Source organism: Nonomuraea sp. NPDC050394, assembly GCF_044459065.1.
Classification (GTDB): Bacteria; Actinomycetota; Actinomycetes; order Streptosporangiales; family Streptosporangiaceae; genus Nonomuraea.
Genome location: NZ_JBITIO010000008.1, coordinates 434,997 through 489,200 on the forward strand (window position 1 = coordinate 434,997; position 54,204 = coordinate 489,200).

Annotated in this window: 55 protein-coding genes (2 of these 55 running past the window's edge); 25 read left to right on the top strand and 30 right to left on the bottom strand. The window is 72.9% G+C overall.

The annotated features are described in order from the left end of the window. Nucleotides 1-449, top strand: partial view of a matrixin family metalloprotease gene (locus ACIBKY_RS30970; RefSeq protein WP_397102170.1) — the 3' end only. The gene continues 1,078 nt to the left of window position 1, outside the view; only the last 449 of its 1,527 coding nucleotides appear in the window; the start codon falls outside the window, past its left edge; it ends in the stop codon at nt 447-449. A gap of 2 nt (nt 450-451) precedes the next feature. Here the strand turns inward: ACIBKY_RS30970 and ACIBKY_RS30975 are convergent, their stop codons facing one another. From ACIBKY_RS30975 to ACIBKY_RS30985, 3 genes are all read right to left on the bottom strand, one after another. Beyond that, entirely contained in the window at nt 452-910 is a 459-nt protein-coding gene (locus ACIBKY_RS30975) for a hypothetical protein (protein ID WP_397102019.1), read from the bottom strand. A gap of 4 nt (nt 911-914) precedes the next feature. Next, nucleotides 915-1,484: an RNA polymerase sigma factor gene (locus ACIBKY_RS30980; protein WP_397102021.1), complete on the bottom strand. Its 570-nt coding sequence runs from the start codon at nt 1,482-1,484 to the stop codon at nt 915-917. Between the two features lie 105 nt (nt 1,485-1,589). Further along, nucleotides 1,590-2,837: a S8/S53 family peptidase gene (locus ACIBKY_RS30985; protein WP_397102023.1), complete on the bottom strand. Its 1,248-nt coding sequence runs from the start codon at nt 2,835-2,837 to the stop codon at nt 1,590-1,592. Between the two features lie 58 nt (nt 2,838-2,895). Between ACIBKY_RS30985 and ACIBKY_RS30990 the strand changes: the two genes are divergently transcribed. Continuing rightward, the gene (locus ACIBKY_RS30990; protein ID WP_397102025.1) at nt 2,896-5,487 is read left to right on the top strand and encodes a CHAT domain-containing protein; all 2,592 of its coding nucleotides are present in this window, start codon (nt 2,896-2,898) and stop codon (nt 5,485-5,487) included. Nucleotides 5,488-5,560: 73 nt separating this feature from the next. Beyond that, a complete protein-coding gene (locus tag ACIBKY_RS30995; RefSeq protein WP_397102027.1) occupies nt 5,561-6,397 on the top strand; it encodes an alpha/beta fold hydrolase in 837 nt (278 codons plus the stop codon). Nucleotides 6,398-6,403: 6 nt separating this feature from the next. Here ACIBKY_RS30995 and ACIBKY_RS31000 read toward each other — a convergent pair whose 3' ends face one another. The 4 genes from ACIBKY_RS31000 to ACIBKY_RS31015 form a co-directional block, all read right to left on the bottom strand. Beyond that, nucleotides 6,404-6,922, bottom strand: coding sequence for a snapalysin family zinc-dependent metalloprotease (locus ACIBKY_RS31000; RefSeq protein WP_397102029.1), 519 nt, complete (start codon nt 6,920-6,922; stop codon nt 6,404-6,406). Between the two features lie 85 nt (nt 6,923-7,007). Continuing rightward, the gene (locus tag ACIBKY_RS31005; protein WP_397102031.1) at nt 7,008-8,153 is read right to left on the bottom strand and encodes an acyltransferase; all 1,146 of its coding nucleotides are present in this window, start codon (nt 8,151-8,153) and stop codon (nt 7,008-7,010) included. Continuing rightward, entirely contained in the window at nt 8,143-9,072 is a 930-nt protein-coding gene (locus tag ACIBKY_RS31010) for an alpha/beta hydrolase (protein WP_397102032.1), read from the bottom strand. The genes ACIBKY_RS31005 and ACIBKY_RS31010 overlap by 11 nt, the downstream gene beginning before the upstream one ends. Before the next feature lie 66 nt (nt 9,073-9,138). Beyond that, nucleotides 9,139-9,738: a TetR/AcrR family transcriptional regulator gene (locus tag ACIBKY_RS31015; RefSeq protein ID WP_397102034.1), complete on the bottom strand. Its 600-nt coding sequence runs from the start codon at nt 9,736-9,738 to the stop codon at nt 9,139-9,141. A 58-nt stretch (nt 9,739-9,796) separates the two neighbouring features. Between ACIBKY_RS31015 and ACIBKY_RS31020 the strand changes: the two genes are divergently transcribed. From ACIBKY_RS31020 to ACIBKY_RS31050, 7 genes are all read left to right on the top strand, one after another. Next, the gene (locus tag ACIBKY_RS31020) at nt 9,797-11,125 is read left to right on the top strand and encodes an NAD(P)/FAD-dependent oxidoreductase (RefSeq protein WP_397102036.1); all 1,329 of its coding nucleotides are present in this window, start codon (nt 9,797-9,799) and stop codon (nt 11,123-11,125) included. A gap of 313 nt (nt 11,126-11,438) precedes the next feature. After that, nucleotides 11,439-11,960 (top strand): DUF6609 family protein, encoded by a 522-nt coding sequence (locus tag ACIBKY_RS31025; protein ID WP_397102038.1) that lies wholly within the window; start codon nt 11,439-11,441, stop codon nt 11,958-11,960. A gap of 255 nt (nt 11,961-12,215) precedes the next feature. Next, a complete protein-coding gene (locus tag ACIBKY_RS31030; RefSeq protein WP_397102040.1) occupies nt 12,216-13,190 on the top strand; it encodes a helix-turn-helix domain-containing protein in 975 nt (324 codons plus the stop codon). 164 nt (nt 13,191-13,354) lie between these two features. Continuing rightward, the gene (locus ACIBKY_RS31035) at nt 13,355-14,074 is read left to right on the top strand and encodes a peptidase inhibitor family I36 protein (RefSeq protein ID WP_397102042.1); all 720 of its coding nucleotides are present in this window, start codon (nt 13,355-13,357) and stop codon (nt 14,072-14,074) included. 1,401 nt (nt 14,075-15,475) lie between these two features. After that, the gene (locus tag ACIBKY_RS31040; protein WP_397102044.1) at nt 15,476-16,108 is read left to right on the top strand and encodes a PadR family transcriptional regulator; all 633 of its coding nucleotides are present in this window, start codon (nt 15,476-15,478) and stop codon (nt 16,106-16,108) included. Continuing rightward, the gene (locus ACIBKY_RS31045) at nt 16,105-17,676 is read left to right on the top strand and encodes an FAD-dependent monooxygenase (RefSeq protein WP_397102046.1); all 1,572 of its coding nucleotides are present in this window, start codon (nt 16,105-16,107) and stop codon (nt 17,674-17,676) included. Before ACIBKY_RS31040 ends, ACIBKY_RS31045 begins: the two co-directional genes overlap by 4 nt. A gap of 315 nt (nt 17,677-17,991) precedes the next feature. Then, nucleotides 17,992-18,546, top strand: a complete 555-nt coding sequence (locus tag ACIBKY_RS31050; RefSeq protein ID WP_397102048.1) for a hypothetical protein — start codon at nt 17,992-17,994, stop codon at nt 18,544-18,546. 213 nt (nt 18,547-18,759) lie between these two features. On the opposite strand, the gene ACIBKY_RS31055 is transcribed toward ACIBKY_RS31050, so the two are convergent. The 3 genes from ACIBKY_RS31055 to ACIBKY_RS31065 all read right to left on the bottom strand — a co-directional run bounded on the left by ACIBKY_RS31055 (nt 18,760) and on the right by ACIBKY_RS31065 (nt 23,104). Next, complete coding sequence (locus tag ACIBKY_RS31055; RefSeq protein WP_397102050.1) at nt 18,760-19,407, bottom strand: SRPBCC family protein; 648 nt, start codon at nt 19,405-19,407, stop codon at nt 18,760-18,762. A gap of 1 nt (nt 19,408) precedes the next feature. Further along, nucleotides 19,409-19,804, bottom strand: a complete 396-nt coding sequence (locus tag ACIBKY_RS31060; RefSeq protein WP_397102052.1) for an ArsR/SmtB family transcription factor — start codon at nt 19,802-19,804, stop codon at nt 19,409-19,411. A gap of 543 nt (nt 19,805-20,347) precedes the next feature. Beyond that, a complete protein-coding gene (locus ACIBKY_RS31065) occupies nt 20,348-23,104 on the bottom strand; it encodes a BTAD domain-containing putative transcriptional regulator (RefSeq protein WP_397102054.1) in 2,757 nt (918 codons plus the stop codon). Between the two features lie 101 nt (nt 23,105-23,205). Here ACIBKY_RS31065 and ACIBKY_RS31070 point away from each other — a divergent pair, with 101 nt between their 5' ends. From ACIBKY_RS31070 to ACIBKY_RS31080, 3 genes are all read left to right on the top strand, one after another. Continuing rightward, the gene (locus ACIBKY_RS31070; protein ID WP_397102056.1) at nt 23,206-24,027 is read left to right on the top strand and encodes an alpha/beta fold hydrolase; all 822 of its coding nucleotides are present in this window, start codon (nt 23,206-23,208) and stop codon (nt 24,025-24,027) included. A gap of 51 nt (nt 24,028-24,078) precedes the next feature. Further along, nucleotides 24,079-24,351, top strand: a complete 273-nt coding sequence (locus tag ACIBKY_RS31075; RefSeq protein WP_397102058.1) for a hypothetical protein — start codon at nt 24,079-24,081, stop codon at nt 24,349-24,351. Nucleotides 24,352-24,515: 164 nt separating this feature from the next. Next, nucleotides 24,516-25,013, top strand: coding sequence for a hypothetical protein (locus ACIBKY_RS31080; RefSeq protein ID WP_397102060.1), 498 nt, complete (start codon nt 24,516-24,518; stop codon nt 25,011-25,013). Nucleotides 25,014-25,079: 66 nt separating this feature from the next. Here the strand turns inward: ACIBKY_RS31080 and ACIBKY_RS31085 are convergent, their stop codons facing one another. Further along, entirely contained in the window at nt 25,080-25,505 is a 426-nt protein-coding gene (locus ACIBKY_RS31085) for a hypothetical protein (protein ID WP_397102062.1), read from the bottom strand. A gap of 275 nt (nt 25,506-25,780) precedes the next feature. Further along, complete coding sequence (locus ACIBKY_RS31090) at nt 25,781-26,383, bottom strand: TetR/AcrR family transcriptional regulator (RefSeq protein WP_397102064.1); 603 nt, start codon at nt 26,381-26,383, stop codon at nt 25,781-25,783. Between the two features lie 67 nt (nt 26,384-26,450). Here ACIBKY_RS31090 and ACIBKY_RS31095 point away from each other — a divergent pair, with 67 nt between their 5' ends. From ACIBKY_RS31095 to ACIBKY_RS31105, 3 genes are all read left to right on the top strand, one after another. After that, nucleotides 26,451-27,317 carry an SDR family oxidoreductase gene (locus ACIBKY_RS31095; protein WP_397102066.1) on the top strand — a complete coding sequence of 289 codons (867 nt, stop codon included), beginning with the start codon at nt 26,451-26,453 and terminating at the stop codon, nt 27,315-27,317. A 62-nt stretch (nt 27,318-27,379) separates the two neighbouring features. After that, nucleotides 27,380-27,709, top strand: coding sequence for a DMT family transporter (locus tag ACIBKY_RS31100; protein WP_397102068.1), 330 nt, complete (start codon nt 27,380-27,382; stop codon nt 27,707-27,709). A gap of 21 nt (nt 27,710-27,730) precedes the next feature. Then, nucleotides 27,731-28,051 (top strand): DMT family transporter, encoded by a 321-nt coding sequence (locus ACIBKY_RS31105; protein WP_397102070.1) that lies wholly within the window; start codon nt 27,731-27,733, stop codon nt 28,049-28,051. Nucleotides 28,052-28,139: 88 nt separating this feature from the next. On the opposite strand, the gene ACIBKY_RS31110 is transcribed toward ACIBKY_RS31105, so the two are convergent. Then, complete coding sequence (locus ACIBKY_RS31110) at nt 28,140-28,388, bottom strand: hypothetical protein (RefSeq protein WP_397102072.1); 249 nt, start codon at nt 28,386-28,388, stop codon at nt 28,140-28,142. A 60-nt stretch (nt 28,389-28,448) separates the two neighbouring features. Here ACIBKY_RS31110 and ACIBKY_RS31115 point away from each other — a divergent pair, with 60 nt between their 5' ends. The 3 genes from ACIBKY_RS31115 to ACIBKY_RS31125 are packed head-to-tail and all read left to right on the top strand — an operon-like array spanning nt 28,449 to nt 30,546. After that, the gene (locus ACIBKY_RS31115; protein ID WP_397102074.1) at nt 28,449-28,835 is read left to right on the top strand and encodes a hypothetical protein; all 387 of its coding nucleotides are present in this window, start codon (nt 28,449-28,451) and stop codon (nt 28,833-28,835) included. Next, nucleotides 28,832-29,287, top strand: a complete 456-nt coding sequence (locus tag ACIBKY_RS31120) for a MarR family winged helix-turn-helix transcriptional regulator (RefSeq protein WP_397102076.1) — start codon at nt 28,832-28,834, stop codon at nt 29,285-29,287. Before ACIBKY_RS31115 ends, ACIBKY_RS31120 begins: the two co-directional genes overlap by 4 nt. A 35-nt stretch (nt 29,288-29,322) precedes the next feature. Next, complete coding sequence (locus ACIBKY_RS31125) at nt 29,323-30,546, top strand: ion channel protein (RefSeq protein WP_397102078.1); 1,224 nt, start codon at nt 29,323-29,325, stop codon at nt 30,544-30,546. Here ACIBKY_RS31125 and ACIBKY_RS31130 read toward each other — a convergent pair. Further along, on the bottom strand, nt 30,527-31,666 hold the full coding sequence (locus ACIBKY_RS31130; RefSeq protein ID WP_397102080.1) for an epoxide hydrolase family protein: 1,140 nt from the start codon (nt 31,664-31,666) through the stop codon (nt 30,527-30,529). The two genes, ACIBKY_RS31125 and ACIBKY_RS31130, sit on opposite strands and share 20 nt — an antisense overlap. Nucleotides 31,667-31,880: 214 nt before the next feature. Between ACIBKY_RS31130 and ACIBKY_RS31135 the strand changes: the two genes are divergently transcribed. From ACIBKY_RS31135 to ACIBKY_RS31145, 3 genes are all read left to right on the top strand, one after another. Beyond that, nucleotides 31,881-32,975: a sensor histidine kinase gene (locus ACIBKY_RS31135; RefSeq protein ID WP_397102082.1), complete on the top strand. Its 1,095-nt coding sequence runs from the start codon at nt 31,881-31,883 to the stop codon at nt 32,973-32,975. After that, the gene (locus ACIBKY_RS31140; protein ID WP_397102084.1) at nt 32,963-33,607 is read left to right on the top strand and encodes a response regulator; all 645 of its coding nucleotides are present in this window, start codon (nt 32,963-32,965) and stop codon (nt 33,605-33,607) included. Before ACIBKY_RS31135 ends, ACIBKY_RS31140 begins: the two co-directional genes overlap by 13 nt. A 101-nt stretch (nt 33,608-33,708) precedes the next feature. Then, nucleotides 33,709-34,794 (top strand): serine hydrolase domain-containing protein, encoded by a 1,086-nt coding sequence (locus ACIBKY_RS31145; protein ID WP_397102086.1) that lies wholly within the window; start codon nt 33,709-33,711, stop codon nt 34,792-34,794. On the opposite strand, the gene ACIBKY_RS31150 is transcribed toward ACIBKY_RS31145, so the two are convergent. The 5 genes from ACIBKY_RS31150 to ACIBKY_RS31170 form a co-directional block, all read right to left on the bottom strand. Continuing rightward, nucleotides 34,742-35,950: an MFS transporter gene (locus ACIBKY_RS31150; protein WP_397102088.1), complete on the bottom strand. Its 1,209-nt coding sequence runs from the start codon at nt 35,948-35,950 to the stop codon at nt 34,742-34,744. The genes ACIBKY_RS31145 and ACIBKY_RS31150 overlap by 53 nt on opposite strands. Continuing rightward, nucleotides 35,947-36,918, bottom strand: coding sequence for an ABC transporter substrate-binding protein (locus tag ACIBKY_RS31155; protein WP_397102172.1), 972 nt, complete (start codon nt 36,916-36,918; stop codon nt 35,947-35,949). The genes ACIBKY_RS31150 and ACIBKY_RS31155 overlap by 4 nt, the downstream gene beginning before the upstream one ends. A gap of 5 nt (nt 36,919-36,923) precedes the next feature. After that, nucleotides 36,924-37,715, bottom strand: coding sequence for an ABC transporter ATP-binding protein (locus ACIBKY_RS31160; protein WP_397102090.1), 792 nt, complete (start codon nt 37,713-37,715; stop codon nt 36,924-36,926). A 1-nt stretch (nt 37,716) separates the two neighbouring features. Beyond that, nucleotides 37,717-38,739, bottom strand: coding sequence for a FecCD family ABC transporter permease (locus ACIBKY_RS31165; RefSeq protein WP_397102092.1), 1,023 nt, complete (start codon nt 38,737-38,739; stop codon nt 37,717-37,719). A gap of 80 nt (nt 38,740-38,819) precedes the next feature. Further along, the gene (locus tag ACIBKY_RS31170; RefSeq protein WP_397102094.1) at nt 38,820-38,966 is read right to left on the bottom strand and encodes a hypothetical protein; all 147 of its coding nucleotides are present in this window, start codon (nt 38,964-38,966) and stop codon (nt 38,820-38,822) included. 105 nt (nt 38,967-39,071) lie between these two features. On the opposite strand from ACIBKY_RS31170, the gene ACIBKY_RS31175 reads away from it, so the two are divergent. Next, nucleotides 39,072-40,259: an N-acetylglucosamine-6-phosphate deacetylase gene (locus ACIBKY_RS31175; RefSeq protein WP_397102096.1), complete on the top strand. Its 1,188-nt coding sequence runs from the start codon at nt 39,072-39,074 to the stop codon at nt 40,257-40,259. On the opposite strand, the gene menC is transcribed toward ACIBKY_RS31175, so the two are convergent. The 10 genes from menC to ACIBKY_RS31225 all read right to left on the bottom strand — a co-directional run bounded on the left by menC (nt 40,249) and on the right by ACIBKY_RS31225 (nt 52,984). After that, nucleotides 40,249-41,358 carry an o-succinylbenzoate synthase gene (menC, locus tag ACIBKY_RS31180; protein WP_397102098.1) on the bottom strand — a complete coding sequence of 370 codons (1,110 nt, stop codon included), beginning with the start codon at nt 41,356-41,358 and terminating at the stop codon, nt 40,249-40,251. The genes ACIBKY_RS31175 and menC overlap by 11 nt on opposite strands. After that, entirely contained in the window at nt 41,355-42,119 is a 765-nt protein-coding gene (locus ACIBKY_RS31185; RefSeq protein WP_397102100.1) for a GNAT family N-acetyltransferase, read from the bottom strand. The genes menC and ACIBKY_RS31185 overlap by 4 nt, the downstream gene beginning before the upstream one ends. A gap of 54 nt (nt 42,120-42,173) precedes the next feature. Beyond that, complete coding sequence (locus ACIBKY_RS31190) at nt 42,174-43,742, bottom strand: PucR family transcriptional regulator (RefSeq protein WP_397102102.1); 1,569 nt, start codon at nt 43,740-43,742, stop codon at nt 42,174-42,176. Beyond that, complete coding sequence (locus ACIBKY_RS31195) at nt 43,739-45,274, bottom strand: amidohydrolase family protein (RefSeq protein WP_397102104.1); 1,536 nt, start codon at nt 45,272-45,274, stop codon at nt 43,739-43,741. Before ACIBKY_RS31195 ends, ACIBKY_RS31190 begins: the two co-directional genes overlap by 4 nt. 54 nt (nt 45,275-45,328) lie before the next feature. Next, nucleotides 45,329-46,993, bottom strand: a complete 1,665-nt coding sequence (locus ACIBKY_RS31200; protein ID WP_397102106.1) for an oligopeptide/dipeptide ABC transporter ATP-binding protein — start codon at nt 46,991-46,993, stop codon at nt 45,329-45,331. Further along, entirely contained in the window at nt 46,990-47,784 is a 795-nt protein-coding gene (locus ACIBKY_RS31205) for an ABC transporter permease (RefSeq protein WP_397102108.1), read from the bottom strand. Before ACIBKY_RS31205 ends, ACIBKY_RS31200 begins: the two co-directional genes overlap by 4 nt. After that, a complete protein-coding gene (locus ACIBKY_RS31210) occupies nt 47,781-48,716 on the bottom strand; it encodes an ABC transporter permease (RefSeq protein ID WP_397102110.1) in 936 nt (311 codons plus the stop codon). Before ACIBKY_RS31210 ends, ACIBKY_RS31205 begins: the two co-directional genes overlap by 4 nt. A 1-nt stretch (nt 48,717) precedes the next feature. Beyond that, on the bottom strand, nt 48,718-50,262 hold the full coding sequence (locus tag ACIBKY_RS31215; protein ID WP_397102112.1) for an ABC transporter substrate-binding protein: 1,545 nt from the start codon (nt 50,260-50,262) through the stop codon (nt 48,718-48,720). Between the two features lie 122 nt (nt 50,263-50,384). Beyond that, nucleotides 50,385-51,878 (bottom strand): serine hydrolase domain-containing protein, encoded by a 1,494-nt coding sequence (locus ACIBKY_RS31220; RefSeq protein WP_397102114.1) that lies wholly within the window; start codon nt 51,876-51,878, stop codon nt 50,385-50,387. Between the two features lie 143 nt (nt 51,879-52,021). Further along, nucleotides 52,022-52,984, bottom strand: a complete 963-nt coding sequence (locus ACIBKY_RS31225) for a GlxA family transcriptional regulator (protein ID WP_397102116.1) — start codon at nt 52,982-52,984, stop codon at nt 52,022-52,024. 84 nt (nt 52,985-53,068) lie between these two features. Between ACIBKY_RS31225 and ACIBKY_RS31230 the strand changes: the two genes are divergently transcribed. Together ACIBKY_RS31230 and ACIBKY_RS31235 are read left to right on the top strand one after the other, a co-directional pair. Beyond that, a complete protein-coding gene (locus tag ACIBKY_RS31230) occupies nt 53,069-53,464 on the top strand; it encodes a DUF4260 family protein (RefSeq protein WP_397102118.1) in 396 nt (131 codons plus the stop codon). Further along, nucleotides 53,457-53,957 (top strand): TetR/AcrR family transcriptional regulator, encoded by a 501-nt coding sequence (locus ACIBKY_RS31235; protein ID WP_397102120.1) that lies wholly within the window; start codon nt 53,457-53,459, stop codon nt 53,955-53,957. The genes ACIBKY_RS31230 and ACIBKY_RS31235 overlap by 8 nt, the downstream gene beginning before the upstream one ends. Before the next feature lie 50 nt (nt 53,958-54,007). On the opposite strand, the gene ACIBKY_RS31240 is transcribed toward ACIBKY_RS31235, so the two are convergent. Further along, nucleotides 54,008-54,204, bottom strand: the 3' end of a protein-coding gene (locus ACIBKY_RS31240) for a sodium:solute symporter family protein (protein WP_397102122.1). It continues 1,249 nt past the right edge of the window; only the last 197 of its 1,446 coding nucleotides appear in the window; its start codon lies off the right edge, out of view — the gene reads right to left on this strand; its stop codon occupies nt 54,008-54,010.

Sequence of the window (54,204 nt, forward strand, 5' to 3'; positions counted from 1 at the left end):
GGCAGACGGCCCCGAACAGCGGCTGGTCCGGCTGGCACGGGCTCGGCGGCTGGATCGAGGACCCCGTGGTCGGCGTCAACCCCGACGGCCGGCTGGAGGTGTTCGTCCGGGGCTCCGACTCGGCGCTGCACCACATCTGGCAGGTCACCCCCGGCGGCGGCTGGTCGGCGTGGGCCTCGCTCGGCGGCTGGATCGACGAGCCCTCCGTGGCCCGCAACGGCGACGGCAGGCTTGAGGTGTTCGTCCGCGGCCTGGACAACACCGTCTACCACATCTGGCAGGTCAGCGCCGGTGGCGGCTGGTCCGGCTGGTCCGGGCTCGGCGGCGAGATGCTCGAAGGCCCGATCGCCACCACCAACCACGACGGGCGGCTGGAGGTCTTCATCAAGGGCACCGACTCCGCGCTCTGGCATCGCTGGCAGACCGCGCCCAGCAACGGCTGGTCGTGACCTCAGCGTGGCGCGCCGGTCACCCACGGGGTCCGCACGACGCCCTCCAGCGAGCGGCAGCGGATCCGGAAGGTGCCGGACGGCGCTGAGGGGAAGACGAAGCAGCCGGCCTCGTCGATCGGGGTGGTCTCGGCCTCCCCGGTCGCGAGCTGGCGCTCGGCCGTACCGGGCCGGGGTGGGAGCAACTGCCCGAGGAGCGTCTCGGGTCCCACCTCGGCCTCGATCGTGTCCTTGCCGGCGCGGAAGATCAGTACCCGCTGCCCGCCCCTGGTGACCGCCGCGAGCTCCCGGTCCAGCGCCGAGTCGTAGACCAGCCCGGCCAGCTCGGCCTCGACGTCACGCCACAGGAACGCGCCCTTGGCCGCGCTCACGAACTCCGGCGGCACCTCCTCGGCCGCCCGCGTGGCCTGCCCGAGCGCGGCCAGCAGCCGCTCGTCGTCCGCCCACCACGGTGTCTCCATCGCGCTAGCCTCCCTCCGAGCGGATCAGCGCCGCGACCTCCGGGCGCCGCCGCAGCTCCGCCAGGCAGCGTCCGCGCGTGGGGCCGATCGAGCCCACGGGGATGCCGAGCGTCGCGCTGATCTCCTCGTACGGCGCCGGCGGCAGCCGTACCAGCAAGGACAGCAGAGCCCTGCACCGCTCGCCCAGCTGGCGGAAACCCGCGTAGAGGGCGGTGTTGCGCTCGGCCTCGAGCAGTTCGCGGTCGACCGGCCCGTCGTCGGCGGGCGCGTCGTGGTCGGCCCACGGCTTCAGGTGCGTGCGCTGCCAGGCGGCGGAGGCGCTGCGCCGGCCGCACTCGCGCCGCGTCACCGTGGCCAGCCAGCCCGGCAGCGCCGCCGGCTCGCGCAGCCGGTGGTCCAGCAGCGCCAGCCACACGGTCTGGGCCACGTCGTCGGCCTCGTCCCGGCTGAGGCGGAAGGCCCGGCAGGTCGCCCACACCAGCGGAGCGTAGCGCTCCACGATCTCGTCCCACGCGTCCTTGTCGCCGGCGTGTGCGCGCCGGACGAGGGAAACAACCGCTGGATCATCGCGCATCACGCCATTTTCATACGGCCGGCGCCGCCAGGAAAGCGCATCATGTCGGCCTCCGTCACCGTTGCTCTCACTCCTTACGGAGGCGGACGGCGGCGCCCTGATACGTCAGAGCCGCAGAACGGCCCCGACACCCCGCTCGTGCCGGGTGGCGTCCAGCACCGCCCGCCTGGCGTCCTCGGGGCCGCCGCCGTGCGTGGCCAGGTGGGCGGCGGCGATCCCGGCGACCAGCGGCGCGGAGAAGGAGGTGCCGTCCCAGCGGGCCATGCCGGCGAAGTCCTGCCTGGCGGGGCGCCGGGGCGGCTCGCGGTAGGTGTAGGTGCCGGTGGCGTAGGCGTTGACCAGGCCTTCGCCGAGCGTGTACACGTCCACCCACGGGCCGTGGTTGCTGAACCAGGCGCGGTGGTTCTGGTCGGGGCCGAGCGCGCCGACGGCCAGCGCCCACGGGAAGGCGGCGGGGTAGAAGGGGCGGCTGGTGCCGTCGTTGCCGGCCGCGGCCACGAGCAGCACGCCGGGGAAGAGATCGGGGAACAGGGAGAAGCCGAGCGAGTCCCAGCGGTTGCGGGTGTAGGTGCCCGCGGACAGGTTGACGACCTGCGGGCTCAGGTCTCTGATCAGCCGGATGATCTTGTTGATGATCACGTTCTCCCGCTCCGCCCCCGACTCGGCGAAGTGGTCGGCGACGTACACCTCCGCGTCCGGCGCCGTGCAGCGCGCCACCCCGGCGGCGAAGGTGCCGTGGCCCTGGAACTGCTCGATGTGCGCCAGCCCCGAGGGCAGGATCGGCCCGATCCGCTCGACGTCGCCGCGCACCCCCGCCAGCCAGGGGTGCGGGAGGTCCTCGAGGATACCGGTGTCCACGATCCCGATCAGGACCCGCTGCGCCTGCCCGGCCGGGGCCCGCTGGGGCGGCCACGGCTGCGCGGGCATCCCGCCCGGCACCTCGGGCTCGACCGCGGGGCACAGCCGGGTGATGTGCAGCACGTGGTTGGGCGAGGCCAGCGGCGGCCCGTCCGCGGCACGCGCCGAGCCGTCCCGCTCCTCCAGCAGGTCGAGCGCCTCCGGCACGGTACGCCGGCCGTCCTCCAGATTCTCGATCGACACCAGCATCGTGGTGTTGCCGGGCTGGCGCTCCTCTCCTTCCGGCCGCTGCCGCTCCTCCGGAACGACCTCGGCGCCGGGCAGCAGTTCCCTGACCCGGCCCACGTTCCGGCCCTCGTCGATCACCAGCAGGCGATCGGCCTCGTACACGTAGTCGACCTGCCCGTCGGAAGTCCACGCCACCTCGGCGGTGACCCCCCTTGCCGCCATCCTGCGCTGGATGGCTCGGAACTGCGCCTCGAAGACCGCATCCATAGCCAGTACATCGCCGTGGGGCTTGCGGGCGCTACGGCCGGCGCGCATTGTCGGACTCATGGCGGCCGACCTGCTCCCCCTCGCGCTGTCGCGCCCCAACGAGGCGCTGGAACGTGCCCGCCGGCTGCTGGCCGACGATCCGGGCCCGTACGCCGCCTCGCTCGCCCGGCAGGCGATCGGCATCGTGCTGCGCGAGTTCGGCGACATCGAGCAGGCGGTCACGGAACTGCGCGCGGCCCGGCGGCTGGCCAGGAAGTCCCGCTCGGCGGAGCGGGAGGCCGACGTCCTGGCCACGCTCGGCGTCGCGCTCGTCTTCGCCGGGCGCACCGCCTCCGGCCGCACCGCGCTCAACACCGCCGTGGGGCTGTCCGCCGGCCTGACCCACGGCCGCATCCTGCTCAGGCGCGGCGGCGTGCTGCTCGTGCTGGGCCGGCACCGGGCCGCGCTGGCCGACCTGAACGCCGCCATCTCCGTCCTGCGCGGGGCCGGTGACCTGCTGTGGGAGGCCCGCGCCCGCACCGAGCGGGCCTTCTGCCACCTCGCGCTGGGCGCGCCGGCCCGCGCCGCGGCCGACCTCGGCCGGGCCGGGGAACTGTTCGCCCAGACGGGGCAGGAGCTGGAGTCGGCCGACGCCACCGCCAACCACGGCGTGCTGGCGCTGCGCGTCGGCGACCTGCCCGCCGCGCTCGGCCACTTCGACGCCGCCGCCCGCCACTACGACCGGCTCGGCGCGGTCGACGCCAACCTGAGCCTGCACCGCTGCGCCGCCCTGCTGACCGCCGGGCTGCCCGAGGAGGCGCTGGCCGAGGCGGACGAGGCCATCGAGCGGCTGCTCGGGACACGCGGGCAGCGCTCCAAACAGGCCGAGCTCATGCTGACCGCGGCCGACTGCGCCCTCGCGGCGGGCCGTCCCGCCGCCGCGCTGGAACGTGCCGAAGGCGCCGCCCGTCTCTTCGACCGGCAGCGGCGCCGGTGGTGGCGGGCACACGCGCGGCTGGTGATGGTGCGGGCCGAGTTCGCCGCGGGGCCGCCGACGGGCGCGCTGCTGCGGGCGGCCGGGGCGTGCGTGCGCGAACTGGCCACGCTCTCCTCGCCGCACCTGCCGCTCGGCCACCTGCTGGCCGGGCGGATCGCGCTCGCGCTGGGCCGTACCCGCGTGGCTCGTGAGCACCTCACGACGGCGGCGCGGGCGCGGCGGGGCGGGCCCGCGCAGGCACGGACCACGGGCTGGCTCGCCCACGCCCTGCTCGCGCAGCTCGAAGGCGACGCGCGGGCGCTCCTGCACGCCTGCGGCCGCGGCCTCGCCGTCATCGACGAGCACCGCGGCACCCTCGGCTCCTCGGAACTGCGCGCCCAGGCCACCGCGCAGGGCGCGGAACTGGCCGCGCTCGGCCAGCGCCACGCCCTGCGCGCGGGCCGGCCGAGGATGTTGCTGACGTGGAGCGAGCGGTGGCGGGCCGGCGCGCTGGCCGTCCCGCCGGCCCGCCCGCCCGACGACCCCGGCCTGCAGTCCGACCTCGCCGCGATCCGCGCGGTCGCCGGACGGCTGGCCGACGCGCACGCCCGCGGCCTGCCGACCGCGCTCCTCCAGGCCGAGCAGGTACGGCTGGAGCGCGCGGCACGGGCCAGAGCGCTGCGCGCCCGCGGCGACCGGATCGCCTGCCCGCCCTTCGACCCCGGCGGGCTGCTGGCGGCGCTGGGCGGGGACCTGCTGCTCGAACTCGTCGAGGTCGACGGCCGCCTGCACGTCCTGCTGTGCGGCGGCGGCCGGGTCAGGCGGCTGCCCGCGGGCCCGCTGGAGCAGGCGGCGCGGCAGTTGCACCTGGCCAGGTTCGCGCTGTCGCGCCTGGCCCACGGCCGCTCCACGCTCGCCCCCGCGGCGCTGCTGAGCCAGCTGGAGAGCGCGGGAGCCGAGCTGGAACGGCTGCTGCTCGGCGCGGCCGGCCGGGCGCTCGGCGACCGTGACGTGGTGATCGTGCCGCCCGGCCGCCTGCACGGGGTGCCGTGGAGCATGCTGCCGTCGCTGCGCGAGCGTGTGGTGAGCGTGGCGCCGTCGGCCGCCTCCTGGCTGCGCGCCCGCGAGCCGGGCGCGGACGGCGAGGGCGTGGTGCTGGTACGCGGGCCCGGCCTGGCCTCGAAGGGCGCCGAGGTGCCGAAGATCGCCGCCGGGCACGCCGGACCGGTCGTGCTGGAGGACGGGACGGCGACCGTACCGAGGATCCTGGCGGCGATGGAGGGACGGCGGCTGGCGCACATCGCCGCGCACGGGACCTTCCGCGCCGACAGCCCGTTGTTCTCGGCGCTGCGCGTGGACGACGGGCCGCTGACGGTCTACGACCTGGAGCGCCTGCGCCGTCCGCCGCGGCAGGTGGTGCTGTCGAGCTGCGAGTCGGGGCGGGGCGCCGCGGCGGGCGCCGACGAGCTGCTCGGGCTGGTGGCCTGCCTGGTGAAGCTGGGCACGGCCGGGGTGGTGGCCAGCGTCGTCGCGGTCAACGACGCGGCCGCGGTGCCGCTGATGGTCAGCCTGCACCGGGAGCTGCGCGCCGGGGCGGCGCTGCCCGCCGCGCTGACCGCCGCCCGCCGCGAGTGCGCCGGTGACCCGGTGGCGGTGGCGACGGGGTGGTCGTTCCAGTCGTTCGGAGCGGGCTGACACAACTCCTTACGGCCTAAGGTATCATGGTCGCAGATAATCGCTTATGCCGTAAAGAGATAGGGGACATCTCATGCCGAACGCGACCCTCCACGACGGGCAGACCATCGAGTTCGAGACCCACGGAGACGGGCCCGCCCTGCTGCTGCCGGCCAACCCGCACCCCGCGCGGGACGCCGCCAAGGCCGAGGAGGCCGCCAAGTGGGGCGCCGACCTCTCACTCGGCCACCACCTCGTCCAAGGGCTGAGCGAGGGACTGCGCGTCATCGTCTTCGACTACGAGGGGCACGTGCTGAGCCGGCCCAAGCCCGAGACGCTCACGCCGGACAACCTCGCCGGCGACATGCTCGCCGTCGCCGACGCGGCGGGCGCCGCGACCTTCGCCTACTACGGCTACTCCTGGCTGGCCCTGACCGGGCTGCAGCTCGCCATCCGCACCGACCGGCTCTCCGCGCTGGTCATGGGCGGGTATCCGCCGCTCGGCGGGCCGTACGAGGCGATGCTGGCCGTGACCATGGCCACGTACCGGATGGCGCTGGAGGCGCCCGCCGAGCCCGCCGAGCCCGCCGAGCCGGGGGACTGGTCGAGTGCCACGATGACGATGTCGCCCGCGCAGACCCGGCAGTTCGCCACGCTCTACCAGGCGTTGAAGGGCTTCGACGACGCCGCCGTCCAGGAGCGGGTGACCTGCCCCCGGCTGGCCTTCGCCGGGTCCGGCGACGTGATCGAGTACGGCCCGGCGTGGGGCGACACGGTCGTCGACATCGCCGGGCCGTTCAGAGGGCGGCGGGCGGAGATGGAGGCGCACGGCTGGGACGTGCGCCTGCTCGACGGGCTCGACCACATGAGCGCCATGCAGGCGTCCGCGGTCGTGCCCCTCATCCGGCCTTGGCTGGCCGCCGCCCTCTGAGTGAACTCAGCGGTTGACGTGAACCTTGCCGAACTCGACGGCCGGGGTGCCGCCGGCGAAGTTCCGGTCCACCTCGGCCCTTTCGGCCGCGTTCGGGTTGGGGTTGGTGCAGCTCGTGCCCGCGCTCGAACCCGACATCAGGTCCGTGCAGCGGCCGGTGCGGCGGTCGGGCAGGCCCAGGATGTGGCCGATCTCGTGGGTGGCGATGCGCAGCGCGTTGTGACCCTGCGCGGTGGCCTGCCGGCCCATCCAGATGGTGCCGCGGCCCAGGCTGGTCGGCAGCGCCCGGGGCCAGCCGTTGTCGGCCAGGACGGTGATCTGCGCGGGGGTGCCCGGGACGAGGCGGACGTTGACGACGCTGCTGTTCCAGATCTGCGCCGCCTGGTCCACCGTGGCCCGGAACTCCTGCGCCCGGCTGGCGTCGTAGCGCAGCACCCGCACCACGGAGCCCTGCGCGGGCGAGCTGAGCAGCAGGAAGGTGAGGGAGAGGACAAGGGACAAGGACAGCCGAAGGATTCGTGACATGGATCCTCCTCAAAGTGGGGGGTGCTGTCACGGTAAGCGGCTCTTGCTCTCCAGGGGGCCCCGCCAGATTGCCCCTATCACCGTGTTATGCCCGGCGCGGTTCGGCGGCGCGGAAGGCCGCCACGCACACCAGAAGTGCCGCCGCGAACACCGGCAACCAGGCCACACGGGCCACCACCCAGCCCGATTCGAGAGGCGCGGTGTGCAGTCCCGGCAGGGGTCCCGCCGCCGCCAGGCCCAGCGCGGTGACCGCGATCATGGCCGTCTGGTGCCACAGGAACACCGTCATCGCCGACAGGTTCGCCAGCGCCACCGCCGCCCACGCCGCGGGACGGCGCAGCGCCCGCGTCAGCGGGCCGTGGGCGAGCAGCGCCGCCCCGCACTGGGCCAGGCCGAAGGCGACGGCGGCGAGGGTAGGAGGGTTCAGGTTGGAGATCGCCGCGCCCGGCACGCCCACCATGGACGCCGGATACCCGCCCCAGACGACGAGCGCCGCGGCGCTCACCCCGCCACCCACCAGCAGAACCCAGGCGGCGCTCGGGCCGCGCAGACCGCCGCGGGCCGCGCCCATCACCCCGTGGGTTCCGACCGGGCTCAGCGTGCCGCGGGTCCAGGCGGCGCCCAGCGTGTACGGCACCAGCCAGCCCGCTGCCAGGTTGACCCAGCCGAGCCAGTCCGGGGCGGCCAGGCCGTACCGGAGCAGGTCGATCATCGCGACGACGGCCAGCGGCCACACCGGGTGCAGGCGGACGGCCAGCGGCGTGGCCGCCGTCAGCGCCGCGAACACCAGCAGGAACCACAGCGGCGAGACCACCAGCCGCACCAGTGCCGTCACGGTCTCGAGCTCGGCCCCGGCCACGAGCATGCCGCCCGCCGCCACGCACCACACCAGCAGCACCGGCACGACAGGACGGCTCAGCCGGGCCAGGCGCGCGCGTATCCACGGCCCGTAGCTCGCGGCCGAGGCGTAGGACTTGGCCGCGGTCATGCCGCCGACCAGGAAGAACAGTGCGAGCGTCTGGAACACCCAGGAGATCGGCGTCAGCTCGGGCACGGCCTTGAGCGGGCTGGTCACCCGGACCGAGCCGCTGTCGACGACCAGCGCGGTCACCAGCCAGTGGCCCAGCACGACACCAAGGATGGCCAGGGCGCGCAGCCCGTCCACGGCGCGGTCGCGGCCGGGCGGGGTGGCCGCGCCGATGCGCCCGGACAGCGTCGGCTCAGACGTCATGGCCGGACACGATCGCGGAGATGGCGCGCAGCGAGGGCGTGCCGGCGTTCAGGTAGTCGCTGTGGGCGGCCGCGCCCGCGGGGAAGATCCGGGCGCCGAAGCCGGGCGAGACCGGGTCGGCGCCCAGGCCGAGGGTGGCGAAGGGCAGCCTGACGCGGGTGTGGGGCACGCCGGAGATCCAGTCGCGGGCGCCGCGCCCGGCCCAGACGTCGGCGGTGGTGCGCAGGGCGGCGGCGGTGTCCGCGCCGGTGCCGGGGCTGCCGTACAGGACGATCGCCTCGACGGGCAGGCCGGGCGCGGCGCTGCCGCAGACGACGGCGCCGTAGGAGTGGCACACGAGCGAGATCCGCGCGCCCGGTTTCGCGGCACGCAGTTCGCGCACGAACGCGCGCAGGCCGGGCGCCGCCTCGTCGGCCAGGCCGGTGGTCAGCACCTGCGCGCTCACGGTGGCGGGCGTGCGGTAGCCGACCCAGGCGACGACGGCCCCGCGCTCGCCGAGCCGGGCGGCCAGCCGGGTGGCGCCGCCGTAGAGGCGGCCGTAGGTGTCGAGGTCGGTGTCGGAGCCGGGGACCAGCACGGCGATCGTCCCGGCGCGCGACAGGTCGCCGAAGACCTCGGCCGTCCGGCCGCCGTCGCGGCCGTCGAAGGACAGGAACGTGCGGCCCCGGCCCGCCATCGCCCGCAGCGCCGCGGCCCGGGAGGGGTGCCCCGCCGCGGCCGCCGACCGCTCGGCCGCCAGGACCGAGGTACGGCTCGCCGCGTACCGACCGGCGAGGACGGCGGGATCGGCCGAGGACAGCGGCGGCTGGGCGGCGGGGACCGGGGCGGGCACCGCCGACGAGCCCGCCGCCCCCGAGATCGGTACGGCCACCGCCGCGGCGACCAGTGCGCGCAGCAGCAGCCGGTTGATGAAGGGCATGCCGGAAATCTAGGTATCGGCCCAGTTCGCCGGCGTCCCGCTGAGGAGTGGATCTTCGCGTGACCCTCAGGTACCATCCGCGCGCTGTTCGGCGTCGCGCAGGACGGCGAGGGCCGCGGTGGCCAGTCGTTCCGGTAGCTCCTCGGGGTCGTTCCTGGCCAGCAGCATCCAGGCCAGCACCGTCCCGCCGAACATCGCGTGGAACAGGTTCATGTCCGGCAGGCGGGCCAGCTCGCCCCTGCGTACGGCCTGTTCGAGCATCGCGGTGTTGCCCAGGCGCTCCGGCTCGATGAAGGCGGCCACGAAGCGGTCGGCCAGGTCGGGGTCGGTGCCGACCTCGCCGAGCAGGCCGATGAGCGCCTTGGTGGCCGGGCCGCTGAGGTGGCCGACGATGGTGCGCGCGAGCTGTTCCAGGTCGCCGCGGAGCGTGCCGGTGTCGGGGATCGGCAACTGCTCCCCGTGGATGGCCACCGCGAAGACCATCTCCTGCTTGGAGGAGTGCCGCCGGTAGATCGTGGCCTTGCTGATCCCGGCCCTGGCGGCGACCTCGTCCATGGTCAGCCGCGCGTAGCCGACCTCGCCCAGCAGTTCCAGCGTGGCCTTGGCGATGGCGGTGTCGACCCGGCCCTCGCGGGGGCGGCCCATCCGTTGCGCTTGTTCGTGCACTGTGCCACTATACGACACCGTTAGATTCGAAACTATCAGTTTCATAAGGAGGCGCCGCATGTACCGATCGCGGATCGTGATCGTCGGAGCCGGGTTCGCCGGCTTCCACGCCGCCCGTACGCTGGCCCGCAAGGCCGGAGCCGAGACCGAGATCGTGCTGGTCAACCCGACCGACTACTCGCTGTACCTGCCGCTGCTGCCCGAGGTGTCCGCCGGAGTCCTGGACCCGCGCCGCATCGCGGTGCCGCTGACCGCCTCGCTGCGCGGAGTGCGCGTCGTGCTCGGCACCGTCGACCACGTGGACGTGCCGGCGGGGCGGGTGCGCTACCGCGACCCCGAGGACGTCCACCGCGAACTGGACTACGACCGGCTCGTGCTGGCCGTGGGCGGCGTCAACAAGATCCTGCCCATCCCCGGAGTGGTCGAGCACAGCCATGGCTTCCGCGGCATCCCCGAGGCCGTCTACCTGCGCGACCACGTCACCCGCCAGATCGAACTGGCCGCCGAGGCCGAGTCCGCGGCCGAGCGCGCCGCCCGGTGCACGTTCGTGGTGGTCGGCGCCGGCTACACCGGCACCGAGGTCGCCGCCACCGGGCAGTTGCTGACCAGGTCGCTCACCCGCCGCCACCCGCGCCTGCGCGATCAGCCGGTGCGCTGGCTGCTGCTCGACCTCGCGCCCCGCGTGCTGCCCGAGCTGTCGGCGCGGTTGTCGGCGAGTGCCGAGCGGGTGCTGCGGCGCAGGGGAGTGGAGGTGCGCACGGGCGCCTCCGTCCAGGAGGCGACGCGCGACGGCGTGCTGCTCACCGACGGCGAGTTCGTGCCCACGCGCACCATCGTGTGGGGCGCCGGGGTACGGCCCGACCCGCTCGCCTCCGCCCTCGGGCTGGAGACCGTGCGCGGGCGCATCCTCGTGGACGAGAACCTGGCCGTGCCCGGCCACCCGGAGATCTTCGCCTGTGGCGACGCGGCGGCCGTACCGGATCTGACCAGGGACGGCGAACTGTGCGCGATGACCGCCCAGCACGCCGAGCGCCAGGGCAGGGCGGTCGCCCGCAACGTCGCGGCCTCGCTCGGGTACGGCAAGCCCCGCCCCTACAAGCACCACGACCTCGGCCTCGTCGTCGACCTCGGCGGCATGCAGGCGGCGGCCCAGCCGCTCGGCGTCCCGCTGACCGGCTTCCCGGCCAAGGTCGTCACCCGGGGCTACCACCTGATGGCGATGCCGGCCAACCGGATCAGGACCGCCGTCGACTGGTTCCTGGACGCGGTGCTGCGGCGGCAGAGCGTGCAGTTCGGGCTGGTGCGCTCGCCCGCGGTTCCTCTCGATTCGGCCGATCCGGAGTTGCCTGCCCGGATCCCCGCGGCCGACCGGCCCGCCTCTCCATGACCAAAGACATCCGCATCGTTCCCCTCCACCGCCGGCCGCCGGTCCGGCGGCGCGGGGCCTGCCCCCGCGGCGGCCGGACGGCCACCGGCTCCGGCTCGGCCGCGGGGCGGGGCCGGTGCGTGTCCGGGGCGATCCACAGGCCGGCCCGGCGCCGGGGTGAGGTCTTCCGTCCCGCGCGGCCGGAGGGTGCCGCCGGTGGTCGTGCCCGTCGGCACGGGCCCCGGTCATGACGATGGCCGGTGCGGCCACCCACGGTCACTACCTTCGCAGACATGGTCAATGCGGTCATTACGGCATGGAAGGCTGATGTCCTATGAGTACCGTCGAGACCCTCCTGGCCCACCCTTATCCGCTGATCCGCGGTGGCGGGCTCTTCCTCCTGTTTCTCGGCCTCGGCTTCCTGCTGAGCTGGATCTTCCGCTCGCGCTGGCTGGTCTTCGTCATCGGCGGCTTCGCCACCGGCCTGACGGCCAGCGGGCTGAGCGCGCTGCTGCCCTCGCTCGGCAAACCCTCGTTCATCCACATCGCCGGCCTGGCCGGCGCCATCGTGATCGAGATGGGGCTCATCTACCTGGTGCTGACCCGCTACAAGGACGCCGGCGAGCGCACGCTCATCCTGTCCATCCTGCTCGTCGTGGGCGTGCACTTCCTGCCCATGGGGCTGGCGCACGGGCCACTCATCGTGGTGCTCGGCCTCCTGCTGATCGTCAACGCCTTCATCGGGCTACGGGCCCAGCAGGTGCCCATGCGGGTCTTCGGCATCGCCGACGCCCTGCTCAAGATCGGTTTCGGGGCCGTCATGCTGCTGGCCTACCCGGCGCTCACCTTCACCTGATCTATTGACCTGGTAGGAAACATTGGGACCCTGGAGGTAGGGCGCTCGGGACCCCTGATCCCACGGTCTATCCCCTTGCCCCGCGACGCTGCCGCGGGGCCGCCCGAGAAACTCGCCAACGTCGCCGCCTACGACCGCAGGCCGAGCGGCCCGACGCGATCACCGTCCTCGACACCAACCCGGCTCGGCCACGAACGACGCAGAGCCGATCGCCCGGGATAAGGTCGTGACGGCTGTCGACAGCGGGGAGGCGTTGTGGAGACGGTCAGCACGGCTGAGCTTCCGGCGAAGGAACGGTTCGCCGTCTGGCGCGAGGTGAGTGCGACGCGGTGGCTGCCTGTCGTTGCCGGCTGTGACCCGCACCTTGAGAGCACGTTCCAGGTCCAGGCCGACTTCAGCGAGCTCGGCCCCGTGCAGATGGTCTTGATGACCACGACGCCGCAGTGGATTCACCGCACGCCCAAGCTGATCCGCCGATCCGATCCCGAGACGTTCCTGGTGACCTGTACCGTGCATGGCCGCGTATGGACCGAGCAGGACGACCGGCACGCCGAGCTTCATGTCGGTGATCTGTCCCTGCGTGACAGCTCACAACCCTGCCTGACCCGGCTCACGCCGAGCCGGCAGGCGGCGCAGATGGTGTTCCTGCAGTTTCCTCGCGCGTTCCTGCCCTTCCCGCAGCGAGACTTACGGGAGCTGATGGGGCTGCGCATCCCGGGCGATCAGGGCGTGGGCGCGCTGTCCTCACAGTTCCTGCTGCACCTGGCCCGGCACCTGCACACGTTCAGCCCGGCCGACACGGCCCGGTTGTCCGTCTTGACGCTGGACATGCTGACCGCGGCGCTGGCCAGCGAACTGGACGCCCACAGCATGGTGCCACCGCACACCCGGCAGAGCGCCCTGCTGGCCGAAATCCGCGCCTTCATCCTGGCCAACCTCGGAGACGCGCACCTGAGCCCGGATGCGATCGCCGTGGCGCATCACATCTCGCGACGCTATCTGCACAAGCTGTTCCACGCGGACGGGCACACCGTCGCCGCCTGGATCCGTGAGCGCCGCCTGCGGCAGTGCCGGCGTGATCTAGCCGATCCCAGGCTGGCCGCCCACCCGATCGGCGCCATCGCCGCCCGCTGGGGATTCACCAGCCCGGCGCATTTCAGCCAGGCCTTCCGCAGCGCCTATGGACTCTCCCCACGCCAGTTCCGGCAGCAATACCCCGGAGCGCGCTGACCCCAACCCTCGGGCTCACTCTGACCGCCGCTACCCGGCGGGCCCTTTGGCCTGTTTCCGCGCGAGTTCCGACGGCAGTGCGCCACCGTGCGCGCTGACTAAAGAGGTGTGCGCTCTCCCGGAAGACGCGCACCGGACCGGACTTGCATCCTCAAAGTGCGGAAATGGTCCTCCTCCGCATGGATGCGGCGCGTTCTGGACCGTGTGCTTCGCAGGCGGCCCACATCCGTGTCATCGCCGACATGGAGTTTCCGGCACCGGCGCACGCCGGCAAAAAGGAAAGGAGGAGCGTGCCAAGCCCGGCTTTAGCTGCCCGCAAAGCGTCCGCAGACTTCAGCAAACGACAGAAAGGAAATGACATGAACATCTCGCGGAAACTGTCGAAACTCGCGGTCGTAGCCGCGGTTATGCTCGCGTTGGGGCTATTTACGGCCCCAACCGCGGCCACCGCCGCTGAGGCAGCCGGACGAGGTACGGCCGAACAGGCGGCGGTTTCCGCCTGCCGGAGCGACGGCCCCAACATGTACTACTGCGTCACGGCCATACCCAACAACGTGTTCATCCCGTGTCCAGCCAGAAACATCTGCCTCTACACCAACGCTGACTGGACCGGGATGCAGGTCAGGTGGCCGGCGGGCCAGTACCACCCCAACTTCGCCATCATCCGCTGCCCCAGCGGATACTGCGACGGGGGTGACCTCAACGGCGATTTCAACGACGAAGTCTCTTCCTGGGCCAATAACCACACCGGGTACGAGTACTGCGTCCGGACCGACGCCGGCACGGGAGGCCGTGTCACCGCCATGCCCTCCGGTACGCAGGACAACTGGATCGCGGCTGGATGGAACGACGTTATTTCATCGCTGTCCAGCTCCGGCTGCTAGGAGAACTGCCGTCTGATCATAGGTGCGCAGCGGTGCCACACCGCTGCGCCGTACACGCCTCAACCCGCTCCACCGCAGGCTCGGCACCGCTCACCTCACATCGCAACCTGCGACGCGCCAGGCGAATAGGCGGCGCGACGTGCCAGTTCCCCGGCATATCGGCCCCGCCCCCTCGTCACGCAATCTCCGCAGCGCGGACGCGAATGCTTCCAAGAGACCCGCCTGCGAATCCAAACGGTTTCCCCGACCATTTGCACGCCTTCTAGCCGTGTCAGCAAAAACGTACAAGGAAGGAGTCCCAATGAGGCCTACCTCGAAACTGGCTACATTCTCCACCGCGATAGTCATCGCGACGGCGATACCGGGTATGGTCCTCGCCACACCCGCACATGCGAGGTCGAACGCTGCCCCTTCCGCGCTGAGAACATCGGGCAGCGACGCTGATCCGCTGTCCAGCCTGGTGAGCTGCAGTTTCGGAGACACGTTCACCGTTACCGGCAACTGGCACGGAATCGGCGGCGACGGCCCTGGTGTCGTGTACGCGGAAGCGGCCACCCTCAGCTGGAATCTGCGTAACGGGCCCAACCCAGGTGCCCCGGAGATCAGCTTCCTCTATCGGTGACCTCCGGCCTCGCCCGTAACTACCATCACGAGACCACCTCGATCAGCAGGATCCGGTCATCCCCACGATGGCCTGGGCCATGAGGCGGCTGGTAGCTGGGCATGGCAAGCGCATAGGCCCGAACCTCTCGCCAACGGCCAGGATGCGGCCGGTGCCCCGGACATGCTGGCCAAGCTGGTGACGATCTACGAGCGGGTGCTCGGCGCCGAGCACCCCGACGCCCCGGGCGTCCGGCGGGTGCTCGGCCACTGGACCGGGCGGGCGAAGGACGGACCTCGGACCTGGGCCCGGAAGGAGGCGAGGGTCACCCGCAGTCACGGGCGGAGCGGCCGGGCCGCGCGGGCCAGCCGGCCCAACACACTGCCGGGACGTGCCCTCACGCCGCTCAGCCCGTCCCCTTCTCGGCCGCCGCGGCATCCCCGGCGCCCCCCGGCGCGCCGGGGGCCGCGGCATCTTGCGGTTTGCGAACGCTCACCTCGACCCCGGCCAGAATGCCGCGCATGCTCGCTTCGGCCCCCGGCAGGAAGGCGGGCCCTGGCCACGGCATGGGCTGCATCGCCATCCATCCCGGCAGCACGGGACGAAGATACCGACGCTCGCTGCCACACCGCGTCTGATCAGGACGGCAACCATCACATCGCGAACCAGAGCCACCAACCCAAGTCACCAGCAGAGTCCTTCCGTGTCCGGCAATGGAAGCCGCGCGACGCCGACGGCCGCATCCTGGCCTACCCGCATCTGAGTTGATTAGTAATAATCTAACTAGTAATGTCATGACTATGAAGCCGACGGAACGACGTTCAGCGCTCGGGTTGGTCGTATTGGTGGCACTCCACGAGGAGCCGATGCACGCCTACCGCATCCACGCGCTCATCAAGGCCCGCGGCAAGGATCGGCTCGTCAACGTTCGCGGCCGGGCGAGCATCTACCAGGCCATCGATCGGCTGCAACGGCTCGGGCTCATCGCCGTTCGCGAGAGTGGCAGCGTCGACAAGCGGCCCGAACGCAGGGTCTACGAGATCACCAAGCAGGGCCGCGAGACCACCGGCCACTGGCTAAAGGAGATGCTCACCGAGACCGGCAACGAGTTCCCGGAATTCCTCGTCGGCGTCTCCTTCCTCACCGTGCTCACTCCTGAAGAAGTCCAACGGGAGTTGACCAAACGCGCCCAACGCCTGCAAACAGAACTCGACGCGCTCGACGCGGCGTTCCAGCAGGCCGGCGACGTTCCGCGCGTCTTCATGCTCGAAGAGGAGCTCCGCCGCGCGAGCGTCAGGACCGAACTCGGCTGGATCGGGTCCGTGCTCGACGACCTACGTACCAAGCGCATCAGCTGGAACGACCAGTGGCTGATGGAAATCGCGGCCAAGTACAACTACCAGATCGACGATCGGGAGGAGCCCGAGACATGACCACCCCCCACGAGCACGTACCAGTTCTCATCGTCGGGGGCGGCCTCGTCGGCCTGGCCACCTCGATGTTCTTGTCCCGGCACGGCGTGCGCCATCTGCTCGTCGACAAGCACCCCGAGGTCACGCTGCAGGGCCGAGCGCGGGGCATCAACCCACGCACGATGGAGATTTACCGCGCCTTCGGAGTCGCCGACGCCGTGAACGACGCGGGCACGCCGTTCGCGAACGATGCCGGCGGCGTGCGCTGTGAGACCGTGGCCGGTGAGTGGCACTGGCTGTTCCCGCCGGAGCTGCCGCGCGCATGGCCCGAGCACACGGCCGGAACGTTCAACCTGGCCGACCAGAACGCCGTCGAGCCGGTCCTGATCGAGGCCGCTCAGCACAACGGCGCCGAGCAGCGCTTCGAGACCGAGCTGACCGCCTTCGAGCAGGACGACGACGGCGTCACCGCCACGATCCGGGACCGGAAGACCAACGAGACAAGGACACTCCGCGCCGACTACATGGTGGCAGCCGACGGGCGGCGGAGCCCGATCCGGGAACGGCTCGATATCGCCAAGCCTCTCCAAGGGCCGACGCTGAACTTCGTCAGCGTCATCTTCAAGGCCGACCTCGACCAGATCATCGAGCGGCGCGCGATCCTGTGGCTCATCGTGAACGAGAAGGTCGGCGTCACCCTTCTCGCCACGACCGCCGAGCACGGCCGCTGGGGGCTCGGCATCGGCTACGACCCGGCCACGCAGTCGCCTGACGACTTCACCGCGGAGCGCTGCGCCGAGATCATCCACGGTGCCCTCGGCCGCGATGACATCCCCGTCGTCGTGGAGGACGTGACCCCGTGGACGCAGGAAGTGTCGATCGCCGAGACGTTCCGGCAAGGGCGTGTCTTCCTCACCGGCGATGCCGCGCACACCTGGTCGCCTGCCGGCGGCATCGGCGCCAACACCGGCGTCCAGGATGGCCACAACCTCGCCTGGAAGCTCGCCGCGGTGCTGAACGGCTCGGCCGCGCCCGCCCTGCTGGACAGCTACGAGCCCGAACGCCGGCCGATCGCCCAGACCCTTGCCGAACTCACCGAGCTGCGGCAGGCCAGGCGCTCCGGTCACAATCCGGAGCATGATGAGATCGACGACCTCCACTGGGCACTCGGCCAGCGCTACACCTCGCCGGCGGTGCTCGGCGCGCGGTACGATACCGTGTTCGGCGACGTCCTCGACCTGCACGGCCGGCCCGGTACGCGGGCGCCGCACCTGTGGCTGGAGCGGGACGGCGAGCGCATCGCGGTGCACGACCTGTTCGCCCACTCGTTCGTGCTGCTCACCGGCGCGGACGGCAAGGCCTGGCTGGACGCTGCGGACAACGTCGAGGTATACCGCATCGGTACGGCGGGCGAGAACGTGGAGCTGGTGGACGTCGAGTCGGAGTTCGCCCACCGGTACGACCTGGGAAGCGACGGCGCGGTGCTGGTTCGGCCGGACGGCTACGTGGCCTGGCGCGCCGAGCCCGGCACCACCGACCCGGGCGGCGCACTCCGCGATGCCCTCGCCACGATCCTCGGCCAGTCATAGCGGGCACGAACCGTTCGGTCGGCAGTGGCCGCAGAACCCCATGCCTGGCCGGCTGTTGCGCATGCTCCGCGACCACGACGCCGAGAACGCGCTCGCCAGCGGCTGCTGGAGGTATGTCTCGTCGGTGCGTTGAGGCTTCCGCCACCAGGGCGGTTCGGCGACGGGCTCGGGGTCGTTCAGGTGGTCGCCGCGGGTCAGGCGTTGCCCGCCCGCTTGTGTCCACGATGGAGCCGTTCCGGGGAAGGAAGGGCTTTAGGGGGCATTCCAGGGATTGCCCTGATGCCCTCCCCGGGTGAAGATCGACAATATCAGCGCGTGAAGATCGCAAGGTTGTCGGTTCTGGGCGCCCCTCTGCTGTTGTGCGCTTACGGCGGCATCAGCCTGCTGGGGCTGGCGGACGGCCGGTACGGGCCGGGTCCGGACTGGCAGATCGCTCACGCGCTGGGGATCGCCGGCATGGGGTTGTTCGCCTGTCTGGCCCTCGGTATCCGCCTCCTTCTTGCCCCCGGCCTGGCCAGGGAGATGGCCGTGGGGGCCACCCTCATCGGAGCGACGACCTCGATCGTCCAGTTCGCGGCTGACATGGTGTACGGCGTGCTCGCCGACGACAGGGCGGGAATGAATGCGCTCAGCCGCCAGGTCCGCGCGCTGCCGGGCGTTGACCTCGTCTTCTACCAGGTAGGCCCGCAACTGCTCTTCGCCGGGATGATCGTGCTCACCTTCATCCTCGCCGTGAAAGGCACGCTGCCCTGGTGGAGTCCGGCACTCGTCCTGGCAGGCAGCCTCCTGCCTCTCGTGACGCTGGGCCTGATCCCGGTGAGTGCGTTGTGCTACTTGATCGCGTTCCTGCCCCTCCGAAGGAAACTGTGACGGGGGCACGGCACTGGCGACCTGACGTAAATCGAACCGTCGCGGTCGAGGTGGCGGCGGACGATGATGCGGCCGAACCCTTTGACGCCGTCATTGTCGAGGTCGGCGTGTGCTTCGAGAGACAATCTCCGCAGGGCGCCGCGATGCGACACTGATCCACAGGGTCATCTAGTGCTCGCGGCAGGGCGATCTCGATCGAGGTGGTGTACTTCATCAAGCGTTCCCGCCGGGGGCGTAGAACGCGGTGGTGGCCTTGACGGCGGCCGCCACGTGATCCGGATCGCCACCGGCGGCCAGGTGAGCTTCGCCCCATGCCGCAGCGCTGCGCCGCACGAACTCGCGCCCCGTGGGCGAGGTCTGAAACTCCTCGTGATCGAGGGTCTCGCCGTCTGCCAGGAACCGGGCCAGGGCGAGGAGATGCAGGTCCCAGCCCACACCGCCGGCACCGGGACCGTAGGTCGGGAACATGGGCTCCCCGACGGCCGCCGCATGGACCAGTTCAAGCTCGGTGTCCCCGGCAGGGCCCGGGGACAGGCGCACCTCGACCTCGCTCGTGCCCGGCCACTCGTCGGCGTCCGGCCCGAAGAGCCAGGACACCCGCAGCAGACGCGGCGGCTCGCACCGGAGGATCTCCCCGTGCTCACCGCCGTCCAGCTCGAACGACCCGCCGAGCCGCAGGTCTCCGGTGACCGACTTCAACCAACGGCCCAGCCGCTCAGGGTCGGTGATGGCGTTCCACACGTCGTCGACCGGCGCGTCGTAGCGACGCCGCAACTCCATCGTGTACGCGTCGCCGGCGGGCAGGCTCGCTGTTCCCATCGTCCGGCGCGCAGCGGCCAGTTCGTCCAGCACGTCCTTCATGTCATGTTCCTTTCACCTGGCGGATAGGGCTTGCCGGCGTCGGCGCCGTGTCGGGCTGCCGGCCGGCCCGGGACCGGGATGCGCGCCTGCCCCGGGCCAGCTCAGTGCCCAGGGCATCGAGCCGCTGATCCCAGAGCCCGCGAAACCGGTCCAACCACACGTCAACCTCGCTGAGCGACGTCGGCTCGACGGCATAGAACCGGCGAGCCCCCTCGGCCCGGACCGACGCGAACCCGTTCTCACGCAGAACGCGAAGATGCTGGGAAACCGCCGGCTGGGACAGTGCGAACTCAGCCCGGATCACGTCCGTGATCGCCCCAGAGGTCTGCTCACCCTCGGCGAGCAGCTCCAGAATGCGCCGGCGCACCGGCTCGCCGAGGATGTCGAACGCGTGCACAATCACAAATATACCAGGCTGGACTTATATAAGCCAGAGCTGGTATTTCCAGGTTTCCTGGCGTCCTGCTCCTGAAGCCGGCCGCGGCCCCAAGGTAAGAAGACGCTGCGGGCCGAAGATCCCGCGCAAGCACTCCGAGACGGTCGCGTTCGCCAAGGGGGAGGCGCAGGATCTCCTCGGGGCGGCCGACGCCGATCACGGCCGGGAACGGCTGCGGACCGCAGCGCTGATCCGGCTGCTGTTGCAGACCGGCGCCCGCATCTCCGAGGCGGTGAACGCGCGGATCGATGATCTGGGGTTCAGGCCGAGGATGTCGAGCAGTTCCGGCTCGTGCGTGTGTGGTGATGCAGTGCGCGATCCTCGTACTCGTCGCGTTCCGGCACATTCGGAACGCTGTTCACGCGAGCTCCGCAGGTCCCGGGGCGACACTGACGCAGCGTCATGACGGCCCGAGCGTCGCCGGGATCAGTGTGCCCGGGCGGGAGGTCCGGGCCGTGGGGTCAGCGAGGGGCGTCGGTCTCCGGCCAGGCCGTGGTCGCTCGCTCAAAGGTGACGCAGGCGGGTGCGGATCTGGGTCGCGGCGGGCGCGTCCAGATCGCCGAGGATGGCGTGGGCGTCCTGCCAGAAACGGCGGGCCGCCGCGAGGTTGCCGCCCGCATGGTGGAGGTCGCCGATGTCGGCTAGCGTGCCGGCCTCGCCGTAGCGGTCGCGGAGCCGTACGAAGAGATCGAGTGCCCGTTGCCGGCAGTCGAGGGCCTTGACCCGGTCGCCGCGGTCCTGATGGATCTCCCCGAGGCATGACCAGGTGTGGGCCTGGTAGGTGAGGTTGCCGAGCCTGTGGTGCATGGTCAGGGCCTGTTCGCAGGACTCCAGTGCCTGGCCGTGGTCTCCGAGCCTGCCCTGGTACCAGCCGACGTCGGTGAGGGCGATCGCCTGGCCGTACTCGTGCCGGATCTGCGTGAAGAGGCGCAGGGCATCCTGCGCGGCGGCCAGCGCTTCCCGGTCGTGGCCGCCCTGGAGGCCGTACAGCAGGTCGCGGTAGTAGTGGGTCCACGCCTGACCGGCCGTGTCCCCGGCGTCGGCGGCCAGTTCGAGAGCGCGGCGCAGGTGCAGGTGGGCTTCGTCGTGGTGGCCGAGGTCGATGTAGGAGGATCCCAGCTGGCGATGGGCCCTGGACAGGGTCGTCGTCTCGCCGAGGCGCCGGGCGGCGTCCAGCGCGGCGTGCTGGGCGGTGTTCCTGTTGTGCCAGTGGCCCTGCCGGTGCAGGAAGACGTCCTGTGTCCAGGCCAGGTGGCACGTCTCGCGGTCGAACCCGTGGCCGGCCGCCTGGCCGATGGCCGCGAGGAGCACGTGCCGCTCGGCACCGAACCAGGCGATGGCCGCATCGGCGTCGCCCAGGTCCTCGGCCTGGACGCCCGGCGCCGGTGCGGGGAGGGTGATGGTCTCTCCGTGCTGGAACAGCAGGCGGTCGGCGCGGTGCGCGGTGCGGACGTAGTGGTCGAGTGTCCGCCCGAGGGCCGCCTGCCGCTCCTCGGCGGGCTCGTGGTCGCCGGCCTGCTCACGGGCGAACGCGCGCAGCAGGTCGTGGAAGGCGTACCGGCCGGGGACGTGCTCGTTGATCAGATGGGCCCGGGTCAGCTCGGCGAGGAGCGGTCGTACGCGGGCGGGTGGCAGGCCGGCGGTGGCGGCCGCGGCGCCAGAGGTGAGGTCGGGGCCGGGATGGAGGCCGAGCAGCCGGAACAGGCGCGCCGCAGGGTCGCTGAGTCCGTGATAGGACCAGGAGAACACGGTACGCGCGTTGCTGGCGGCGTCGCCCCCGTCGAACCCGTCGAGACCCCCGAGCTGGGCCGCAACCGAGGCCAGCGGGAAGCGCGGGTTGGTGGCGGCGCGCGCGGCGACGATCGCCAGAGCCAGGGGCAGCCCGGCGGCCTTGCGGACGAGTTCCCTGGCCGCGGATCGCTCGGCGCGCACGCGCTGTTCGCCGAGCCGGCGGATCAGCAGGTGCTCGGCCTCGTCCTCGCCGAGCAGGCCGAGCCCGAGCGGACGGGCGCCGGCCGCGACCAGGCCGGGGAGCTGGTTGCGGCTGGTCACGAGCACGAGGCAGCCGGGCGCGCCGGGGAGCAGTGGCACGACCTGGCCGGCGTCGCGGGCGTTGTCCAGGAGTACCAGCGTGCGCGTGCCTGCGAGCACGCTGCGGTAGAGGCCGGCCTGCGCCTGCAGCCCGGCGGGCACGGCCTGCGGCGGCACGTCCAGCGCGTCGAGGAATCCTCTCAGCGCGTCCGCCGGCGCCAGCGGCGTGCCGGAGGGGCCGAAGCCGCGCAGGTTGACGTAGAGCTGGCCGTCGGGAAAGCGGTGGGCCACCTGGTGCGCCCAGTGGAGCGCGAGGGTGGACTTGCCGATGCCCGGGGCGCCGGTGACGGCGCAGACGACCGTGCCGCTCCGCCGTTCCAGCAGCCTGTCCAGTTCCGCGAGCGCGGGCGCGCGTCCGGCGAAGACCTCGGTGCCGGCGGGAAGCTGGCGCGGGACGATACGGCGGGCCGCCGACGTTGGCACGGCCGGGGACCTTCCGGCCAGGAGCGCGGCGTGGACGTGCTGGAGTTCGGGTCCCGGTTCCGTGCCGAGCTCGTCGCCGAGCCGGGCGCGGATCATCGCGTACCGCTCCAGTGCCTCGGCCGGGCGGCCCAGCCGCTCGAGGACGGTGAGCAGGCGTACCCACAGGGACTCGCGCAGCGGATGCCGGCCGGTCAGCTCGGTCAGCTCGGCCAGGGCGACGGTCAGGTCGGCGGGCCGAGCGGTGGTCTCCAGCGCCACCAGGTCGACACGCCGCTCCAGCGCGGCGAGATACCGCTCCTGGAGCCGGGTGGCTTGCGTCTGTTCCAGCCATTCCGACCGGATGTTCGCGAACGGCACGCCCCTCCACAGCCGGAGGGCCGCCACCAGGTCATCGCGTTCGGCCGCCTGGCCGGAGGCGGTCGCCGCCCGGTCAAGCAGCCGGACGAACCGGACGGCATCCACCTGATCGGGCTCGACCAGCAGCGCGTACCCACCGGTGCGGGTCTCGATCAGGTCGCCGCCGAGCAGGCGGCGCAGCCGGCTCACGCTCGTCTGCAGGTTGGTACGGACGTCGACGGCGGATTCCTCGCCCCACACCGCTGTCGTGAGCCTGTCCACGGACACCGGCGCGCCGGGCGAGAGCGCCAGCACCGCCAGCAGCGTCGGCAGCCGCCCCGCGGGCAACGTGAGCACCCGGCCGTCCACCACGACGCGCAACGGTCCCAGCAGGCAGATCTCGAGCGTCATCTCACCCGGGGGCTGGTCATGTCGGCATGGTAGAGGACTTTTGGCGATGTTTCAGCGTGGACGGGTTTCCTCGTCTCCATCCCGAATCCAGAGGAGTCGACATGAACATCGTGACCTCGGCGGACGGCACCCCGATCGCCTACGACCGCGCGGGAAGCGGCCCGGCCGTGATCCTCGTGGGCGGTGCCCTCACCAGCCGTGCGCAGGGCGTGGGGAACAACGCGCCGCTGGCCGCGGAGTTGTCCGCGCGTTTCACCGTGTACAACTACGACCGGCGTGGGAGAGGCGACAGCGGCGACACCCGCCCGTACGCCCTGGAACGGGAGATCGAGGACATCGAAGCTCTGGTCGCCGAGGCGGGCGGGACCGCGTGCCTGTACGGAGTGTCCTCCGGCGGCGGTCTGGTGCTGGAGGCCGCTGCGGCCGGCGTCGCGGTGTCCCGGCTCGCCGTGTACGACGTTCCCTACGCCGTCGCCGATCACGTGTACCGGCGGACCAGCGCCTATGTGGATCGGCTCGGGCCGGTGTTGACGGCGGGGCGTCTCGGTGACGCCCTTGAGCTGTTCATGCGGCTGGCGGGCTCGTCGGAGGAGGAGATCGAGGGGGCGAAGGCCTCGCCGTACTGGACTCCTTTGCTGCCCCTCGCGCACACGCTCGCCTACGACGCGGCGGCCGTGAACCACTACCGGCCGCCCGCCGGCCGCCTGGCGAAGATCACGCGACCGGCGCTGGTCGCCACCAGCGGGGTGAGCCCGGACGCCCAGGCGGGCATGGGCGGGCTGCCGTCCGACTTCTTCGACCGGGCCGCGGAGGCGATCCGCGCGAGCGTCCCGCACGCGGAACGCCGGGTGCTCGCGGGGCAGTCGCACGCGCCGGACCCCGCCGAAGTGGCGGCGATGCTGACCTCGTTCTTCCGGGACTGACACCCCCTGTCAGCGGGCAGGCTCTGGCGAGCAGCACACCTGGGAGAAGACATGATCCTCACCATCGTCCACGTCGCCGACTTCGATCAGTTTCTGCGGACGTTCTCCACCAAGGGCGTCGAGAAGAGGAAGGAGCACGGGTGCGAGGGTTCCTGGGTCTTTCGCGATCCCGACGACCCCGGCCGCGTGTGGGCGCTCTTCGACTGGTCGGCCGAGGACTACGAGGGGTTTCTCGCCGATCCAGAGATCCCGGCGATCGCCGCGGAACTGGGCGTCCAGGGGCCGGTGGTGAAGGTGGAATCCATCGCCGCGTACGGCTCCTGACGGCCGGGCTCACCCGGGCCGCCTTTCTCGGGGCGTGGTTCAACGTGGACCGCATGTGGGCGGCGGCGGGGGTGGTCACGCTGGCGCGGGCCGTGCTCTGAACCTCGACAGGATCTCGACAAACCCTGCGGGAGCATCCCACACCGGCTTGATGTGCTGGCGTCGTGACCCTGACACAACGGCGCGGGCCGGAGCCTCGCGAGGTGCGCTGGACCTTCGGCTGCGCGTTCCCGGCGGTCATCGCGGTGCTGTGCTCGACGACGGGGACGCTGCTGGAGATCCGCCTGTCGTGGTGGGCGCGGGCCAACTGCCTGGGCGGTGAGCGGTTCGCGCTGGCCGTGTCCAGTGTGTTCTGGGCCCTGGGGCGGATCATCGTGTTCCCGGCCGTCTCGATCGCGTCGGCCTCGATCGCGCTCCTGGTGCTGCTGGTGGCGCGGGCGCGGTTGCTGCGGCGGTGGTGGCTGGAGCCGTTCCTGCTCGCGCTGGTCGTCGTGATCTCGTTCGCCGGGCCGGTGGCGCTGGCCGTACACGACTATGACACGGTACGCGCCTGCGGACGGACGCCGGCGGCGTCACCACAACATGGCGCTCACCAGGCCGAGAAGGAGCAGGGCGGCGGCGACGCGCATGACCCACGTGAACATGCGTCAACCATAGGTTGACGCTTGAGGTCCGTCAACCCAGCGTTGACGGACAGGCCGGGGGGTGGGAGGGTGCCTGCCCGGGGCTTATCTTCGGCCCAATCCGGCTCGTGGTCGTTCCACCTGGTCGCTGAACGGGGTGCCGGTGCCGCCGTCGTCGTAGGCCACGGTCAGGCGGATCCGTCCCGGAGTGTCGCCCGGACTCCGGGCGAGCGTGATGTCGGTGACCGTACCCGGTCTGCCGCCGACGATGACCTGGTCATCGACGGCGAAGCGGCTCATCTGGCCGCGGTCGCGCCGTACCCACATGCCTATCTCACGCAGTCCGAGCTTTCTCGGCTCGGTGCGGCCCGGCTTGCGGAGGGTCGCTGTTTCGGGAGCCGATCCGGAGAACGCCACCCAGATCTCCCAGTCATCGCGGACGAGCGTCATCATCGGCCCGTCCCCGTCGTACTCGCTGACAACCTGCCAGCCGCGTTGCTGCGCTTTGGTCTCTAACGCGTTCGGATTCATTGTGACCTCCTCGTGCGCCGAATCGTTACCTTCCTAGTAGAAGAGATGGGGCGTGTGGTCGAAGTAAACAGACGGTCGATATTTGGTTCTGCCCTGGGCCGAGGCGCCCATGCGTAGCCGTCCGGGCACTGTTCGCCACCTCGCAGGACACCCTTCTACCTGCGCTTTGTCCATATGACAGTGCTTCGGTGGACAGAGAGGCCAATGTCACAAAGATTGGTCACGGATCTGGCCGGGGGCGCCCCGGGTGGGCCGGGATCAGGGGGTCCGCCGGGTCAGGGGGTGGGGGTGGTGAAGCCGGTGCCGGCCAGGGCTATGGCGTGGCGCATGGCGTCGGTGCGGGCCGAGGGGACCGCGTCCCAGGAGGCCACGGCGCTCACGGCGCCGACGCAGGCGCCCAGGTGGGCGGCGCAGCGCAGCATGTCCAGCCCGGGGTAACGCCCGGCGATCGCGTCGAGGATGCGCGTCTGCACCCCATGCAGGCGTACGGCCAGCGACGGCGGCATCCCGCCCGACTCCCGGACCACCAGCACCCGGACCGGCGCCAGCGCGTCGATGTTGGTGTCGGCCACGTCAAGGGCGTCGACCAGCGACTCCACCGCCCGCTGCACCGCCTCCCACGCCGTCGTCCCGGCGGGCAGCGCGGACACACGGGCGACCGCGATCTCCACGTACCGCTCGATGTGGTGGAACAGCACGTCCTCCTTGGAGGCGAAGTGCAGGAAGAACGTCCGCGGCGCCACCCCGGCCCGCTCGGCGATGTCGGCCACCGTGGTGCGCGCGAAGCCCCGGCGGGTGAACAACTCGGTCGCGGCCCGCACGATCGCCTCCCGCGTCATCCGCCGCTTGCGATCGCGCAACCCCGTCGATTTCGGCATGCCGCACACTCTACCGCCTTTCGCTACATTAGTGCATAGATGCATAAGTGCAGTGAAAGGACGAACGATGACACGCACTTACGTGGTCACCGGCGCCGACACCGGCATCGGCGCGCTCACCGCGGACCTGCTGGCAGATCGCGGAGCCAGGGTGATCCGCTGCGGCGTGGCGGAGGGCGCCGACGTCCGCGCCGACCTCGGCACCGCCGAGGGCAGGGCCGCGCTGGTCCGGGACGTGGAGCGGCTGTCCCCGTCGGGCGTCGACGGCCTCGCGCTGGTCGCGGGCATCGCCGCCCCCGTCGAAGCGACCGTCCGGGTCAACTACTTCGGCACGCTCGCCGTCCTGAACGGCCTGCGCCCGCTGCTCACGCGGGCGGGCGCGCCGCGCGCGGTCGTGGTGTCGTCCGCCTCGTCGCTGTCGGCGGGCGACGGCGACGTGGTCGCCGCGTGCCTGCGCGACGACGAGGCCGCCGCGACCGCGGCGGCCCGGCGCGCGATCGCCCGGGGGAGGGGCGGCGTGCTCTACCGCTCCACCAAGATCGCCCTCAACCGGTGGGTACGCCGCGCCGCCCCCGACTGGGCCGGGTCCGGAATCCCGCTCAACGCCGTCGCCCCCGGCATCGTCGGCACCGAGAGCGCGCGGACCACGATGCTCGCCACTCCGGCCCAGGCCAAGCTCATGGCCGAGGCCCTGCCGCAGCCGCTCGGCTTTCCCGGCCCGGCCGGCGCCGTGGCCGAGGCGCTGGCCTGGACGATCGGCCCGGCGAACACGTTCATGGCCGGCCAGATCCTCTACGTCGACGGCGGCGCGGACGCCACCCTGCGCGGCGATGCCCCGTACGCCGATGGTGTCTCGTACGGCCCGGTGGCGATGGCCAGGATGATCTATTGGTCGCTGGTGGCCAAGCTCCAGGCGCGGAGAGCCATGGGTTGACTTGATTTGCTTGCACATACATACTTCTGGTCAGTCGCTTGTATGTGCAAGGAGTTTTCCTCATGGCATGGATCTATCTGCTCGTGGCCTCGGTCTTCGAGGTGGTGTTCGCGCTGGGCACCAACGCGACCAACGGCTTCACCGAACTGGTGCCCTCCATCGTGACGATCGTCGCCGCGGCGGGCGGCATCTTCTTCCTCAGCCTGGCCCTGAAGACCCTGGACGTGGGCGTCGGCTACACCGTGTGGACCGGCATCGGCGCCACCGGCACCGTCGTCCTCGGCACGCTGATCTTCGGCGAGTCCATGAACGTCTGGAAGGCCGTCGCCTTCGTCCTGATCATCGGTGGCGTCCTCGGGCTGAAGTTGTCCGACAAGCTCACCGCCGCCTGACCCTCAAGGAGTACACCCATCATGGCCTGGTTCTTTCTGGCACTCGCCGTCATCTTCGAAATCGCCTTCGCCCTCGGCACCAACGCCACCAAGGGCTTCACCAAGTTGTGGCCGTCGCTGTTCACCGTGGTGGCCGCCGCCGGTGGCATCTACTTTCTCAGCCTCGCGCTCAAGACCCTGGACGTGGGCGTCGGCTACACGATCTGGACCGGTCTCGGCGCGATCGGCACCGTCATTCTCGGAGCCCTGATCTACAAGGAGAAGATCACGCTGCCGAAGGTGCTGTCGTTCGCCTCGATCATCCTCGGCGTGATCACTCTCAAGATAGCCTCAGGGCTCTGATCTCACAGCCGGACCCGGGTGGTCCCCCGGTGTCTGCCGTTCATCTGGCCGATGAGGGCGCCGGGTACCGCGGCCAGGCCGCCCTCGATCACGGTGTGGGGGACGACGAAGCGGCCCTCGCGTACCCACCTGGGATCGCCGCCGAGGGGGTGGTGAACCCGCGGATCGTGACGTCGCGCAGGACGGCGGGCTCCAGGTCGAGGGTGTCGAAGAAGACGTCGATGCCGTCCGGCGCCAGTTCCGCCGGCCGGGCGGCGACCGGCCCGTCGTGGTAGTCGAAGCCCAGCTCGCCGACGAGGTAGCCGATCTTCTCCCGGCCGCCCGTGCTGCCGATCACCCGCTTGACGCCGTGGCACCGGGCGGACTGGTATATGCGAATCGCATATAATTTCGGAGCATGAGCACATCGGAGCGGACAGAGGCGGCCGTGGGCCGCTGGCACGAGGTCGTGAACGGCGGGGACCTGGACGGCGTGCGCGCGGTCGCGGCCGACCCCATCGTGGTCAACGGGCCCAAGGGGTCGGGACCTGTCACGCCCGGCGACTTCGCCGGCTGGATCGTGCGGTCGGGAATCCAGTTGCGTCCCCGCTCGTGGCATCCGGTCAGCGAGCGGGTCGTGGTCGTCGAGCAGGACGCGCGCTGGCCGCAGGACGCCGAGTGGGCCAGGGTCGCGACCGTGTTCCGGGCCGGCGGGGACCGGGTATCGGCCGCGCTGCGCTTTCCCGGGCTGCGGGCGGCGCTCGAGTTCGCCCGCCTGTACGCCGACCTGGCCGCGACCGAATGAGCGGGCCGGGACCCGGACAGGCGCTGTTCCACTTCGTGCGCCACTGGTCACGGCGGTGGAACGCGGGGGCCGAGCGCGGGCGCGACGTCATGGTCGCCGAGGCGGTCCACGCGCTGGACGGGCGGCCGGAGATCACCGTCAACGAGGTGGCGGCCGAGCTGGGGCTCGACCAGTCGGGTGCCTCCCGGCTGGTCGCCCGGGCGGCCGGGCGTGGCTACCTCGCCGTCACCGCCTCGGCCGCCGACGGGCGGCGCCGTACCGTCGAGCTGACCGGGAAGGGACGGGAGTTGCTGCGCGACGCGCACGCCTGGCAGGAGGCGGTCTTCGCCAGGCTCACCGGCGACTGGACCCGGGAGGAGCGCGCGGACTTCCACCGCGCGATGCTCCGGCTGATGAGCCGCTCGCCGGAGCTCACGGCAGGGCTCGCGGGCGAGAAAGTTACGCGGGCTTGATCTTGCCTAGAGGGCGGCCTGGCAACTGACAGGGCATGACCCAAGGCCGACCCGCCGCGGCGCTGGCCCGGCTCGCGCTGCCCGCGCTGGTCGTCGGCGTCGCCTGCAGTCTCATCCTGATGGTGGTCGACATCGCCGCCGAAGCGCTGATGGAGGTGCTGTGGCACCACCTGCCCGCGGCGCTGGGCCTGGACGGCGCCTCGCCCTGGTGGACGCTGGCCATTCTCACCCTGACGGGCCTGGCCGTCGGGCTCGTGGTGTGGAAGATCCCCACGGGCCCCGACCCGGCCACCGAGGGGCTGGTGGGCGAGCCGCTGCCGGTGTCCGTCGTTCCCGGCATGCTGCTGGCCACCGCGCTCACCCTCGCCGGCGGCGTCAGCCTCGGACCGGAGAACCCGATCACCGCCGCCAACATCGCCCTGGCCGTCGCGGTGGGCGTGCGCCTGCTTCCCGGCATCAAGGCGCCGGTCTGGCTGGGCCTGGCGGCGGCCGGGACGATCGGCGCGCTGTTCGGCACGCCCGTGGCCGCCGCGCTGATCCTGTCGGAGCTGGCGCTCGGACCGAAGGACGTGCCGCTGTGGGACCGCCTGTTCGGCCCGCTGGTCGCGGCGGGCGCCGGGGCGATCACCACCGTCCTGATCGCCAGCCCGGTCTTCCACCTGGGCCTGCCCGACTACTCCATCCAGCCGCTCGACCTGCTCAGCGGCATGGTCATCACGTGCGCGGCCGTCCTGGCGGGGCTGGCGGCCGTCTACGCCTTCCCGCACGTCCACCGCCTGTTCCACCTCGTCCGCCACCCCGTGCTCCGGCTGACGCTGGCCGGCGTGGCCCTCGGCGTCGCCGGGATGATCGGCGGCCAGATCACCCTGTTCAAGGGCCTGGCGGAGATGAAGGAACTGGTCGCCTCCCCGCACGGCGCCGCCTCCCTGGCCCTGATCATCCTGGTGAAGCTCGCCGCCCTCCTCATCGCCGCCACCGCGGCCTTCATCGGCGGCCGGATCTTCCCCGCGGTCTTCATCGGCGTCGCGCTCGGCCTGCTCGCCTCCGCCCTGGTGCCCGGCGTGCCGCCGTCGCTGTCCATCGCCTGCGGCGTGCTCGGCGTCACCCTCGCCGTGACCCAGCAGGGCTGGCTGAGCCTGTTCATGGCCGCGGCCGTCGTCACCGACCTCGACCTGATCCCCGTGCTCTGCCTGGCCCTGCTGCCCGCGTGGCTGCTGGTCACCGGGCGCCCTCAGATGATCATCGAAGAGAGGACGTGAAGAACGCGCGCAGGTCGGCGACCAGCAGATCGGGCCGCTCCATCGACAGGAAGTGGCCGCCTTCGCCGAGTTCGGTCCAGCGCACGACGTTGTGGTCGCGCTCCGCCCATGGCCGGATCGTCACGTCGTGGGCCGTGACCAGTACCCCGGTCGGCACCTTGCCGCGCTCGGGCGTCTCGTTCCAGTCGGCGGCCGAGATCTCCTCGTAGTAGATCTGCGCCGCCGAGCCCGCCGTGCCGGTCAGCCAGTAGATCGAGACGTCGGTCAGCATGCTGTCGCGGTCGATGCTCTCCTCCGGCAGGCCGTCCTCCGGGATCGTGAGCTCCTTGAACTTCTCCATGATCCAGGCGAGCTGGCCGGCCGGCGAGTCGTTCAGGCCGTAAGCCACGGTCTGCGGGCGCTTGGAGTTGCACTGCAGATAGCCGTCGTTGAAGTTCTCCATGCGCTCCCACCGGCCGCGCTCGACCTCCGACAGGCCGTCCATCTCGCCCTCGGCGCCGGCCGGGAACGTGATCATCCCGTTCATGTGCACGCCGATCACGTGATCGGGATCCTGCCTGCCGATCGCCGGGGCCACCCAGGAGCCCGTGTCGTAGCCGTGCGCGCCGTAGCGGTCGTATCCGAGCTCGGCCATGAGGCGCACGAACAACCCCGCCATCCTGGCCGCGTTCATGCCCGGCCCCGCCAGCGGCGTCGAGAACCCGAAGCCCGGCAGCGACGGGATCACCAGGTGGAAGGCGGCCGCCGGGTCGCCGCCGTGGGCGCGCGGGTCCGACAGCGGGCCGATGACGTCGAGGAAGTCGGTCACCGCGCCCGGCCAGCCGTGCAGCAGAAGCAGCGGCGTCGCGTCCGGCTCGGGGGAGCGGACGTGCAGGAAGTGGACGTTCTGCCCGTCGATCGCGGTGAGGTACTGCGGGTGCTCGTTGATCGCCGCCTCCTGCGCCCGCCAGTCATAGCCGGTACGCCAGTAGCCGGCCAGTTCCCGCAGGTACTCCACCGGCACGCCCCGGCTCCAGCCCACGCCGGGCAGCTCGTCCGGCCAGCGGGTCGCGGCCAGGCGGGCGGCCAGGTCGTCGAGCCGCGCCTGCGGGATCTCGATGCGGAAGGGACGGATGCTCATCGCGGTTCCTCTCGTTCGGTCGTTCACCCCTTGGGCGCGAGACGCGCTCTGGCATCCGCTATATCCGATGTAGCGTGACCGATGCCGCCCGGCCCTCAGCGGCCAGCCACCCATCACCCGACCGACACCACGTCCATGACCAAGTACAGACAGTCCGCGAAGGTGGAGCAGGCTGTAGTGACGGTGCGCAGGGGTGGCCTGGAGACTGGGCGGCATGCGCGAACGATGGACCGCGGTGTGGCGCGGGCTTCGCTATCTGCTGGTCAACCTGGTCTGCGGGCTCGCCACCCTGCCGCTGCTGCCGCTCGCCGCGCTCCCGGCGGCGGCGCCGGGGTTGCGGCGTTGGGCGGCGTGGAACCGGCGGCGGGCCGCGGCTCTCCTCGGGGTTCCCGCTCCGCTCACGAGCCCGGGGCGGTGGTGGGGCATCGAGTTCGCGCTCACCGGGGCGCTCGCCGGGTTCGCCGCGTTCCTCGCCGCCGGCAGGGTCGTGGCGGCGCCGGTCTGGTGGCTGTACCCGGCGGAGCGGCCACTCGTGCTGCTGGCGCCGGTGGACGGGTGGGGGCCCGCGCTCGGGTTCGGCGGCGTGGCGCTGGTGCTCCTGGTCGCGGGAGCGCCGCCGGTGGCCCGCGGGCACGCCCGCCGGACCCTGGCCGGGCCCGCCGACCTGGACCGGCTCACCGAGCGGGTCGCGGAGCTGGGTGAGAGCCGGGCCGCCGTACTGGACGCTCATGGGGCGGAACTGCGCCGCATCGAACGCGACCTGCACGACGGCACCCAGGCCCGGCTGGTCGCGCTGGCCATCAGGCTCGGCGTCGCCAGGGAGGCGCTCGGCGAGCGCGGACCGGTCGCCGACCTGCTGCGGGAGGCGCACGAGGGCGCGGAGGAGGCGATGGTGGAGCTGCGCGGGGTGATCCGCACCATGTACCCGCCGATCCTGGCCGACCGCGGGCTCGGCGGCGCGCTGGCGGCGCTCCGCGCACGGTGCGACGTCCCGGTCGACCTGCGACTCGGCGGGGGCGGCGAACTGCCGGCCGCGCTGGAGGCCGCGGCGTACTTCATCGTGGCCGAGGCCCTCACCAACGTCGCCAAGCACAGCCGCGCGAGCCTGGCCACCGTCCGCGTCGAACGCGCGGGCGGCGTCCTGCTCATCGAGGTCGCCGACGACGGCGTGGGCGGCCTGGACGAGACGCGCGGCACCGGCGTCGTCGGCATCCGCCGCCGCGCCGCCGCCCTCGACGGCGCGCTCCGGGTGAGCAGCCCGCACGGCGGCCCGACGAGCCTGGTGGTGGAGCTGCCGTGCGCGTCGTGATCGCCGAGGACAACGTCCTGCTGTCGTCCGGAGTGGAGCTCCTGCTGGCCGCCAAGGGCATCGACGTGGCGGAGGTCGCCACCGACGGGCCCGGGTTCGTCGCCGCCGTGCGGCGCCATCGCCCCGACGTGACCATCGTGGACGTACGGTTGCCGCCCACGTTCCGCGACGAGGGCATCAGGGCGGCGCTGGAAGCCCGGCGCGCCGTCCCCGGCCTGCCGATCCTGGTGCTGTCGCAGTACGTCGAGCGCGTCTACGCCCGCGAACTGCTCGCCGACGGCGGCGGCGCGGTCGGCTACCTGCTCAAGGACCGCGTGGCCCGGGTGGGCGAGTTCGTCGCCGCGCTGCGCACGGTGGCGGCGGGCGGCACCGTCATGGACCCGGAGGTCGTCGCCCAGCTCATGTCCGGCCGCGAACGCCGCGTCGACGCCCTCACCGCCCGCGAGCGCGAGGTCCTCACGCTCATGGCGCAGGGCCGCGGCAACGCCGACATCGGCGCCCGGCTCACGATCACCGGCAGCGCCGTGCACAAGCACATCGGCAACATCTTCACCAAGCTCGGCCTGCCGCCCGAGGAGGGCGGCCACCGCCGCGTGCTCGCCGTCCTGGCCTATCTCGGCAGCGAGCGCTGATCTCGCTAGCCGGCGCTGATCTCGTTAGCCGGCGCTGATCTCGTTAGCCGGCGCTGATCTCGTTAGCGAGCGCCGAAACCCCACCATCGAAGGAGTTCCCCTTGCGTGTCTTCGCGCGCTTCACCGCGGCCGCACTCGCCGCCGCGACCCTCCTGTCCGCCGTCCCCGCGGCCGCCACCGGCGGCGTCCGCGCCGAGTTGCGTCGCCATCTGCGGGACGCGGTCGCCGACGGTTCGCTCGCCGTCCTGGCCGAGGTGCGGGCGGCGGGCCGTACACACAGGCTGGCCGAAGGCAGGATCCGGTACGGCGGGCCGCGACCGGCCCAGGCGGCGGGCAGGTTCAGGATCGGCAGCCTGACCAAGGCGTTCACCGCCACCGTGGTCCTGCAACTGGCCGCCGAGGGCCGCCTCACCCTGGAGGACCCGCTCGCCACGTGGCTGCCCGGCACCGTCCGCGAGGGCGAGCGCGTCACGCTGAGGGACCTGCTGCGCCACACCAGCGGCATCCCCGACTACTTCCCCACACTCCTCGACACCGCGGGCAACCCGCGCGAGCCGCTGCGCACCTGGCGCGAGCAGGAGCTGGTGGGCCTGGCCGAGAAGCTGCCCCGCACCCCCGTGACGTTCTCCTACTCCAATACCAACTACGTGCTGCTCGGCATGGTCATCCGGGCCGTCACCGGGCGCGGCTACGCCACGGAGATCACCGAGCGCGTCATCCGGCGCGCCGGGCTGACCCGGACGTCCGCCCCGGACGCGGTGCCGTCGATCAAGGGCCCGCACCCGCACGCCCACGCCCTGACCGGCGGCGTCGTCACCGACATCACCGCGCTCAACCCGACCGTCCTCGGCGCGGCCGGCGGCATGGTCTCCACCACCGCCGACCTCAACCGCTTCATGCGCGCCCTGCTCGGAGGAGGACTGCTGCCGCCCGCCTGGCTCGCCGAGATGAAGAAGCCCCTGCCCGGCGGCTCCTACGGGCTGGGCCTGGCGAGCGTCCGGCTGCCCTGCGGCACCTTCTACGGCCAGGCCGGCGGCGTCGCGGGCTACTTCGCCGCCGCCTTCCGCAGCGAGGACGGGCGGCGCGAGGTCGGCCTGGCGGCCACGCCGTACAAGGGGGACCCGGGGCGCGCCCTCAACACCCTGCTGGCCCGGACCGCCTGCGAAAGTGGCGGGCCGCCGGCGTGAGGGCGGCGGCGGCCGGGGCCAGGAAGCAGACCAGGGCGCAGACCGCGAGGACCGGGGCGGCGCCGAAGGACTCCATGGCCGGTGCCAGGACGGCCAGGCCTACGGGGGCCAGGCCGTAGGAGAGCAGGAAGTCCAGCGACGAGACCCGGGCGAGCAGGCGCGGCTCCACCTCGCGCTGCGTCGCGGTGAACCACGGCACGTTGAACAGCTCGATGCCCAGCCCCGCCAGCAGGTACGCCCCCGCCACCAGCACCGGGTGCACGGGCAGCAACAGGCTGAGCGGCGCGCAGCCGTACAGGGCGAGACCGGACAGCGCGGCCCAGCCCTGGGAGCGCGGCCGCCAGCGCGCCATGAGCAGCGCCCCCGCCAGCGCGCCCGCGGTGTAGGCGGTCAGGGCGGCGGCCAGCACCGCCTCCGTGCCGTAACGGTCGCGGCTGATCAGCGGGAGCGCGACGCCCGTGACCGAATAGCCGGTGAAGACGACGGCGGTCAGCGCGGCCAGCCCGGCCAGGAACCAGGGATGCCGCCGCGCCTCGCGCACACCCTCGGCGAACTCCCCGAGCAGCGCCGCCGGCGCGGCGGCGGGCGCGGGGCGACGGCCACGGGGCGGCAGCAACGCGGCCAGCAGCCACAGCAGGCCGGTGCCGGTCAGCAGCGCCCAGGTGTCCAGGACGGTCGCGAGCAGCGCGGTCGCGGCGGGCGCGGCCAGCGTAGTGGCCCGCACCGCCAGCGTGATGGCGGCGTTGGCACGCTGACGCCCCGCCTCGTCGACCACCTCGGCGGTCAGCGCCTGGAAGGCGGGCCGGCAGGCGCCCTGGCCCGCGCCGGCGACCGCGGCGGCCACGCTCATGAGCAGGACCGAGCGGCCGAGGCCCAGGGCGATGACCGGCGTGGCCAGCGCGGCGGCCAGCCCCGCCCACAGGACGACGGCGCGGCGCGAGTACCGGTCGGCGAGCACGCCGCCGAGCGGCACCGCGACCAGGAACCCTGCGGTCCTGGCGGCCAGGACGATCCCGAGGCCGGTCGCGGTGAGGCCGCGGTCGAGTACCGCCAGCGCCAGCACGAACGGCAGCGCCCACGTCGCCAGCCCGGAGGCGGTCGTGCCCGCCCACAGCCGCGCGAACGCCGGGTCGCGCAGGACGGTCGCCGTGCTCACCCGGGCAGCCCGCGCAGGTAGGCGGCGAAGCCCTCCAGGCCGTCGATGTTGCGCGGCCCGCTGATGCCCTCGTTGTAGTCCAGGACGTGGAAGCGGTCGTTGACGACGGCGGGCAGCTTGGCCGTCACCGGCGACTCCTTCAGGAACCGGATCTTCTCCGCCGCGGGCCTGTCGCCGTAGTCGAGGATGATGATGACCTCGGGCTTGGCCGCCACGACCGCCTCCCAGGTGACCTCGCTCCAGCGGGCGTCCAGGCCGGCGAAGACGTTGCGGCCGCCGGCGAAGCGGATGATGTCGTTCGGCGGCACCTGGCCGCCGGCGGTGAAGGGCTTGTCGGTGCCCGAGTCGTACAGGAAGACGGGCACGGGCTCGCCCTTCGGCGCCCGGGCGCGTACCGCCTCGACCCGCTTGCGGTAGCCGGCGACCAGCGCGCGGGCACGGTCCTCGACGTGGAAGATCCGGCCGAGGCGTTCGAGGTCGGTGTAGAGGCCCTCGAACGGCGTGACGCGCTCGGGGAAGCCGGGGTAGTTGAAGCACGACTCGGCGTGCATGAAGCTCTGGATCTTCAGACCGTCCAGGATGGCCGGGGTGATGCCACGCTGGTCGCTGAAGCCCGAGCGCCATCCGGCCACGACGAAGTCGGACTTGGCGTCGACGACCAGTTCGCGGTTGAGCAGGTCGTCGCTGAGGAACCTGACCTTCGCGTACTCCGCGGCCCAGGGCGACTCCTCGACCGGCGGGTTGGCGGGCGGCATCACGTAGCCGTGCACGTGCGCGGTGAGCCCGAGCGCGAACATCTTGTCCGCGCTGCCCGCCTCGTAGACGACGGCGCGGCGCGGGATCGTGTACTCGACCTCCTGCCCGCACCGCTTGACGCGCGCCTTCTCCGATACGGCGGCGCCGCCCTCGACCCGGGCGCCGCAACCGGCGAGCAGCAGGGTCCCGGTCAGGGCGCAGGCGGTCAGCATGCGGTTCACGCGGTGGTTCCTTCCAGCTGGGCGGGTCCCAGGTCGTACAGGACCTGGGGCACGCCGGTGAGGGGGTGGGGGACGACGCTGGCCTCGACGCCGAAGACGTCGCGCAGCAGCGCCTCGGTGAGGACCTCGCCGGGTGTCCCGGCGCTCACGAGCCGGCCGCCGGACAGGACGGCCAGCCGGTCGCAGGCCGAGGCGGCGAGGTTGAGGTCGTGCAGGGTGACCAGCGCGGTGTGGCCGGCGGCGCGCAGCATCGACAGCAGCCTGATCTGGTGGTGCAGGTCGAGGTGGTTGGTCGGCTCGTCGAGGATGAGCACCCGCGGCTCCTGGGCGAGCGCGCGGGCCACCAGCACCCGCTGGCGCTCGCCGCCCGACAGCGACAGCACGCCGCGCCCGGCCAGGTGCGCGACCTCCATGCTCTCCATCGCCCGGCGGCACAGTTCGCGGTCGCGTGCGCCGAGTGCCCGGTTGCCGCGCAGATGCGGGACCCGGCCGAGTGCCACGGTCTCCTCGACGGTGAAGTCGAGGTCGGTGTGACCCTCCTGGGTGAGCGCGCCGACCAGCCGGGCGGACTCGCGCATCGGCATGGCGGCCACGTCCCGGCCGTCCACGCGCACCGCTCCGGCGCTCGGCCGCAGCGCGCGGTACACGCAGCGCAGGGTGGTGGTCTTGCCCGAGCCGTTGGGGCCGACCAGGCCCACGACCTGCCCGGCGGCGACCGTCAGGCACAGGTCGCTGACGAGGTCGGCCGCGCCCGCGGAGACGGACAGGCCGTCGAGGAGCAGGGCCATGTCAGGCCCGCCCGAACAGGTAGCCGCGCCGGCGCAGCAGCGTGACGAACACGGGCACGCCGGCCAGGGCGGTGATCACGCCGATCGGCAGCTCCCTGGGCGCGACCACGGTCCGCGCGAGCAGGTCGGCCCACACCATGAAGATCGCGCCGGCCAAGGGGGCGATCGTGAGCACGCGGGTGTGGGCGGCGCCCACCAGCAGGCGGACCAGGTGGGGCATGACCAGGCCGACGAAGCCGATCGCGCCGCTGACCGCGACCATCGCCCCGGTGGCCAGGGAGGTGAGCACGAACAGGCCGCGGCGCAGCCGTACCGTGTCGACGCCGAGAGCGGCGGCGCTCTCGTCACCCTGCGCCAGCACGTCCAGGCGGCGGCCGAGCCCGCGCAGGACGACGAGCGCGGCGAGCGTGACGGCGGCGACGACGGGCAGGGCGCCCCAGGTCGCCGCGCCGAACCCGCCCATCGACCAGTACAGGACGGTGCTGGTGGCCTCGCCGTCCGGCGCGAAGTAGACGATCACGCTCATCACGGCCTGGAAGCCGAACGCCGCCGCCACTCCGGTCAGCACGAGCCGCAGCGGGGTCAGCCCGCCGCCCTGCCGGGCGACGAAGTAGACGAGGGCGGAGGCGAGCAGGGCGCCGAGGAAGGCGCCGGCGCTGACGGCGTAGATGCCGAGCGCGGTGAGCGCGCCGGTGACGCCCACCAGCACGGCGCCGGCCGAGGCCCCGGAGGAGACGCCGAGCACGAACGGGTCGGCCAGCGCGTTGCGCACCATGGCCTGGATGGCCACGCCGGCCGCGCTGAGCCCGGCCCCGACCAGCACCGCGAGGATCACGCGCGGGGCGCGCACCTGCCAGACGATCTGGTACGTGGTCACCTCGTCCGGCGTGATCGCGGCGCCGGTCAGCGCCGCCCAGAGATAACGCAGGGTCTGTGCGGGCGGTACCGCCGCGGCGCCGACGCCGATCGCCAGCAGCACCGACACCGCGAGCACGGCGGTCAGCAAGAGGACAAGGGATCGCAAGATTGACTCCGATAACGGCAATCATTTTCACGCGACCCTACCACCGGCGGAGCGGCCCCGGGGACGGCTACATGATCAGCTCAGCGCCTCCTTCGCAGCCGGTCCAGGAAGCCCCTGGCCTTCTGCCGTGTGCGGGGGTCGCGGGCCAGCCGCTTCGCCTTCTCTACGTTCTGCCTGCCACGCGGGCTGCGCAGGTACGCGCGCACCCGATCGATGATTGTCGCCATGTGCTTCCAGCTACCCCCGTGGAGCGGTCTATGCGCCGGGCGAGATCTTGATGGGCGCGGAACGGGTGAGGTAGACAGGGTGCGCAACCGTCGCGAGAGGACCACATGAGCCGCTACGCACTGGTCGGCGCCCGGATCGTGCTGGCCCGTACGATCGAGGCCGACCTGGCCGTACTGGTCCGCGACGGCGAGATCGAGGCGCTGGTGCCGCACGGGCAACTGCCGCCCGGCCTCACCCGCCTGGACGCGGGCGGGCGCTACCTGACCCCCGGCCTCATCGACCTGCACACCCACGGCGCCGCCGGGCACGGCTTCGACACCCCGGACGCCGCCGGGTACGACGCCGTCCTGGCGGCCCACGCCCGCTCCGGCGTCACCGCGGTGCAGGCGTCGCTGGCCACCTCCGCGCTGTCACACCTGGCCGAGTGCCTGTCCTTCGCCGCGGGTCACCGCTCGTCCGGTGTCCGGCTGATCGGGGTCCACCTGGAAGGACCGTTCCTGGCGCCGGAACAGGCCGGGGCGCACGACCCGGCGCTGCTGCGCGACCCCCGGCCGGAGGAGGTGAAGGTCCTGCTGCGGGCCGGGTCGCCGACGATGGTGACGCTCGCCCCCGAACTGCCGGGCGGGATCGCGGCCACCCGGGCGTTCGCCGCGGCGGGCGCGGTCGTGGCCATCGGGCACAGCCAGGCGGCCGGGGCGCGGTTCGCCGCCGCGGTGGCCGCCGGGGCCACGCACCTGACCCATCTGTGGAGCGGGCAGTCCGCGCTGCGCCGCGAGGGGCCGTGGCGGGTGCCGGGACTGCTGGAGGAGTCGCTGGCCTCCACCGGGCTGAGCGCCGAGGTCATCGCCGACGACCGGCACCTGCCGCCCGAGCTGCTGCGCATCGCCCACCGGTGCCTGGGCGGGCGGCTGACCGTGGTCTCCGACTCGACGCCGGGGCTGGGGCTGGCGGAGGGCACGCCGTACCGGCTGGGAAATCTGTGCTGCGTCGTCGAGGACGGCGTCGGCATGCTGCCCGACCGCACCGCCTTCGCCGGGAGCACGACCGGGCTCGACCGCATGCTCGGCCACCTGCGCCGGGCGGCCGGGCTGAGCGTGCCCGCGACCGTCGCCACCGCGACCCGGGTGCCGGCCGCGGTGCTCGGGCTGCGCCGCCAGGGCACGCTGCGCCCCGGCGGCCACGCCGACCTGGCCCTGCTCGACGACGACCTGACCGCGCGGGCCACCGTCGTGGGCGGACGCTGGCTCATGGACCTCGACGGCGTGGCCGGTGAAGGCGTTCTCACGCGCTGAGCGGGATCCACTCCACGCTCGTGGTGCACGCCTCCAGCGCCTCGGGATCGGGCGTGACGCCGATGCCGGGGCCCTGCGGCACGGGCAGTTCGCCGCCGTCCAGGACGAACGGGCGGGTGATGTCGCGGTGGTAGTAGCGCTCGGTGGCCGAGATGTCGCCCGGCAGGGTGAAGCCGGGCAGCCCGGCCAGCGCCAGGTTGGCGGCCCTGCCGAGGCCGGTCTCCAGCATGCCGCCGCACCAGACGGGCACCCCGTTGGCCTCGGCCACGTCGTGCACGCGCCGGGCCTCCAGATAGCCGCCGACGCGGCCGGGCTTGATGTTGATGATCGAGCAGGCGCCCATCCTGATCGCCTCGGCGGCGTCGCGGGCGCTGGTGATGCTCTCGTCCAGGCACACGGGGGTGTCGAGGCGGGCGGCGAGCGCCGCGTGTGAGCGCAGGTCGCCCGGCGCGAAGGGCTGCTCGATCAGCGTCAGCCCGTACGCGTCGAGCTGGGCCAGGTGCCTCAGGTCGGCGGGGGTGTAGGCGGTGTTGGCGTCCACGGTCAGCATCACGCCGGGGCCGAACGTCTCACGCACCGCCCTGACCGGCTCCAGGTCCCAGCCGGGCTCGATCTTCAGCTTGATCCGGGCGTACCCGGCGGTCAGGTGCTTGTCCACGGTCTCCAGCAGCGCGTCCACGGTCTCGGCGATGCCCACCGAGACGCCCACGCGCACGCGTCGCCGTACCCCGCCGAGGTGCTGGGCGAGGCTGACGCCGTGGGCGCGCAGCCAGCAGTCCAGCACCGCCGTCTCCACGGCGGCCTTGGCCATGACGTGGCCGCGCAGGTGCCGCAGGGCGGGCCCGACGGCGGCCGGGTCCAGGCCGTGCGGCGCCAGGGCGGGCAGCGCGAAGCGCCGGATCAGGTCCGCGGCCCCCGCCAGGTACTCGGGGGAGTAGGTCGGCTCGTCCTCGGCCGCGCACTCGCCCCACCCCTCGGTCTCGCCGCCGACCACGCGCACGAGCAGCGCGTTGCGCTCGTGCTGCGTGCCCAGCGAGGTACGGAACGGGCTGACCAGCGGCAACGCCACCTCGCGCAGTTCGACGCCGTCGATCTTCACTTCTCGCCTCCCCTGGCCAGCAGGTACCAGCCGCCGCGGGTGAACCCGGTGACCTCGTAGCCCTGGGCCAGCGCGCCGCCGAGCCCGTCCTCCATCGCCGCGCGCCACCGCAGCGCCTCCCGCGGCTCGGCCGTCCGCAGCGCCTCCACGTCGGCCGGCGTCGCGCACCGCAGCACGCCCGCGCCGTCATGACCGTGTACGGTCCCCGACTCGTCGACCACGACCACGCCACGCTCGGCCCCGTCGGGCGCGGGGGAGGGGTCGGCGGCCCACGTCGGCCAGGTCACGAACAGCCGGTCGGAGGGCCCGCCGTCGTTGATGCCGTCGTGCATCGGCCCGTAGAAGTCGGGCAGGTACGCCACCACCCGCGCGCCCAGCCTGGCCAGGTTGAAGAACGCGTTCCTCCTGACCAGCGGGTCGAAGGTCCAGGAGACGGCGCTCAGGCCGCGATCGGCCGCCCACGCACGCTGGTGCTCCTTCAGCGCCCTGCCGACGCCACGCCCGCGCGCGCCCGATGCCACGCCCGCCACGTGCGAGTGCAGGCTGCGGTCGCCCGCGATGAACCCGGCCGCCACGCCCGCGAGCTCGCCGTCCAGGAAGGCGCCGCCCACGTACCCGCCGGTGTGGGCGAAGGCGCACATCAGGTCGAGCGCGAGCGGCGGGTCGTCGCCGGGTCTGGTCCCCCAGACCTCGCGCAGCAGTCGGTCGGCCCGCCGCAGCGCCGCGGTGCCGTCAAGGGAACGGATGAGGAGTTCGGCCATGGACCACAGCATCGCGGCGCGCGCCCGCGCGGGCGTTGGCGTGCGCGCCCAACTTCACCCGCCCGCCTTTGTGGCGCCGCTCAGCCGTAGCTGCAGGGCCAGCACCAGGCGGGTGTCCGGATCGTCGAGCGCGATCAGCTCGCCGATCCTGCGCAGCCGGTAGCGCAGCGTGTTGGGGTGCAGCGACAGCAGCTCGGCGGCCCGGGGGACGTCGTAGTGGGCGCCGATCCAGACGGCCAGGCTGCGTACGTAGTCGGTGCCGTGTTTGGCGTCGTGGGCGGAGACGAGGTCGAGCGGCTCGCCGTACAGGGAGGGTTTGGGGCGCAGCGCCGCGTCCACGTCCATGAGGAACAGCGCCGCCGACAGCTCCCCGTGCGCGCCGACCGGCTCCTGGGCGAACGGCCCGCAGACCGCGCGCAGCGCCTCCTCGGCCTGGCGGGCTCCGGCAGGCACCCCGCCCACGCTGTTCGCGGTACGGCCCAGCCCGGCCCGCCACCCGCCGCCCAGGCGCTCGCTCACCCTGGCCAGCGTGTCCAGGGTGATCCGGCGCAGCAGCGGCGCGCCCGCCTCGGCCGCGACGATCGCGTAGGCGCGGCCACCCGCCACGCCCGCCGCCGCCCTGATCCGGTAGGCCAGATAGGCGGTGCGCAGCATGTCGGCGGCGTGGGCGGCGGCGAAGGCGTCGGCGGTGCCCGCGTACGGGCCGAGCGTCACCACGGTGAGCGGCTCGCCGGGCAGCAGGCCGAAGGAGGTGGCCAGCTCGTCCACGGCGCCGACGCCGCGCAGGAGCCAGCCCAGGCACTCATCACGCCGCCGCCGTGCCTCGTCGGCGGCCAGGTTGATCCGCGCCAGGTGCGGCGCCGCGGCGGCGGCCGCCTCCATCAGCGCCACCTCGGCGTCGGCGGCCAGGGGCCGGTCGGCCTGCACCGCCCAGATCGTGCCGAGCGCCTCGCCGTGGGCGCGGATCGCGATGGCCAGACGGGGGTAGAACTCGCGCGGCACGTAGCTCCAGACCGCGCCGTCGGCGCGCAGCACGCCCGCGTACTCCTCGGCGTTGGTCGGGTGCTCGGGCACCCTGCGCCCCAGGATGCCCTCCTTGCGCAGGTCGTCGATGCGCTGGCCCTCCACCGTGGAGTAGGCGAGCACGCGCATCGCCAGGTCCTCGATCGCCACCGCGCCGCCCACCTTGCGGGCCACCTCGTTGGCCAGCGCGAACAGGTCCGCGGCGCGGGTGCCGCCCGGGTCCTGGGCCGGGCCGACCAGCGCGAGGAGGGCGTCGATGAGCGTGTAGAGCTGGCCCCACGACAGCTCCGGCGGAACGGCGAGCAGCGCGATGCCCGCCGCCCGCGCCGCCGCCGCCAGCGTGTCCGGGTCGCAGGTGCCAAGCTTGACGAACACCGCGGCCACCCGGCTCTCGCCCGCGCGGGCCAGGATCTCGGCCGAGGGCCGCCCGGTCACCAGCAGCGCCGCCCCGTCCAGCCGGACCGGCGCCTCTTCGGGGTCGTAGATGACCGGCGAGCCGACCAGCGGCTCCCTGCCGCGCGGCAGGGCCAGCGGGCGCGCCACCTCGGAGCCGAGGCTGTCGACCAGGACGCCCAGCGTGACCCGCCCGCCGGCCGTCACCGGGCTCCTCGCCTGAGGATCCGGCCGTGCCTGCCGCCGGTGAACTCGCCGCCGGCGATCACCTGGTGCCCGGCGAGGAAGACGTGCTCGACGCCGGTGGGCCGCACGTCCGGCTGCTCGTAGGTGCCCGCGTGACCGATCCGGTCCCGGTCGAGGACGACCACGTCCGCGACCGCCCCGGGCGCCAGCCAGCCGCGGCCCTCCAGGCCGAACTGGGCCGCCGCGGCGGAGCTGACCTTGCGGATCGCCTCGGGCAGTTCCTCCTCGGTGACGTACTCGCCCAGGTAGACGGGGAAGGCGCCGAAGGTGCGCGGGTGGTTGGGCCCGATCGGCGGCCCGCCGTCGGAGCCGACCGACACCAGCGGGTCGGCCAGGAAGGCGCGCAGGTCGCTCTCGTGCATGGTGTGGAAGACGCCGGAGGCCCGCGGGTCCAGCCGTACCAGGTCGCACAGTGCCTCCCACGGGTCGCCGCCCAGGTCGGACAGGCGCTTGCCGGCGATGCCCGGGTCGGTGTGCGTGAGGATCTGCACGTCGGCCGGGTGCAGCTCGCGCCAGATGCCGACGCCGGTGCCGGTGTCCGGGCTCTCGGCCAGCGCGCGCAGCGCGGCCCGCGCGGCCGGGTCGGCGAGCCTGGCCCGCAGCGCCTCCTCACCGCCCTCGCACGCGGCCGGCGGCAGCACGGCCACCAGCCCGGTACCGAAGGCGAGGTAGGGGTAGACGTCGGCGCGCACGTCCACGCCCTCGCGGCGGGCGCGGGCCAGCTTGTCCAGCACCATGGCCGACGCGCCGTGCACCGCCCGTCCCGACGCCTTGCAGTGCGAGACCTGCAGCCGCACGCCCGCCCGCCGCGCCACCGCGATCGCCTCGTCGAGCGCGTCGGCGAGCCCCTCGCTCTCACTGCGCATGTGCGTCGCGTACGGCAGGCCCCACCGCTTGCCCACCAGCGCCAGCGCGACCAGCTCGTCCACGTTCGCGTAGGCGCCGGGCACGTACTCCAGGCCGCTGGATAGCCCGGCCGCGCCCGCCTCGAAGCTCTGGGCGGCCAGCTCGCACATGTGCGCCAGCTGTCCCGGCGTGATCTCGGCGTTCATGCCCGAGACGGCCAGGCGCAGCGTGTGGTGGCCGACCAGGACGGCGAGGTTGTTGCTCGGACCGGCGGCCTCGGCGGCGTCGAGGTAGTCGCCGAACGCGCGGAACTCGTTGCCCGACAGCAAGGAGGGTATGAAGCCGCTGGTCGCCGGGTCGGTGGGGCCGCAGGAGAAGCCGCAGTTGCCGACGATCTCCGTGGTGACGCCCTGGAAGAGCTTGAACGGCTGTGGCTCGTCCAGGAAGGGCACGGTGTCGGAGTGGCTGTGCGGGTCCACGAAGCCGGGGGCGACGACGAGCCCGGAGACGTCGATCACCCGGCGGGCGGGGCCGAGGCCGCGGCCGACCGCGGTGACGCGGCCCCCGGTGATCGCGACGTCGGCGGTCCGGGGCGGGCCGCCGAGGCCGTCGTGCACGGTTCCGTCGCGTAGTAGCAGGTCATGCATGGTGCAAGACTCCCCTGCCCGGTGTCGCGGGCGCTAGTGAGAAAGGCTGAAATGTCATGGGATAGCTGGTACCGAAGCCAAGAGGCGGCGCGTGTAGTCGTGGGCAGGGGAGTCGAGGACCTCGGCGGTGCCGCCGCTCTCCACCACCTCACCGCGCGAGAGCACCACCAGCCGGTCGGCCAGCTGCCTGACCACCGCGAGGTCGTGGGTGATGAACAGCATGCTGCCGCCCACCTCCCGCAGCAGCTCCAGCACGTGGGCCTGGACCGAGACGTCCAGCGAGGCCACGGGCTCGTCACAGATCAGCAGCTCGGGCCGGACCGACAGCGCCCTGGCGATGGCCACGCGCTGCCGCTCGCCGCCCGACAGGCCCGCGGGACGCCGGTCGGCGTAGGAGGAGGGCAGGCCGACGAGCTCCAGCAGTTCCCGCACGTCCGGCCTGCCCTCCTCCTGGCCCTGCGCGGCGGCCTCGGCCAGCGCGGCGCCGACGGTCATGGCCGGGTTGAGCGAGGTCGAGGGGTCCTGGAAGACGCACTGCACGAGCCGGTGCCGGGGGCGTACGGCGTCGGCCAGCGCGATCGTGCCCGAATCGGGGGTGACCAGCCCGAGGACGCAGCGGGCCAGCGTGGTCTTGCCTGAGCCGGAGCCGCCGACCACGCCGACGGTCTCGCCCCGGCCCACGTGCAGGGAGACGCCGCCGAGCGCGACGTGCCCGCCGTAGCGTTTGCGCAGGCCGGTGACGCGCAGCACCTCGGCCCCCGCCGCCGGGCGTTCGGGCGGCGCGGCCTCCTCCGCGCGGGGGCGGGGGCGCACCTCGTGCAGGCACGCCGTGCGGCGGCCGGGACCCAGCTCGCGCAGCGGCGGCCGTTCCGCCTCGCACGCGTGCGTCGCCTGGTCGCAGCGGGCGGCGAACGCGCACGTGGCCGTCACCTCCGCGGCCGTGGGAACGCTGCCCCTGATGCCGCTCAGCCGGGCCAGGCGGCGGTCCGCGGCCGGCACCGCCGCCAGCAGCCCGGCGGTGTACGGGTGCGCGGGGGACCTGGCCAGCTCGGCGGCCGGGCCCTGCTCGACGACGCGGCCCGCGTACATGACGGCGACCCTGTCGCACAGCTCGAAGGCGACCCGCAGGTCGTGGGTGATGAGCAGCACGCCCATGCCGCGCGCCGCCTGCACGCTCTTGATCAGCATGAGGATGTCGTGCTGCGTGGTGGCGTCCAGGGCCGTGGTGGGCTCGTCGGCGATGAGCAGTTCGGGGTCGCCGGCCAGCGCGGCGGCCAGCGCCACCCGCTGGCGCATCCCGCCGGACAGCTGGAAGGGATGGCGCCCGGCCACGCCGGGGTCGTCGATCCCGACCTCGGCCAGCCGGCGCGCCACCTCCGCCCGGCTCCCGTGGCCCCGCAGCGACTCGGCGATGTGGGCGCCGGCCGTGCGCAGCGGGTTCAGCATGGCGAAGGGGTCCTGCATGAGCAGGCTCACCCGGGTGCCGCGCACCGAGCGCCACGTCCGCTCGCGCGCGCCCAGGAACTCCCTGCCGTCGAAGGCGACCGAGCCCTCGGCCCGCAGCCCCTTCGGCAGCAGCCCGGCGGCGGCCCGCGCGGTCAGCGACTTGCCGCTGCCCGACTCGCCGACCAGGCCCACGGTCTCACCCGGCGAGACCTCCAGGTCGACGCCGTCCACGATGAGCCCGGCCCCGGCCACGCGCAGCGCGGAGATCCTCATCGCAGCCCTCCCTTCGACAGCGACTCGAACGCCCGGTCGCCCAGCAGGGTCGCCGCGCAGGCGACCACGGTGATCAGCGCCGCGGGGGCGATGGCCGCCCACGGGTTCAGGTCGAGCAGGCCGCGGTTCTCCTCGACCATCAGGCCCCAGTCGGGCGTGCCCGCAGGCAGCCCGACGCCCAGGAATGACAGGCCGGCCAGCGCCACCAGCGCGGCCACGAAGCTGAGCAGCGCGCCGGCCACCACCGTGGGCGCGAGGTTCGGCAGCAGGTGCCTGAACATGATCCGCGCCGGCCGCAGCCCCAGCGTCCTGGCCGCCTCCGCGTACGCGAGCTCGCGCTGGGCCAGGGTGAGGCTGCGGATCACCCGGATGTCGCCCGGCGTGAACAGCACCGCCATGGCCAGGACGGCCCAGCCGTATCCGCCGCCGAGCACGCCCACGACCACGATCAGCACGAGCATGCCCGGCAGCGCGATGGCCAGGTCGACCGCGCGCATCATGACCGCGTCCACCCAGCCCCGCCGGTAGCCGGCCAGCAGCCCGAGCGACGTGCTCAGCAGCATCGTGCAGACGGCCACCACCACCGGCCACAGCAGCGCCGAGCCCGCCCCTGCCAGCAGCCGCGACAGCACGTCGCGGCCCAGGTCGTCGGTGCCGAGCCAGTGCGCCGCGCTCGGCCCGGCCGCGCCGAGCGCGAGATCCTGCGCGCCCGGATCGTACGGCGCCAGCCACGTCCCCGCCACGGCCGCCACCAGCGCCAGCCCCAGCACACCCATCAGGAACACCCTCATGCCCGCCGCCTCACCCTCGGGTCGACGGCCACGTAGGCCAGGTCGATGAGCAGGTTCACGGCGATCACGATCGCGCCGCCGAGCAGGACGAGCGCCTGCACCACCGGGATGTCCTTCTGGCCGACGGCGCCGATCAGAAGCGCGCCGAGGCCATGCAGCCCGAAGGCCTGCTCGACGAAGACCGAGCCGGTCAGGTTGGCCGCCAGCAGCAGCCCGCCCACGGTCAGCACCGGCAGCGCCGCGTTGCGCAGCGCGTAGCTGATCCACACGCGCCGCCTGGGCAGGCCGCGGGCTCTGGCGAAGGTCAGGAAGTCCTGCGCGGCCAGGTCGAGCGCGGCGGCGCGCATCTGCCTGACCACGATCGCCGCCTGCGCGGTGGCCAGCGCGATCGCCGGAAGCGTCAGGTGGGTCAGCCGTTCCAGCGGGGTGTCCCCGGCGCCGAAGACGGGGAACCAGCCCAGCGTGACGGCGAAGCCGTACAGCAACAGGATGCTCAGCGCGAACGGCGGGATCGACAGCGCGACCAGCGAGGTCAAGGTGATGCCCTGGTCGAGGGCGCCGCCGCGGCGCATCGCGGCGGCGAGGCCGGCCGGCACGCCGGCCACCACCGTGAGCGTGAGCGCGTAGCCGGCGAGCGCGGCCGTGACGGGCAGCCGCTCGGCGAGCACGGCGGTGACGGGCTCGCGGGAGTAGATCGAGGTGCCGAAGTCGCCGCGCACCGCGTCGCCGAGCCAGCGCGCGTAGCGGACGGGGAAGGGATCGTCGAGGTGGTACTGCTCGCGGATGGCGGCCCTGGTCTCCGGCGTGGACGGGCGGCCGCCCAGCAGCACGTGCTCGGGGCCGCCCGGCGCCGCGGCCAGCAGGCCGTAGGTGAGCACCGACAGGACGCCGAGCAGCAGGACCGCCGAGCACAGGCGTTTGACGACCGCCATGTCAGCGGCCCGCCGGGCGCAGGTTGGCGAAGGTGTCGACGGTCCAGGTGTCGAAGCCGACGGTGAACTTCTCGCTGAGGGCGGCCGCGTAGTCGGCGGAGTAGAGCGGGACGTAGGGCACCTGCTCGGCGATCTCCTTCAGCAGCGCCGTGACCTGGGTCTTCTTCTCCTCGCCGGTGGCAGAGGAGAGCACGTCGAGGCGCCTGTCGGTCTCGGCGGTGCCGTAGCCGGAGAAGTTGAAGCCCTGCGGCTCGGCGGAGGCGCGGCTGACCAGGTCGGGCAGCACCTCGATCGGCTCGGGCGTGCCGTAGGCCAGGTTGACGAACTGGATGGACAGGCGGTCGTGCTCCATGACGCGCGAGACGTACTGGTCGGTCGGGCTGGGCTCCAGGACGAGCCTGATGCCGATCTTGGCCAGGTCCGCGGCGACCGCCTGCATGACGGTGCCGGTGTCGCCGGTGGAGGCGTACGGGGCCTTCAGCTCGAAGCCGTCCGGATAGCCGGACTTGGCCAGTTCCGCCTTGGCGGCGGCCAGGTCGTGGGCGTGCTCGGGCAGGCCGGGCAGGTCGTCGCCGTACAGGGCGGTGATCTGCGGCCGCGGCAGCATGATCGTCGCGGGGGTGCCGTGCCCGGCGGTCATCAGCTGCGCCACCGCCTTGCGGTCGACCGCGTGGGCGATGGCCTTGCGCACGTGCGGGTCCTTCAGCGGGCCGGACTTGACCGCCAGCGACAGGTACGCGATGGAGTTGCCCGGGTAGAAGATCGCCTTGACCCCGGGCAGGTTCGTCCATTTGCGCGCGTCGCGGACGTTGAGCCCGTCGGTGGCGTCCACCTCGCCCGACCTGACGGCCAGCCGCAGCGTCTCCGGGTCGGGGATGGTCTTGAACTCCAGCCTGCGCAGCGCGGGCGGCCTGCCCCAGTAGGACGGGTTGCGCTCCAGCACCACGCCCGAGGTGAGCGAGAACCTGCTCACCTTGAACGGGCCGGTGCCCACCGTGCCCACCTCGGGGCTGCCCAGGTCCTTGGGATGTGCCTCGGCCAGCTTGCGCGGCGTCACCTGCCAGGCGGTCGCCGCCACGGCCAGGAACGCCGGGCTCGGCCGCTTCATCGTGACCTTGACCTGCCCCTCGCCCACGGCCTCGACCCGCTTGACCCCCGTGAAGTAGGAGGCGGCCTGCGAGGCGACCTTCGGATCGAGGTGGCGGCTCAGGGAGAAGGCGGCGTCGTCGGCGGTCAGCGGGCTGCCGTCGGAGAAGCGGATCCCCTTGCGGAGCGTGAACAGGTAGGTGGCCGGGTCGGGCTGGGTCCAGTCGGCCAGCCTCGGCACCGGCTTGCCCGTGGAGTCGAGCGCGACGATCGTGTCGAGGACGGCGCTCTGGACGAGGGTCGAGGACTTGTTGAAGCCGTGCGCGATGTCCAGGCTGTTGGGCTCGGAGGCCAGGCCCCAGACCAGCGAGTCGCGGGCCTGGGCCGGGCTCGCCCCGGAGGAGCAGGCGGTGGTGAGCGCGAGTACGACGGCGGCGGTCGCGGCCTTCGCGTATGTCATGGGACCACCTCGGAAAAGAACGGGCGGGGACAGTCGGACGCTAGAAGCCGGACAGCCGCCGTTCACTGACCCGGCAGCCAAAACCCGCGGTCCCCGCCTCGTCCTGCAGGCCAATCGGTGCGTCAGCGACGTACCGGCTGGAGGCGCATGCGGCGTAGCCCGCCGCCGCTGAGCAGCAGCTCGCCTTCGTGCAGCCGCAGGGTGAACGGCCCCGCCTCCCACACCCCGCCCGGCGCGGGCGTCAGCGGCTCGGCCAGGGTGCGGCCGACGCGCACCACGCCGTCGCGCAGGCTCGCCTCCACACCCAGCTCGGCGCTGCGGAACACCCCGTCGGGCGGCGGCGCCTGGCCGGGGGCCGCGGCCGGGTAGAACACGACGGGACCACGGGCGGGATGGTCACTGCCGGACAGCAGCCGCTCGCCGTCCACCTCCAGCCAGGAGCCCTCGGCGTCGCCGGTGCCGTGCCAGCGGCCGTCCCGGCGGGCGGTGAACGTCCCGGCGCCCTTGACCTCCAGGCCGGACTCCGTGCTCGTCAGCGTGAGCGTCGCCTCCGACACCGGATCATGCCAGTACGGCTGGGCGGGCGGCACCGGGGTCCCCGGCGTCCCCGGCTCCGGTACGGCCGGCGGCTCCCGATCCAGCAGCAGCCCGAGCAGCCGGCCGGTCAGCCGCACCGGGTTGATCGCCGTCTGGTTCGACAGGATGGCGATGCCGACGCCCTCCTCGGGCAGGAACCACAGGTTCGACAGGTAGCCGTGCATGCCGCCCGCGTGCCCGAACCCGCCGTCGGTGCCGTGATAGATCCCCAGCGCGTACGGCAGCGCCGTCCCGTCGGCCAGCACTCCGCGCTCCAGCAGCCGCGCCCGCAGGTCGGCCCCGAGCACCCGCCCGTCGGCCAGGAACCCGAACCACGGCGCCAGCCCGGACACGCTGGTCACCAGGCCGCCGTCGCCGACCGCGCTCTCCTCGGTGTCGGCCCGGCGCGGCTCGCCCCGCGCGGTGGCGTAGCCGTAGGCCAGCCGGTCCAGCGGCACCGACGCGTCGTCGCGGAACAGCGCGTCGTCCATCCCGAGCGGCGTGAAGATCCGCTCGCGGGCGAAGGCGGCCAGCGACGTCCCCGACACCCTGCCGACCACGATGGCGGCCAGCACGTAGCCGGTGTTGGAGTAGGAGAAGTCCGTGCCCGGCGGGAACGTCGTGCGCCTGACGTCCTTGACCATGTCCAGCAGCCGCTGCTCGGTCATCTCCGCGAGGGGGATGCCGGTCAGGGGTTGCAGGGCGTACCACTCGGGCAGGCCGCCGGTGTGCTGCAGGCACTGGCGCAGTGTGACCGGCGTGTCCAGGCTCAGCTCGGGGATGTGCGTGCGGACGTCGTCGTCCAGCGTCAGCTTGCCGTCGCGCTCCAGCAGCAGCACGCACGCGGCGGTGAACTGCTTGCTCGCGCTGGCGATGTCGAAGCGGGTGCGCTCGTCGACCGGTACGCCGAACTCCACGCAGGCCGCCCCGCCCACGGCGGTCAGGATCGCCACGCCGTCCCTGTACACGGCCGCGGCGATGCCCGGGGAGCCGGGGCCGACCAGCGAGGACACCTCGGTTTTGACTCGTTCGAGATCCATGCGGCCAGTATCGCCAGGGGGCCGGCGCACTCCTTTGGCGTGCGCGACGACGGATGGGCCGCCGTCTTTGTGCGCCGCGCCCAAAGGCCACGGCTCCGGGCGCGGCGCACGAGGTCCGTGGCGGGCGCAGGCCCCGGAGGTGGTCAGGCTCCGGCGCGGGACTGGGTGAGGCGGTAGTGGGAGGGCGGGACGCCGTAGCGGCCGGTGAACGCCTGCCGCAGCGTCTCGGCGCTGCCGAAACCGCAGCGGGCGGCCACGGTCTCCAGGGGCAGCGAGGTGGCCGACAGCAGGTGGGCGGCGGCCTCCACCCGGGCCTGGCGGACGAACTTGCCCGGCGTCTGCCCCAGGTGGCGCAGGAACAACCGGGTCAGGTGGCGCTCGCTCACCCCCGCGCCGGCGGCCAGCGTCGCGACCGCGAGGTCGGCGTCGAGATGGGCGGTGACGTGGTCGACCACCCGCTGGACCAGGCTGTCGGCCGGGGGAGGTGCGGCGGTGAACATGCTCATCTGCGCCTGGTTGCCCGGCCGCTGTAAGTAGGTGACGAGCTGGCGGGCCACGGTGCGGGCCACCTCGGCTCCGTGGTCCTCCTCGATGAGGGCGAGCGTGAGGTCCAGGGCGCTGGTGACGCCGGCGGAGGTGTAGACGTTGCCGTCGCGCACGAAGATGGGATCGGGGTCGAGCAGGACCTCCGGGTGCTGCTTGGCGAGCATGCCGGCCCAGTTCCAGTGGGTGGTGGCGCGCCGGCCGTCCAGGAGGCCGGCGGCGGCCAGGATCCAGGCGCCCGTGCAGACGGAGGCCACGCGGCGGCTCTCGCGGGCCAGGCGGCGCACGTGCGCGACGAGCATCCGGTCGGCCGCGGCGTCCTGGCAGCCGACGCCGCCGGAGATCAGCAGCGTGTCGATCGGGCCCCTGATGTGTTCGAGGCGCTCGCCGGGCTGGAGGGTGACGGTGGGGCCGCAGTCGATGGAGCGGGCGCCGGGCGTGGCCAGGCGGACCTTGTACAAGGGGTCGGCGCCGCGCAGGTTCGCGCTCTCCAGGCAGCCGACGACGCAGGCGATGTCAAGCAGCTCTGCGGCGTCGTAGCCGACGACCACGAAATGCCTCATGCGCCGACTTTAAGCCTCTTGACGGGCTAACAGTGTTAGCCGTAGTGTGAAGCTAACAGCGTTAGCCACTTCAGGAGGTCCCCGATGGCCGTCGTCACCGCCCCCGCCCGCCGTACCGTGGCCGCCCGCGCCGCCTGGGCGGCGCTCGCCCTGTTCCTGCTGGCCTTCACCGTCCTGGAGGTCGTCAACCACGGCGCCCCCGCGCTGGTGACCGCGATCGTGTTCGCGATCGTGCCGGACCTGACGATGTTCATCGGGGCGCGGGAAGGGGGCAACGGCCGCCTGTCGCCCAAGGCGGTGCCGTTCTACAACTTCATGCACCGCCCCTGGATCCCGCTGGTGATCCTCGTCGGCTACTCCTTCGGCCCGATCGACTTCGTGCCGCTGTTCGTGGCGGGCCTCGCATGGCTGCTGCACGTCGCCGCCGACCGGGCCTTCGGGTACGGCCTGCGCAACCGCGACGGCTCGCGCGATGTCTGAGCGCGCCGCCCAGATCGTCACCGCCGCCCGCGACCTGATCGAGGACGGCGGCGCCGGCGCCCTGACCATGCGGGCGCTCGCCGACCGGCTGGGCATCCGGGCGCCCTCGCTGTACAAGCACTTCCCCGACAAGGCCGCGGTCGAGGCTCAGGTGATCGCGCTGGCCATGACCGATCTGGCCGAGGCGCTCGAAGCGGCCGGGCCCGGCCTGCCCGCCCTCGGCGCCGCCTACCGGCGCTACGCGCTGGCGCACCCCCACCTGTACCGGCTGATGAGCAGCGGGCCGCTGCCGCGCGACCTGCTGCCGCCCGGAGTGGAGGAGCGCGCGGCGATGCCGCTGGTGCGCGCCGTCGCCTTCGACGAGGCCGCCTCCCGGGCCGCCTGGGCCTTCGCGCACGGCATGGTGATACTCGAACTCGACGGCCGCTTCCCGCCCGGCGCCGACCTCGCCGGCGCGTGGGAGGCGGGAATGGCCGCCTTCTCCGTGTCGTAAGCCGTCCTGGCGCCGCCCTAACGCCGTCCTGGCACTGTCCTGGCGCCGGCCTAGCGTTCCGCCGGGGTCTCCCGTACGCGCAGGTCCAGGCCGCGGATTCCGGCCGGGGCGCCGAGGAGGGCCACCAGCGTGTAGGTGAGCAGGGAGGCGGCCACCGCGATGAACGTGGGCCAGCCGTCGAACGCCGCGCCGACCAGTGTGTTCGGCACGTAGAGCAGGGTGTTGTCCGCCCCGTACATCGTGGGGG

What these genes read in the sequence shown, in the direction of transcription:
- ACIBKY_RS30975 (WP_397102019.1), bottom strand. Translation starts at nt 910, where the DNA reads ATGGAGACACCGTGGTGGGCGGACGACGAGCGGCTGCTGGCCGCGCTC.
- ACIBKY_RS30980 (WP_397102021.1), bottom strand. Translation starts at nt 1,484, where the DNA reads ATGCGCGATGATCCAGCGGTTGTTTCCCTCGTCCGGCGCGCACACGCC.
- ACIBKY_RS30985 (WP_397102023.1), bottom strand. Translation starts at nt 2,837, where the DNA reads ATGGATGCGGTCTTCGAGGCGCAGTTCCGAGCCATCCAGCGCAGGATG.
- ACIBKY_RS30990 (WP_397102025.1), top strand. Translation starts at nt 2,896, where the DNA reads ATGGCGGCCGACCTGCTCCCCCTCGCGCTGTCGCGCCCCAACGAGGCG.
- ACIBKY_RS30995 (WP_397102027.1), top strand. Translation starts at nt 5,561, where the DNA reads ATGCCGAACGCGACCCTCCACGACGGGCAGACCATCGAGTTCGAGACC.
- ACIBKY_RS31000 (WP_397102029.1), bottom strand. Translation starts at nt 6,922, where the DNA reads ATGTCACGAATCCTTCGGCTGTCCTTGTCCCTTGTCCTCTCCCTCACC.
- ACIBKY_RS31005 (WP_397102031.1), bottom strand. Translation starts at nt 8,153, where the DNA reads ATGACGTCTGAGCCGACGCTGTCCGGGCGCATCGGCGCGGCCACCCCG.
- ACIBKY_RS31010 (WP_397102032.1), bottom strand. Translation starts at nt 9,072, where the DNA reads ATGCCCTTCATCAACCGGCTGCTGCTGCGCGCACTGGTCGCCGCGGCG.
- ACIBKY_RS31020 (WP_397102036.1), top strand. Translation starts at nt 9,797, where the DNA reads ATGTACCGATCGCGGATCGTGATCGTCGGAGCCGGGTTCGCCGGCTTC.
- ACIBKY_RS31025 (WP_397102038.1), top strand. Translation starts at nt 11,439, where the DNA reads ATGAGTACCGTCGAGACCCTCCTGGCCCACCCTTATCCGCTGATCCGC.
- ACIBKY_RS31035 (WP_397102042.1), top strand. Translation starts at nt 13,355, where the DNA reads ATGGTCCTCCTCCGCATGGATGCGGCGCGTTCTGGACCGTGTGCTTCG.
- ACIBKY_RS31040 (WP_397102044.1), top strand. Translation starts at nt 15,476, where the DNA reads ATGAAGCCGACGGAACGACGTTCAGCGCTCGGGTTGGTCGTATTGGTG.
- ACIBKY_RS31045 (WP_397102046.1), top strand. Translation starts at nt 16,105, where the DNA reads ATGACCACCCCCCACGAGCACGTACCAGTTCTCATCGTCGGGGGCGGC.
- ACIBKY_RS31055 (WP_397102050.1), bottom strand. Translation starts at nt 19,407, where the DNA reads ATGAAGGACGTGCTGGACGAACTGGCCGCTGCGCGCCGGACGATGGGA.
- ACIBKY_RS31065 (WP_397102054.1), bottom strand. Translation starts at nt 23,104, where the DNA reads ATGACGCTCGAGATCTGCCTGCTGGGACCGTTGCGCGTCGTGGTGGAC.
- ACIBKY_RS31070 (WP_397102056.1), top strand. Translation starts at nt 23,206, where the DNA reads ATGAACATCGTGACCTCGGCGGACGGCACCCCGATCGCCTACGACCGC.
- ACIBKY_RS31075 (WP_397102058.1), top strand. Translation starts at nt 24,079, where the DNA reads ATGATCCTCACCATCGTCCACGTCGCCGACTTCGATCAGTTTCTGCGG.
- ACIBKY_RS31085 (WP_397102062.1), bottom strand. Translation starts at nt 25,505, where the DNA reads ATGAATCCGAACGCGTTAGAGACCAAAGCGCAGCAACGCGGCTGGCAG.
- ACIBKY_RS31090 (WP_397102064.1), bottom strand. Translation starts at nt 26,383, where the DNA reads ATGCCGAAATCGACGGGGTTGCGCGATCGCAAGCGGCGGATGACGCGG.
- ACIBKY_RS31095 (WP_397102066.1), top strand. Translation starts at nt 26,451, where the DNA reads ATGACACGCACTTACGTGGTCACCGGCGCCGACACCGGCATCGGCGCG.
- ACIBKY_RS31100 (WP_397102068.1), top strand. Translation starts at nt 27,380, where the DNA reads ATGGCATGGATCTATCTGCTCGTGGCCTCGGTCTTCGAGGTGGTGTTC.
- ACIBKY_RS31105 (WP_397102070.1), top strand. Translation starts at nt 27,731, where the DNA reads ATGGCCTGGTTCTTTCTGGCACTCGCCGTCATCTTCGAAATCGCCTTC.
- ACIBKY_RS31115 (WP_397102074.1), top strand. Translation starts at nt 28,449, where the DNA reads ATGAGCACATCGGAGCGGACAGAGGCGGCCGTGGGCCGCTGGCACGAG.
- ACIBKY_RS31120 (WP_397102076.1), top strand. Translation starts at nt 28,832, where the DNA reads ATGAGCGGGCCGGGACCCGGACAGGCGCTGTTCCACTTCGTGCGCCAC.
- ACIBKY_RS31125 (WP_397102078.1), top strand. Translation starts at nt 29,323, where the DNA reads ATGACCCAAGGCCGACCCGCCGCGGCGCTGGCCCGGCTCGCGCTGCCC.
- ACIBKY_RS31130 (WP_397102080.1), bottom strand. Translation starts at nt 31,666, where the DNA reads ATGAGCATCCGTCCCTTCCGCATCGAGATCCCGCAGGCGCGGCTCGAC.
- ACIBKY_RS31135 (WP_397102082.1), top strand. Translation starts at nt 31,881, where the DNA reads ATGCGCGAACGATGGACCGCGGTGTGGCGCGGGCTTCGCTATCTGCTG.
- ACIBKY_RS31155 (WP_397102172.1), bottom strand. Translation starts at nt 36,918, where the DNA reads ATGCTGACCGCCTGCGCCCTGACCGGGACCCTGCTGCTCGCCGGTTGC.
- ACIBKY_RS31160 (WP_397102090.1), bottom strand. Translation starts at nt 37,715, where the DNA reads ATGGCCCTGCTCCTCGACGGCCTGTCCGTCTCCGCGGGCGCGGCCGAC.
- ACIBKY_RS31170 (WP_397102094.1), bottom strand. Translation starts at nt 38,966, where the DNA reads ATGGCGACAATCATCGATCGGGTGCGCGCGTACCTGCGCAGCCCGCGT.
- ACIBKY_RS31175 (WP_397102096.1), top strand. Translation starts at nt 39,072, where the DNA reads ATGAGCCGCTACGCACTGGTCGGCGCCCGGATCGTGCTGGCCCGTACG.
- ACIBKY_RS31185 (WP_397102100.1), bottom strand. Translation starts at nt 42,119, where the DNA reads ATGGCCGAACTCCTCATCCGTTCCCTTGACGGCACCGCGGCGCTGCGG.
- ACIBKY_RS31195 (WP_397102104.1), bottom strand. Translation starts at nt 45,274, where the DNA reads ATGCATGACCTGCTACTACGCGACGGAACCGTGCACGACGGCCTCGGC.
- ACIBKY_RS31200 (WP_397102106.1), bottom strand. Translation starts at nt 46,993, where the DNA reads ATGAGGATCTCCGCGCTGCGCGTGGCCGGGGCCGGGCTCATCGTGGAC.
- ACIBKY_RS31205 (WP_397102108.1), bottom strand. Translation starts at nt 47,784, where the DNA reads ATGAGGGTGTTCCTGATGGGTGTGCTGGGGCTGGCGCTGGTGGCGGCC.
- ACIBKY_RS31210 (WP_397102110.1), bottom strand. Translation starts at nt 48,716, where the DNA reads ATGGCGGTCGTCAAACGCCTGTGCTCGGCGGTCCTGCTGCTCGGCGTC.
- ACIBKY_RS31215 (WP_397102112.1), bottom strand. Translation starts at nt 50,262, where the DNA reads ATGACATACGCGAAGGCCGCGACCGCCGCCGTCGTACTCGCGCTCACC.
- ACIBKY_RS31220 (WP_397102114.1), bottom strand. Translation starts at nt 51,878, where the DNA reads ATGGATCTCGAACGAGTCAAAACCGAGGTGTCCTCGCTGGTCGGCCCC.
- ACIBKY_RS31225 (WP_397102116.1), bottom strand. Translation starts at nt 52,984, where the DNA reads ATGAGGCATTTCGTGGTCGTCGGCTACGACGCCGCAGAGCTGCTTGAC.
- ACIBKY_RS31230 (WP_397102118.1), top strand. Translation starts at nt 53,069, where the DNA reads ATGGCCGTCGTCACCGCCCCCGCCCGCCGTACCGTGGCCGCCCGCGCC.
- ACIBKY_RS31235 (WP_397102120.1), top strand. Translation starts at nt 53,457, where the DNA reads ATGTCTGAGCGCGCCGCCCAGATCGTCACCGCCGCCCGCGACCTGATC.